Consider the following 57,671-nt stretch of genomic DNA (forward strand, 5'->3'; position numbering starts at 1 on the left):
GTCTGTCACTTTGCTGCCTCAAAACTGCGATTTTGGTCGTAATAGCGGAACGACTGACCACTTCATTGCGGATAGAGAGGCAGAAAAGCAAGCCACCGATAGGGCTGACATTACGATCAAGTTTGGGCGACGCTGCCGCTGCTCTAGTTCTACTCTTATCTCTCTGACACTCTTGCTTATTACCTACGTAGCCCGACTCCTACTATCAATATTAGAGCCATGCGCCTGCACAGCTCCTCATCATTCAATATCGAAATCAAAATATTGATTCGGAAACGGCTCCTTCTGCAGGGTGTAATGCCACCATTCCTTGCTATACGGCTTAAAGCCGTGTTCAACCATCAGCTGCTTCAGCAGCTGTCTGTTAGCCGACTGTTCTTTCGTAATTTCGCCTGTATCGAATCGCGATATCCGATCCAGCATATCAACAGGGCTGCCCATATCCAGCTCTTCGCCAGTGTCTGCATAGGCTAACGTAAGATCGAAGGTGCTGCCTCTGGAATGTCCTGATTTTTTGGCCAAATAACCTTTTTGGAAAAAAGCTGCTTTATCTTCATTTGGATAAAACAACTCCTTCATCGCAACATCCGACTCATCGGCCGACCACCGCGCGAAATGCTCGACCGCTTTTTGCGGCCTGTAAGCATCGTAAATAACAAGAATATAGCCTTGCTTCTCAGCAGCTGCGCTTACACCCTGCAAGGCAGCTGCCGCAGTCTCGGTAGCAATAGCAAGAGGAGCGTTATAGCCGTCAATAGAAACTCCAACAAAATTTTGCTCGCCATAATATCCCATTACATATTCGGCGCTCGGTATATATTCGTCCAGGTAAACAAAGCCTTCAGGAAGATTATCTTTTTTTACTATAACACCAGGTTCCGGCTGTTGTTCTTCTTCCAAAAGTTTTTCTTGTCCCAAAGGCTTTTCTTCTTCCAAAAGTACTTCTTCTTCCGAAGGCTGTTCTTCATCCGCAAGAATAGATACTTCTTGAACGTCTTCCTTCGCAATATCTCCTGTATAACCTGATGGCGAATTTATATTTGTCTTCTTTTTCTCGTTATTTCGCCCTTCTTGCCCAGCAGAAGTGCATGCTGTAAGCAGCCCAAATGACATCGCCACTAGTATAATTATGACAATAAACTGTAAGAATACTTTATGTGACCTTGCTCTTTCCATCTATAGTTCCATCTCCCGTCAATCCTTATGCTTCGGTCTATATTGCATTGGCGGCACGCCTGTCCAGCGTTTAAATTGCCTGGAAAAATGACTTAATGATGAGAATCCTAACTGCTGTGCAATATCCTCAATAGACATTTCACTTTCCAGCAGAAGATGCTTCGCCTTGTTTAATTTTAATTGCGTTAAATATTGCCGCGGCGACATGCCGTACACTTGCATAAAAATTTTATAGCACTGACTCCTGCTTAAATTTTGCTTTCGTGCGATATGAGCTACTGCGCCTTTGGAAAATAAATGATCCTGAAGCATCGCTTCCATCTCATGCGCAACATCAACCTGTAATCTGGACGTCATCTTCTTGCCGTGCTGCTCTTCCTCAGCAGGATGCTGTTGATGCAATAGCATGGCAACCTCATTAATGATCAGCAGCAGCTGATTTTGAAAAAGCAGTTTATCAACGCCAGATAAATGCATAACAAGCTGCTGCTCTGTTCTATTCACACTGCCTGGGCGCAGCAGCTCCAGCTGGAGCAAGCTTTCTATTTCCTTAATATATAGCAGCAGCTTAGATTGCTTCACCTGCTCGTTGCTAAATAGCTCAAATGAATTTTTTGTAAGAAGCTCGCGCAGCTCCTTATCATCTATATTGAAATGTACGTTAAAAAAGCTGTAATAACCATTTGAGTGGTTAAAGGTATGATGTTTTACACCCGGCTTCAATAAAATCAATTCTCCTGCTCTCATCGTCACCTGCTGATCCTCAGAGGACTGCGTTACCTCCCCGTCCCAGCAATACAACAGCTCAAACAAGTGGTGATGATGGCGAGGATACAACCAGTCAGGAGGTTTAACTGCGAATTGGCAGCCTGTTATTTGAACCGTGTATGTCATATTCGGCAAAATAATTTCCGTATCCATATTCTCATCCTTTCACCTTTTGCGACCACAATTGTTAATGCTTAATAGTATAACACTCGAACGAAACAAATGGTCAAATAATCGCATAGTTTGACAATTGTTCAAGAACAATTAATTTCTTATGATGAGTGCATACTACATTTCTGTATATGGGGTGAGCCAAATGAGCAAGTTCAGCTATGAGGGAAAGCAATTTTTGCTTAACGATAAACCGATTACGATTATTTCAGGCGCTATTCATTATTTTCGAGTTGTGCCGCAGTATTGGCGCGACAGACTGTTAAAGCTTAAAGCATGCGGCTTTAATACAGTAGAAACCTATGTGCCTTGGAATTTGCACGAGCCTCAGGAAGGAACATTTAATTTTGAGGGGATTGCAGACCTGGAGCAGTTTATTAAAATTGCCGAGGAGCTTGGACTGCTCGTTATCGTCCGCCCAAGCCCTTATATTTGTGCGGAGTGGGAATTCGGCGGTTTGCCTGCTTGGCTGCTTGCTGATTCCGATATGGTGTTGCGCTGCTTCCACAAACCATATCTAGAAAAAGTGGATGCCTACTACGATGTTTTGCTGCCGAAGCTAAAGCCTTTGCTTTGTACAAACGGCGGGCCGATTATCGCTATGCAGATTGAGAATGAATATGGAAGCTATGGCAATGATACCAAATATTTGGAGTATATAAGAGACAGTATGATTGCACGAGGCATCGATGTCCTGTTGTTCACATCGGATGGCCCAGAGGATTTCATGCTGCAGGGCGGTATGATTGACGGTGTATTGGAAACGGTCAACTTCGGTTCCCGCACTGCTGAAGCTTTCGAAGCGTTGAATCAGTATCAACAGAACAAGCCGGATATGTGCATGGAATTTTGGAACGGCTGGTTTGACCACTGGGGCGAGGAGCATCATACCCGCAGCTCTGATGAAGTAGCAGCTGAGCTTGACGAAATGTTCAAGCTGGGCGCGTCCGTCAATTTCTACATGTTCCATGGAGGAACGAACTTCGGTTTTTACAACGGCGCGAACAATCCTAAGTATGCACCAACGATTACAAGCTATGATTATGACGTTCCACTTAGCGAAGACGGTGAGCCAACAGCTAAGTTTTATGCGGTGCGCAGTGTAATTGAGAAGCACTTTGGGCTTGAGCCGCTATCACTGCCAGAGCCTATCGCCAAAAAAGCTTACGGCAAGGTAAGTCTAAGTGAAAGCGCAAGTCTGCTAAGCCAGCTTAATGAGCTCGGCACTTCAAGCAGCCATGCTTTCCCTGTAACGATGGAGAAGCTTGGACAAGATTATGGCTTTATCCTATATACGACGCATGTTTCGGGTCCGCGAAATGCAGCTGTCCTCCATTTGCAGGACGTTCATGACCGGGCAATTATTTACTTGAATGACGAATATATTGGGGTCATTGAGCGCGATCATCAAGATAATCAGATTGAATTGGCGATCCCTGAAGGCGGAGCAAAGCTAAGCATTCTGGTTGAAAATATGGGACGGACCAACTACGGACCACTCCTGAGAGATTGCAAAGGAATTACAGAAGGTGTGCGTCTGGGCAATCAATTTTTATTCGGCTGGGAAATTCATACTTTGCCTCTCAACAATGTAGAACAAGTTCAATTTCAGCAAAGCTTGGAGCAAGTTAACGTATGCGGCGACCATAATACGAAGCAGCCGACCTTCTATAAAGGAAGCATTGAAATCGATGAGACGGCCGATACCTTTATCCATATGGAAGGCTGGACGAAAGGCGTTGTCTATATTAATGGCTTTAATCTGGGACGCTACTGGAATCGCGGTCCACAGAAGACGTTATATATACCTGCCCCGATATTGAACAAAGGAAGCAATGAAATTATTATTTTTGAGCTTCACGAAACAAATAATGCCAGCATCAAGCTGGTCGATAAACCCGAGCTTCAATAATGCGAAAAGCCGAGTCTCCGTTCCAATATGGAATAAGGATGACTCGGCTTATTCATATCAAGTGCCAGGCTTGCCAATAACAATTGGAATTCATGTGATTAATGATAGCTGCCTTTAACTATTTCTCAAACATATTGTCAAGATTGTGGTAGTAATTATCACCTAATCCAGCGCTTCTCCGGTCGAAATCATCGCTATCTGTGTAGTCGTCAACAAGTTTTACTTGATGCTTGCTAAGCAGGTCGCGAGCATGCTTCAGCTCTTTTTTCAGCACACAAATACTTGGCATTCCCGCATCATCGTATATAATATATGCCGCCAAATGATTTGCCCGCAATAGCTTTACATACTCATTTTCTTTATTATCGACGACATAGCCCATATCATAAAAGATATCCTCCACGTCAAATTCCCTTGTCTCGGCGATTCCTTGCCAATAAAACACCAGATCTACTGCAGAAAGCATCAGCGTCTGCTTATGACCAAAATATAAGGAATGGCAGTCCAAGGCTTTAACCTCGTACTCATTTTTATATTCAGCTACTCGAAAACCAAATGAACGCAAAAAGCGTGCAGCCTGTTTGCTGCAGCTTTCCGCTATCTTCTCAGGCGAGCCTGTTGGTGCGATTAATTGATAAGGCTCCGGCTTTATATTCTTGGCACGAATATGCTGCAATTGATTCGCATATTGTTGACGCATCCGTTCCAGCGACTCTTCTCTAAAACTGCTATTTTGAATAAACTGATTGAATTGCTCTCCATAGTGCTTCAGCTCCTCTTCCGTTTCGGACAAAGTAAAGCGAATCCAGAAACGAGACAGCAGCCCCTTGTTATAAGGATGCTCCTCCCGCTGCTCAGCGAAAAACGGCGCCCCTCCTTTGCGGCCGGTAGGACGGATCCTGACTTCGACGTACAGATCATCCTTGCTCGCAGAATTATTTTTAGAATATCGCCCCAGCAAACGTTCAAGCGCGTCGTATTCATCCGTGCCATCGCTTGTTTCATCGAATCGATACCATGCAAACTCCCTATCCATTAAGCCTCTCGATCGTTGATATGCAGCTCCCTGAATAAAATATTCTTTTAATCCCAAGCGCCTCGCTCCTTACTTTAGTTAATAGCATGCTTGCTCATCAACTGCTTCAGCTCTGTCTTCGCCTCCTCATCGCCGCGTTCTGCCGCGTTTCGGAACCATTTCATCGCTTCAAATATATTTTTCTCTACCTCCACTCCCTCGGCATACAGAACGCCGAGATTGAACTGAGCATCTGTCCAGCCCTGCCGTGCTGCTTTTATATACCAATAGATGGCCTCTTCCATATTTTTATGAACGCCGTCTCCTGCCTCCAGCTTGCATGCCAAATTAAATTGAAAGGCTTTGTATCCGCGCAAGGCAAGCTCCTTGGTCCACTTCCATGCATGTTCACTTTCTTTATTTTCAGTATATAGAGCTGTCAATTGATAGATCGCACCAACATGGCCTCTCTCACCGGCTTGCAGTAACCACTTCAATGCCTCCTGCGGCTTAGAAGCGCCAAGCTCTCCTGTCAATAGCATCGTTCCAAGCATAAACTGCGCATCGCGATTGCCTTTATTGGCAGCTGCTTCATACCAGCGTTTGGCCATGTTATAATCCTGAGGTGTTCCTCTTCCACGAAAATACATTTGCGCCAATACAAAAGCCGCATCTGCACCGCCATTTTCCGCAGCTTTCTTATAGAAAGAAAAGACGTCTCTCGCTTGCATGCCGCTATCGTTAACAGAAAAGCTGAACTGCAGCCGCGGCATGCCTGCTGCTCGTTCAAACCAATAATTCATTTCGTATAACTGCGGGATCTTCAAGCTCCATTCCTGCTGTTCAGGCTCAGGAAAAATCTTCGTCTTCGGAGCATGCGCCAGCTCGCTCGCATTCCGAATCGTTTTTAATTGCGGCTCTTCGCCAATTTTGGCCCAGGACAAATAGGAAAGCAGATTTCGCTCAAGGACCAGGCCTTTAATTTGCTCTAGCTCTTCCTTGGATACAAAGCCGCCATGCGCCGCTTTATTTCTAATTGGCAGCAGTTCTGTCAGCATGGCTCCCAAATCAGGCATATATGTGCTTACAATCGGAATGGAATGTGTATGGCAGTAATGAGAGAGATCTCGCCACATCATCCGTTTCTCATTAGACCAGCTCTCTATTTCAAATATAATATAGCGCAGCTCCTCTTCTATTACTCCCAGATAGCTCATTGCTATTCCTTGGTAGGACAATAGCCCCGCCGATTTCTGCGACGCCATCGTATGCTCTAAAGTCATTGCCGTAGCCAAAGTTTTTTGGGATTGAACAGAAAGACCGTACCAGTCATTTTGAATAATTTTGAATTGGTTCTCCAGCTCGTCCTTGCTCTCGATATCTATCCATATGCGGTCTTCTATGTCATACTCTTTTCCTTCAAACAGCTCCCAATCGACAACGGTATCACCCGTATCTGTCCGTACAATCGCTCTAGTGATTTGTGTTGCATCGGATATCCCTTGTTTCATAGCTTGAAAGGTTAAATAGGCAAGAGCGTGCATAGCGCCGTAATCAGGTGTAGCCCCTTTGGACAGGCAAGCAAAATCTGTAAGAATTCCCTCCACAACTGTAATCAGCAATCTGTTTTCATTTGCGGTTAAAACGGATGCCGTATTGGTACGACTGAAGTCCTCGTGCTTCTCATACAATTCATTGCATATCGATATCACAGCACCATCGCGAACTTGGCTGCTCTGCAATTCCTGCGTCAATTGGTCCAGCCGTCCCAAGACGCGGGAGCGGTGCCCACTTTTTAATTCATATTGCGTCAAAGGCAGCTCCGCATCGGGGATGCTTCGGCCAAGCACGGGTTGAATCAGTTCTTTTCTAATATCGCTAATCACTGTGGATTTATCTTGAAGGTCATTTGATTTTAGCAGACAGCACTTCTTATACTTTTTCCCTGAACCGCAAGGGCACAGATCGTTTCTCCCCGTCAATCCTCTAACCCCCTATGTGGTTTATAGTTATTTTATCATGGGTAATTAGATAAATGGATAGGAAAATAAATAGTTCCATGCTACTAAGTCAGAGCGCGTTCAAAATACATTTATTCGTTAACGGCTTTCCCGTCTTTTGGACAGGCACGTTTACCGATGATATTTTTACGATTGTGAGGAGGGTGTCGATTAATTGCGGATAGTTGCAATAGGCAATAGAAAGGGGCCACTGCGATCAAGATTGGGATTCCGACCGCTGTTATAGTCTAATTTTTATGAATAAACAATGCCTGTAAAGGAAAAAATTAGCCTACAAAGGCGGACGCTACCGCTTCTCCTTTCCCATTCTTGCTCTCCGTTTCCCCTTTCTCATTGCTTATCAATAGTTGCTCACAATGAATCGACAGTCTCACTGCAACCGTTAAATTTTAGAATGAGCGGATTCTCGTCCAATAACGCTGCTTCCTGTAACCGTTAAGTTTTCAAGCGTGCGGGTTTTACCTCTGTTTTGAGGACGCACCGTCCGGTTGTGTATGAAATTTCATATACAATTTTGTTTTTTGGGGCATTTCAGCGTGATGTGTATGAAATTTCATATACATTGAGACGTTTTGAGGTGGCGCCAACCAATTCTGTATGAATTTTCATATACAATTGTGTTTTTTGGGGCATTTCAGAGTATTGTATATGAAATTTCATATACATTGACCCGTTTTGAGGTGGCACCGTCCGGTTCTGTATGAATTTTCATATACAATTGTGTTTTCTGGGGCATTTCAGCATTTTGTATATGAATTTTCATATACATTGGGCTGTTTTGAGGTAGCGCGCGTCAATTCTGTATGAATTTTCATATACAATTGTGTTTTCTGGAGCATTTCAGAGTATTGTATATGAAATTTCATATACATTGACCCGTTTTGAGGTAGCGCGGACCAATTCTGTATGAATTTTCATATACAATTGTGTTTTTTGGGGCATTTCAGCATATTGTATATGAAATTTCATATACATTGATCCGTTTTGAGGTGGCACCGTCCGGTTCTGTATGAAATTTCATATACAATTGTGTTTTATGGAGCATTTCAGAGTATTGTATATGAATTTTCATATACATTGACCCGTTTTGAGGTGGCACCGTCCGGTTCTGTATGAATTTTCATATACAATTGTGTTTTTTGGGGCATTTCAGAGTATTGAGTATGAATTTTCATATACATTGAGACGTTTTGAGGTGACGCCGACCTATTCTGTATGAATTTTCATATACAATTGTGTTTTTTGGGGCATTTCAGCATATTGTATATGAAATTTCATATACATTGACCCGTTTTGAGGTGGCACCGTCCGGTTCTGTATGAATTTTCATATACAATTGTGTTTTTTGGGGCATTTCAGCGTATTGTGTATGAAATTTCATATACATTGAGTTGTTTCGAGGTGCGCGGACACGCATAGGGTTGTAGTTGTAGAGTTTTGAGCTTTACACGTTAACAGGCTAAGCAACCCAAGGTGCTCAGCCTGTCCATGTCCTTGTCCTTGTCCTTGTCCTTGTCCAATGATGCTACTTCGTCACGATTACTTCTATGTTATTGTTGACTGCTTCTTCCAAAAACAAATGAGGTATGGCCGAATCAGTAACTACAATATCTACTTCTTCGAGGCCAGCCAAACGGATTAATGATTTCTTTTGAAATTTGTGGCTGTCCGCAAGTAGAATGATTTGCTCCGAAATGTGCATGATCTTTCGCTTTATTTGAGATTGAGATTCATAAGGCTCGCTAATGCCTCGCTTCCAATCAAACCCTTTACAGGAAATAAAGCATTTATCAACATGATAGCCCTCGATCATTTTTTCAGCAGCGGCGCCTGTATTGGCTAATGATTGGCGGTCTACGTATCCGCCGATCAGAAAAACTCTAATCCTGCTTTTCCTCGCTAGCTCGTACGCGATCGGTACAGAATAGGTAATTACGGTAATATCGATATCAAGCAGCTGCTTGGCAAGCAGAAGACAGGTTGTGCTGGCATCCAAGGAAATAACGTCGCCTTCCTCCACTAAAGACGCGCCGTAAAAGCCGATTTTCCGCTTTTCCCCGAGATTGATTCCTTCTCGCTGAAGCAATGGCAGCTCCGTACCTTCCTTGCGGTTTAAGATGGCGCCGCCGTGCGTTCTAATCAAATGGCCTTCCTTTTCAAGCGCATCCAGATCACGGCGAATCGTTTCCTCAGTTACGCCGAACCGCTTGCTCATTTGTGCAACCTTGGCAACCTCGCCATTTTCCAGCAGCAGTATAATTTCTTTCTTTCTATCGATATTCGCCAAATTAACCCCCTCCTCTGTCAGCCGATTCACTTCTCACCCATTTCTCTATCGCTCATAGCATGCACAATGTTGCAAGCTAACCAACTTCTTTATACCTCGACCAGCTCTATATCGGCTCCCAAATGCAAGGTATTGCTAATCGTGCAAGTTTTCTCTACTTCCTCTTTCAGCTGCTCTTTATACGCAAGATCAAGCCCTGAAGGGAGGGTCGTATGCACAATGAATTTGGAGAAGCGGCTTGGCGCTTTTGCTGCCTTTACTGCCAACACCTTAATGCTTATTTCCGACTTGTCATACTCCAAGCCGTCTCTTTCGATTATTTTTTGCAGCGTAATCGATACGCATAGGCCGAGCGCAGCCTCCAGCAGCTCTCTTGGCGATAGACCTTCTGAATTAGGGGCCGTGCTGCCGATTATTTGAAAGCCTGCGTCATTGTATATGCGGTTCTGGCCATTTTCTATATTAATGATTGTCATAATTATTCACTCCTAAGTTGAAATAAGGTGACAGGCAGCCTTATGATTGCTGGCAATATTCGTTAAGCCAGGCACTTCAGTCTTGCACCGTTCTGTCGCATAAGGGCAGCGCGTATGAAATACACAGCCAGATGGCGGCGAAAGAGGGGACGGAATTTCGCCCTTGAGAATGATGCGTTCCTTCAGCTTCTTACCGGAAAATCCGGGCACAGCAGAAAATAGCGACTTCGTATAAGGATGAACGGGGTTGCTGAACAATTGATCTGTAGCAGCCTCCTCTACAATTTTTCCTAAATACATAATGCCGATCCGATCAGATATATACCGTACGACACTGATATCGTGAGTAATAAATAATAGCGTCAGCTTCAGATCGCGCTGCAGCTGCTTCAACAGGTTTAATATTTGCGACTGGATTGACACATCCAGAGCGGACACCGGCTCATCGCAAACGATGATTTTTGGATTCATAATAAGCGCGCGGGCAAGCCCCAGACGCTGACGCTGGCCGCCTGAAAATTCATGCGGGAAACGAAAATAATGCTCAGCCTGCAGTCCGACCGTTTGTAAAATACGGAATACAGCCTCCTGGCGCTCTACTTGATTGCCTTGATTATGAATAATTAAAGCTTCTTCCAAAATAGCACCGATTCTTTTGCGCGGATTCAAGGAAGAGAAGGGGTCTTGAAATACCATCTGAATATCTTTCCGGAATTTCCTCAGATCGCCCTTTCGCATTGCAGCCAAATCCTGCTTCTTGTATAGCACCTGGCCCGAGCTGGCCGGAGTAAGCCCAAGAATTGTACGTCCGATCGTGCTTTTTCCCGAACCGGATTCGCCGACTAGTCCGTAGGTTTCACCTTCATACAGCTGAAAAGATACATCCGATACAGCGTGCACAAACGCTTTTGCGCCAAAAATTTTGCCAAAAGGACTGTAAACCGGAAACTGCTTATGAAGCGAAATGACGTCAAGCAGCGGCTCTGCCGCAGAGACAGCATAATCTAAGCCTATTGCTTTCTCAGCCAACTGCCTCTCCTCCCTTCACACTGCTTATCTCTTTATAATGCCAGCATTTAACCCGGTGTCCATCTGCCGCCTGCTCCATAACCGGCTGCTGGCTGCGGCATTTGTCATCCGAAAATGGGCATCTTGCTGCAAAGCTGCAGCCCTGCGGAATATTGGCAAGCGAGGGGACTGTGCCTTCTATAACATGAAGCTTCTCATTGCGGCTCCCGTTGAGCCTTGGAATAGATTTGATAAGACCTTGGGTATAAGGGTGCAGAGGTCTTTGAAATAAATGCTCCGTCTGCGCTTCCTCAACAATTTGGCCCAAATACATAACCTTAACGCTCGTGCATATCTCCGCTACCACACCCAAATCGTGCGTAATAAATAAAACGCCCATGCCCAGCTTGCGGTTCAGCTCCACAATCAGATCCAATATTTGCGCTTGAATGGTAACATCCAGCGCGGTTGTCGGCTCGTCTGCGATCAACAGCTTAGGCTCGCAAGCCAGTGCCATCGCAATCATCACGCGCTGCTGCATGCCGCCTGACAGCTGATGCGGATATTCGTGCACGCGCTGCTCCGGCGCCGGAATGCCTGTTAGACGCAGCATTTCTACCGCTTTTTGACGCGCTTCTTTTTTTGATTTTTTCTGATGCAGGCGAATAACCTCTTCCAACTGATTGCCGATTGTATAAACAGGATTAAGCGAGGTCAGCGGATCCTGAAAAATAATCGATATATCATCGCCGCGAATCGCTCTCATTTTAGCAGGGGAAAGCTTGAATAAATCCTGCTGATCGAATATAACCTGGCCTTCATATGAAATAGCATCCGTATGATCAAGCAGCCTCGTAATCGACTGGGACATTACGCTTTTTCCACAGCCGGACTCTCCAACTATGCCGACAATTTCGCCCCTATCCATCGTAAAGCTAACGTCATTGACTGCCGTCACTTTGCCGCGGTCGGTATGGAAATGCGTTTTTAAATGCTTGACTTCCAAAAGAGTCTGTCCGCTCATCGTATGCCAACACCTCCTGTTTGATCAGCTGATTACTTCTTAATTTTTTGCTTCAAGCGCGGATCAAGCTGATCGCGCAGTCCGTCTCCAAGCAGATTCAAGCTAAGAACGGACAAAACAATCATTACGCCCGGGAAGACAAGCATCCACCAGGCTTTATAAATAACAAGCTTGCTGGCCTGTAAAATATTTCCCCAGCTCGGCTCGGGCGCTGGAATCCCGGCTCCCAGAAAGCTTAGAGCTGCCTCCGAAATAATTGCCTCGGCAAATACAAAGGTCGCTTGCACAAGTAATGGCGATAAGGTATTCGGCACAATATGACGCCATATGATTCGCGAATCGCTGGCTCCCTGCGCCATCACCGCTTCAATATAGGTTTGCTCCCGCACGACAAGAGCTGTAGAGCGTACAACGCGGGCAATATTGGGGGTAAAAACGATCGTCAGCGCAATAATCACGTTAGTAGCCGATGCCCCGAGCGCAGCCATTAAAGCAATCGCCAGCAGTATGCCGGGTATAGCCGTCAATCCATCAGATATGCGCATTAATATATGATCCAGCATTCTATAGTAAGCCGCGTAGACTCCAATGACAAGCCCCAGCAGCGAGGAGATTAATGCTACAACGAGCCCTACGCTTATTGAAACCCGCGCGCCATATAATATTCGAGTCAGCAAATCTCTGCCGAACTCGTCTGTCCCCAGCCAATGCGCGCCGCTTGGCGGCTTTAAGCGGTCGACCACCTTCATATCATAAGGACCGTAGGATGCTAGAATCGGGCCCAATATAGCTAAAACAGCAAGCAGCAAAAATACTGATCCGCCTATTATCAATCCGCGATTAGATTTTAGTCGGAGAAGTCCTAATGAACGCTGCTCTTGCTTAAGCTTTTTACTTATTTGTGCGATATGCTCTTTCTCCTGAGCTGTAATCATTGTGACCCCTCTTTCTATTTGCGATCCAATCGAACGCGCGGATCCACTGCGCCATATAGCAAATCTACCAACAGGTTTATCGTGACATACATGACTGTCACACTAAGCACGACACCTTGGATGACAGCAAAATCTCTTCTTGCTATTGAATTCAATATGAGCTGTCCCAAGCCAGGTATATTGAATATAGATTCCACCACTACCGCTCCCGTAACTAAAGTGCCGAAGGTTTGGCCAATGACAGTCAATATAGGCAAAAAAGCATTGCGAAACGCATGCTTGAGCAGCACCTTCCACTCGTTCAGCCCTTTGGAGCGCGCCGTTTTAATAAAATTCAAATTGAGCACCTCGAGCATAGAGGAGCGTGTCATGCGCGTAATAAGCGCAGCTTGTATCGTGCCTAATGAAATACCCGGCAATATTAAATATTGCAAATGCGTCCATAGGCCGTTGGACAGCGGTTCATAGCCTGCCACAGGCAGCCACTGGAGCTTAACTCCAATCACCAGCATTAAAAACAATCCTAGCAAAAAGCTTGGGATCGCCATACCGAGCAAAGAAACGCCCATAAGCGAGTAGTCGGTTATCGTTCCTCGTTTATATGCCGCTATTATCCCAAAAGGAATCGCTATTATTAATGCGATGATTTGTGCCAGTATAGCTAGCGACAGCGTAGGCCCGATATGCTCCATGATCGCTTCGCTTACCGGCTGATGCATAAAGATAGAATCGCCCAAATCGCCCTTAAACAGCTTCCCGACCCAATTGGTATACTGCTCATAAAGCGGAAGATTGAACCCCAGTTCCTCATTGAGCGCATCGATCTCCTGCTCGGATGCTTCCATTCCGAGCATTACAGCAGCTGGCTTGCCGGGGGTTATATGAATCAGCAAAAAGATAGCGATTGAAACAACCAGCAGAACTGGAATTAATGAAAATAATCTTTTTATAATGTAAGCGAGCACTTGAATCGCTCCTCGTTCAACTAATATTTAAGCCATTATAATCTCGAAAAGGAAGGTGTTAGACAGCTTACCTAAGTAATCTGTTACACCTTCCCGTCCATTATTTCGCTATTTTCGCGTTCCAGACAACCGGCGCTTCATATAGCTCAAAGCCTTCTAGATTTTTATTGATCGCTACGACACCGTTATAATGTCCAAGTACTGTCGATGAAGCAAACTCATACATGAAGCCTTGCAGCTTTTCCCACTCCTGCTTGGCTGCTTCCGGCGTTGCTGCACTGCGGATAGCTACTAGCGCATTTGCCACTGTCTCATTATTAAGACCTGCCCAATCAGGGTTTACTGCCAGAAGCTGAGGCGGCGTAATTTGATAGCCTGTGCTCGCAAGGAAAATATCCCACTTGCTGCGATCATTTTTTGTTTCCAGGAAGGTTGGGAAATCAAAGTTAATGACCTTCACATTCATGCCAATCTGGCGCAGCTGCTCCTGGATAACCAAAGTTCCCGTATACATCTCGTTATAATCCTTGGTAGTCAGCAAAGTAATTTCTTCTCCGTTGTAGCCTGCTTCTGCAAGAAGCTGCTTCGCCTTCTCCGGATTGGACTGGTTATAGTACTCTGCACCAGCTTCATTCGTCCATTGCGTTTGATTCGTGCTCAAGTAGCTTGGCGATAAAGAATACAGCTCCGGTTTGGCAAAGCTTGCGAGCATAATTTCTTCATTGTTGAGAGCAGCAAGCACAGCTTGACGCAGCTTCACATCGGAAAGAACACCTTCAGTTGTGTTAAAGAATGCTGTCAATGCACCGCCTGGGAAGGATTGAAGCTCTACATTATTAACAGCGGCGAGTTCATCATAATTTTCAATTGGAATGCTGTCCGCAACATCATATTTGCCTGTTTTCACACCAGCAATTCTCGTAGCATGGTCAGTTACAAAATGGAAGTACAAATTTTTCGTAGGCGCTTCTTTTCTTCCATCAAACCCGCTTGGATCTCTATCTACAGACTGGTACTCGTCATAACGCTCCAAATGAATGTACTGATCCTGCTTCCACTCCACAAATTTATAAGGGCCAGTACCAATATACTCCTTGATGCCTTCTGCAGGCGCTGATTCTATAATTTCCTTAGGCATAATAGCCGGGAATTGTGCTTGTGCTGAAATAAGTATTAATACATCAGATGTAGCCTTTTCTACTGTCAGCTTAACTGTGTAAGTATCAACGGCTTCGAACTTGGCATTCTGCAATAGCACCTTAGCGCGGGAAGAAGTGACCAGCCATCTGTTCATGGATGCTACTACATCCTCGGATGTTAATTCCTTGCCGTTGTGAAACTTAACCCCTTGTCTCAGCTTGAATGTATATGATAACCCGTCTTCGCTGCGCTCTACTGATTCCGCAAGAGCAGGCACCGGCTCATAATTCGCATTCAGCGTATATAACTGCTCAAATATATTGCCTGCTGTATCAAGCGCTACTGCGGACACCGTCATAGCTGTATCCAAAGTAGGCGGCTGTGCTGTCAGCGCGATATTTAGTTCATCTTTATATTCCTTGGACTCATCTTTATTGGCATCGTCCTTGCTGCCTTCATTTACTGCCGGACTCGGACTGCTGTTTCCCGGCGTTTGTTTATTTCCACCGCTGCCGCAGGCAGCCGTTACCATCAGTAATAATATTGCAACTAATAAACCCCATTTTTTTGACTTCATTGTATTGTGCCCCCTTAGTATGACGAGAAATCAATTCCGATAATTCCTACTAAATAAGTAGTATTAATATGATATTCCAATACTACTGCACGTATTAGAGTTTGTCAATCACTTTTATTATGCTTTACCCCCGTAATTAAAGGGCGAACGAGACTTCTTCCTATTTGTTTAAAAAAGAAAAAAAGACCCTCTTCTTTTATGAAAAAAGGATCTTTTTGTACTTTTATAACTATTACCGAACGATTGGATTGCTTTTACGCGTCAATGAGACGGCCGCGTTTCTTTTTAAGATATCGATTTAATCTTTCCGTACATAAAAGCATTACTATTGCAAATATAACGACAAAGACAGGAAAGATGCCAATTGTAAAATAAGACGCCACGACACCAAGAAATGGCGGAATTAGCGTGCTTCCCGTATAAGCAGTTGCCATTTGATAGCCCATAATCGATTGTGCATGCGTCTTGCCAAAGCGGGCTGGCGTTTCATGCAGCATACAAGGAAATATAGGCGCAAGCCCTAATCCGATCACAATAAAGCCAATAAGTGAAACAATCGATGGCAAAGGCAATACGAGCAGTACCGTGCCAAGCAGTGCAATAAGCTGACCGTATCGGATAAGCTTTCGATTACTCATTTTGAACGTAATAAACCCTGTAATCATTCTTCCTGCTGTAATGCCTATATAAAACACAGACACCCACTGCGCAGCTGCAGCAGCGTCCAGCTCCTTCACATTCACTAGAAAACTGCTGCCCCACAAACCAACGCTCGCTTCAATCCCGCAATAAAATAAAAAGGTCAGCATCGCCAGCTTAACGCCCTTAACATTCCAGGGCTTCATATTTTTTAATTGCTGCTCCTCTTCCTGATCCGCAGAAGATACTGCAGAACGGTCTGATGCCCGCTTTACAGCGTTATCTTGTTCAGCTGCTGCGCCGCTCAACTTTGCAACCTTATCCCATAATGGCAGCGATACTAGTAAAATGATCACTAATCCGAACTGAATAGCCGCAACCGTCAAATAGCCTTGCCTCCACAAGTTTTGGCCGGATATATAAGATGCCATAATAATAGGGCCAAGTGTCGCGCCAACCCCCCAGAAGCAATGCAGCCAGCTCATATGATGAGCTTTGTAATGAGCAGCAACATAACTGTTTAAGCCGGCATCCACCGAGCCGCCGCCCAGCCCAAGCGGTATTGCAAAAAGAATCAACCAGATCAGTGAAGGCGACCAGGCAAAGCCGAGCAATGCCGCTGCTGTCATTAAACAGCTGATAAGCGTAACCTTGCCAATACCGAAGCGTTTAAGCACGTAGCCGCTCATCAGGCTGGAAATAATCGTGCTGCCTGCAACAACCATCGATATGGCTCCAGCTGTGCTTAATGAAGCATCCATATCCTTGCTCATGACCGGCCATGCTGCTCCCAATAAGGAATCCGGCAATCCGAGACTAATAAATGCCAAGTAAATAATAATTAGAAAAAACGTTGCCATTAGCAGATGCACTCCTTAATGCAAATTTAGTTCGTTTGGATAAGCAGGGCATTAAGGCCAAGACTTTGAAGGCCATACAAGTAATCCGACTTCCAATCGCTTGCCGAAAGTTCCGGAAGATGCTCTTTTGGAACATATGCAGCGCTGTGCGCAATAATTTCACTTATGAGATGAGAATTTACTTCTTCCTCGCAAAATACAAAATAGTCCGGATTCAAAATCGCCGTTATCGCAGCGACTAATCGGCTAATCGGATCTATGTGTTTAACTGCTGCATCTGCATCACGCTCATCGTTTAAAGCTTGCAAAAAATTTTTATAATCGTACTGCGGTATAAAAGAAACCTCGCCTGAGAAAAAGGATTTGCCGCGCACAATTTGACCGTTTACGGCAACACCGGCTCCAGGACCATTTTGCCCTAAATATAAATAAATAATGGAAGCCATCTCCTGCAGCTTCCTTCGCGCTATATAGCCGAGCACAGCTGCATTCATATCGTTCTCGACGACGGCAGGCACGCCGATCTGCTCTTCAATATATTGCTTCAAATGAAGATTATCGTACTGCTCATAGGCTGGCATATAGAAAATTTTCCCTTCATTAACTGCTCCGGGAACCCCAATTGCAACTGATTGAATACTGGGGTAGCTGTCCATTATATCTCGGATTAGATTAACAAGGCTTGATGCCTCTTCCTGCAAAACACTATTTGTCCTTCCCTGCCCCATTTGGTCTCCAAAGCCGTTAAAGATCGTATAGTGCGTTTCATGCTTCTCCAAAAATATAGCGAGTCCCAGCCTATAATTCGCATTATAAACATATCTCTTTGCTCTTCTGCCGCCGCTCGATTCATCCAGCCCAGCCAGGGAAACCTCACCTGAACGCTCCATGAGCGTTAAAAATTTGCTTATCGTAGGAAAGCTGATCTGCAGTTTCTCACTAAGCTCAGCCTTCGTTCCACTTCCCTGCCCAAGTAAAAGCTTGCGCATACTTCGCATAATGCTTGCTTTCGTTTCCTGCGCACTCATTCGTACATCTCTCATATCATTCCCACCTAGGTATGCCAATACTTTTTAAAGACGTTTAATAAGTCGATATGAGCATAACAGGAATTGAGAAAACTAACAAGAAAAAGTTTTGCTTTGCCTCATCCTGGTGCCGATCTAGGAGCGCTAACGATTATCAAAAGCCTTATTTGTCCTATATAAACAAAAAAAGCTGCCCCGGCAATCACAATGGATCGCTAAAGGACAGCTCTGCTGCGTTATGAAGTCATTTACTTATGCTTTTATCATCTTACAGCGCAGCGATTCGGACCAATCTCCATCTCCGTCTGCTCTTCATCATCAGGCATAATTTTGCCCATGTTAACTTGTCTAATTTGCTGATACGCATTGGGCTGCGGCGGCAAATGATCGGTAACGGTACGGCGAAATTCCGCTTCGTCGGCAATATTCAAGCCGTGATTTTGTGCAAATAAATCACCTAGCCGCCTTGCAATCGTCCCATCCTCATTCATTTCATCGATAATCATAAAATGTGCAGGCAGGACAATCAGATCCTCTGCCAGCTCACGGTAACGGCTATACAGCGTTTCTCGCAAATCACTTACCCAATCCTCTGCAAGCCCCGCCAAATCCGGTCTTCCGATGGAATCAATAAATAGTATATCTCCTGTCAGCAAATAACGGTTATCCACTACAAAAGAAGTGGAGCCAACCGTATGCCCCGGTGAATAGAGTGCCCCAACCTGTATGCTGGACTCACCTATGTTAACCGATAAACGATCTGTCAGCGGTGTGAAATCGAACAAAACCTCTGAAGCATCTTTCGGCGGCAAATAGTAGCTTGCCCCTGTCTGTTCTGCGATAAGGCGGCCTCCGGATATATGATCCGCATGAAGATGCGTATCAAATACATGGGTAATTACAGCGCCTTTTGATTGTGCAAAATGTGTAAACACATCAGTAAATCGCACCGCATCAATAACAGCAGCCTCGCCGCTGGATACAATCATATAAGACAGGCAGCCTTTGCCTAAGCGCACAAATTGGTAAAGTTCTCCGCCGCCAGTCAGATCGGCAACCTTGATCGGCTCCAAATACATGCTCCAAGCCTTCATGCCGCCTTCCAAATAAGCGACAGTGCGGCCTGCTTCACTAAGCATTTCAGCAACCATGACAGATGAGCCTTCCTTTGCGCAAACGATTAGTACTTCGCCTTTTGCAGGAATTTGGGGCAATATTCCCTCCACCCCATCAAGCAGATCAAAATAGGGGACGTTCAAATATTGAAATTGGCGGCCTTCTATTTTCCAGTCTGCAAAAGCATCCGGGTTTCTCACATCAACTATAAAAAGCGGCTCATTATGAATGACTCTTTGAGCAACATCTGCTGCTGTCCATTTCTTGATAGACATCTGCAACTCCCTCCCTTATCATGCTGTCTGTTTTTAGTACAATATAATTGCTGCTTTATTAGACGTAATTTATCTTTCCGCCTTAACGATTTGGTTAAGTTGGCCATTCCAGCCCGTCATTCCAGGCAATACGTTATAAACATTTGAATAGCCTGCTTTGGCTACTTTTTGTGCAGCAAGATCGCTGCGTTTGCCTGTGCGGCAAATCAAATAGATATTCTTTTCTCTATCCAGCTCATTCATTCGCTCATCTAACTCGCCCAGCGGTATTGAAATAGCGCCCTCGATATGTCCAAAAGCGTATTCTGCAGCTTCACGGACATCTATAAGCAAACCGCCTTGCTTGGCGGCTGTTGCCGCTTCCTCATTGCTTGCCGTTTGCTCATGCGCAGCTTCAAAAACGTTATCGCTCGAGCATTTGCGAATATAGTGCAGCAGTACTTCGCCTTTTTCAAAAGTGCCGATATATTGATAGCCGACTGAAGCCGCCCAAGCAGCCAAATCAGCTTTGGAGCCTTTATCTGTCGCTTGCACTTCCAATACTTGACCTTCCTCCAAGCTGCCCATTGCTTTTTTTGTTTTTACAATAGGCATCGGACAGGCCATACCTTTGGCGTCTACTTGATAATCTGCTTTTAACATCTATTATTCCTCCTCAAATCCAAAATACCCTCAGGGGTATGCGAAATAGTAAAAAAAAGCGCCCGCCTTCATTAATATAACTAACACTTAATAATGTAAATTAAACCTTTATCTTACCTTGCCACTCCAGCATTCCGCCAATCATATTAACGGCATCGTAACCAAATGAAGTTAAATATTCAGTCGCCTTGCCGCTTCTTCCGCCGGAACGGCAAACTATAATATAAGGTGTATTTTTATCCAGCTCATGTATGCGAAACTCTAATAGGCCAAGCGGAATATTTATTGCGTCCGGTATATGGCCTTCAGCAACCTCACTTGTTTCTCTGACATCGATAAGGCGAAGCTGCTCCCCTTTCTCCAAACGCTGCTCAACTTCTGCTGCAGAAATTTCTTTCACCAATATCATCCTCTCCAAGCGCTCATGCCGCCGCGAACATTCGTCACCTTGGCATAGCCTAATTTTTTCAATTGCTTGCAGGCCTGGCTGCTGCGCATGCCGCTTTGACATATCACTACAATTTCTTTATCCTTTGGCAAATTGGACAAGTCCGAACCTAGCGGAATATTTGCAAACTGTGCAATATGCTGCCTTTTATATTCGCTTGGCGTCCTCACATCAATAAACATCTTATCCTTCTGAGACAATTGTTGCTTAAGCTGCTCAGTTGAAATAGTGGCAACTCCTTTTGCCGGCTTTAAACGCCATACAAAAAATAAAATAACAAGTGCAGCAATAATAATATATTCCATAGCAGCCTCCCCGTATAAAATGAAGCAAACTTATTCCCTTATGCAACAATTGCTTGCTTTCTACGTCTATAAATATACCCCATAGGGTATGTGAAAGTCAACAGCTTCTTTTACAATAATATTGCCAAAATAACGATAACCAACAATCGCTGATTCAATTTTGAACTACAGTTAATTTTCCCTTAACAAATAAAGCGTAAACTACATTTAAAACGATAAGAAAGGAATTTAAGCGATGGGTATTCATACGTATTTTCAATCACTAACCGATCTGGAGCGCATCATTCGCTGTCCAGGCAAGTTTAAATTTCAGGAGCATAGCGTCTCCGCACATTCTTGGAAGGTCGTTCAATATGCTAAAACTTTAGCAGATATTGAAGAAAGCAATGGTGTCTCTATTGACTGGAAAAAGCTATATGAGATTACAAGCAGTCATGACTACGGTGAAATTTTTATAGGCGATATAAAAACCCCCGTCAAGCACTATTCGCTGGAGCTTCGTGCCATGCTGCAGCAGGTTGAGGAAGGCATGGTCGCTCATTTCATTGAGGAGCATATTCCCGAGCAGTTTAAAGCGATCTTCCGCCGCCAGCTGCGTGAAGGAAAAGATGATTCTGTAGAAGGGCAAATATTAGAGGTGTCTGACAAGCTCGATCAAATATACGAAGCCTTTTCAGAGCTGCAGCGAGGAAATACAGAAAAAGAATTTATAACGATGTACCGTCATGCCCTCATTAAAATAAAAGGCATCAAGCTGCACTGCGTTGACTATTTCCTCCATCATATTTTGCCTGACATGGTCCAGGAAGGAACTCGTTCCCCTATCGATATCGCGAAAATAACAAACGAAGCTCTTGCTTCATAATAACAAGCTCTGCCCATCACTCCTCCTTGCTGTGCTCCCCGTTATACATCCCGCTGTGCTGCTAGCGTGCATCTTACCTCGAAATAACAGCCTGTTCTTGTTTTTTTCTTGCGACTATCCAGCATAACGCCACAATTAGCGCCAGCGCATATGCAAAGCTTGTATAGGCAACAGCCGGGTATGCCAGCTGCTTAACGCCAATCGCACAAATCGCCCATATAAATACCGCTGCAAAAACAATATTTCGTTCTTTTACCACCACAATTATCGCAAGCAGCACTGCAACGCTCAGCATAATAATAGCCCAAGCCGTCTCGGACAACCCAAATCTGTCCCAATTGCTTGCATATAAGGCAACTGCAATATTTACAATAACCGCTACGCTTATCCAGCCCAAATAAATTCGGAATGGCAAGCGAACGAGCCATTTGTCAGAAGGTGCAGCAGGCTCCCTCATAGTATCCTTGGTGCGAATATGGATTGTAATTAACGTGAATAACAAAACCAGCATTAGAAATACGCTGCTCACCAGTCTTTCATAATGCCAAGCAACCAGCCAGCCGATATTCAATAAACAAGATATAAAGAAGAGATGACATATCGCTTGATTGACTTTGCTTTCTTGCCCTGCCTTAGTAAAGCCATAAACAACATACAGCAGCAGCAGTATATAAATGACTGTCCAAATTAGAAAGGCATAGCCTGCTGGAGTAATAAGAACAGGATATTGAGCTGAAATTTCTCCGGTCGTTTTGCCTCCTAACAGCCTTCTTTCCGCTGCTATATTGACCGCAATCATAGCCAGGAAGCTGATCATGTTAAGCCAGCGGAACACGATTATCCTTATCCTCATCTTCACCCTCGTCAACCTCCTCCTATATTTACGGCAGCTAAAATGATGCTTCTACTTAGTTAATACCCCAAAAGGTTAACTTTGATTAACCTGGCTGCGAAAAATTGTTCTACAAAGCCGACGTTCCCGCTTCTCCAATCCCAAATCTGCTCTCTTCTCCTTTTCTTGCTTGCGAATGGTTGCCCGAAATGAATTGACCTGGTCACACGTTCCGTTATTTGCCTAAAAACCGTTATTTTTTGAATTTCGCGGTCACACATTCCGCTATACAGCTCCAAATGATGCTTTTTCTATGATTTATGGATCAATAACGGAACGTCTGTCACTTTGCCACCTTAAAACTACGATTTGGGTCGTAATAACGGAACGACTGACCAGTTGGCGAAGCTGTCTATTCGTTAGAGCCGTCCCCACAAAAAAAAAGCCCAAATCTCAATCGATCCAGGCTTGCGCATCTACCGCTTCACGATAACGTTCATACCATATTTTCCACTTCTCGCTGCGGTTTTCGAGCCTGGCATCATCCAGCAATGCAGTAATGACATCCAGGCACACATGCCAGCCTGCCAGGTCTCTTGGCGTATGGTCATTTAAGCTTGTTATCTTTTCAATCAAAGTCAGCTTGCAGCCGCCATCAACAGTAGCCAGCTCAAAGCGCACAACATCTTTATCCCAAGTGTATTCCAAGACGCTGTTAGGATGAACCTCTAAGATTGTCATTTCCTCAAAACTGCCATCGCCCATATCGAATTTAATTATTCCGCCTGCAACAAGATTATCGATGCTTAACTCTGAGAACCACAATTTCAATTTTTCATTTTCTGTGAGAAAAGACCATACTTTTGCTGCAGGGTGCTTCAAGCTGCGTTCAAATTCGGCAATGTATGTCCCTTCGGATTTACGAATTGCTGCTATCATGGTAAATTGTCCACCTTTCGCGACTCATTAATTATTTTTCTAGCAAATAGGCTATTAAAAGAACCAATTCTATTAAATAGAATAAGCTATTTTAAAAGAGTAGGGGAGTGATTTTATGAGTAGACGCTTTGCTGCTATTTTGCGAGGAAGAAACGAAGTTCCGCCTGTACGTACCATTTCAACGGGCCATGTAACTTTCCGTCTCAGTGAGTCCGGCAATCAGCTCCGATTTGTTCTTGTAGTCAGAAATATTAATCGGGTAACACAGGCCCATATCCATCTGGGCAGGAGAGGTGTTAACGGACCTGTCGTCGCCTTTCTATTCGGCCCAAACCGATCTGGAGTTTCCTTCAGACTCGGCGTTATTCGAGGCACCATATCTAGAAATGATTTGGTAGGTCCATTAAGAGGACTTAGCCTCAGAAACCTGATTCGTGAATTTAGACAAGGCAATGCTTATGTAAATGTGCACACCATTCAACATCCTGACGGACAAATTCGCGGCCAAGTATTTCGCATTAGAGATTGTTAATTAAAACGCGCTTGCTTCTTATGAAGCAAGCGCGCAGCTTTTTCAAAGTTTGCCGGCAATAACAGACGGCAAGACAATTCGTGCCTTTACCTGGCATGCTCTCTTTCGTTAACATCACTGTAGAACTTGATTGCATATAACGCGCTTATGCCGACAAGGACATAAATGATGCGTGACAGAGCAGAATCTTGTCCCCCAAATAGCCCGGCCACTAAATCATACTGAAACAACCCGACCAACAGCCAATTAAGTCCTCCAATAATCAATATCGTAAGCGCAATTGTATTTAACGTCTTCATTTAAGTCAGCTCCTCTAAAATCATTTCTTAACTTTAAAATTCCCAAGCCTTTTCATTACTATACCTGCAACAAATTACGGAACAGGCAGGTAACATTTGGTTGCTATGCCTCTAATCACCTTGTAGTATATACAATTATAGGCATTATATTTTTTAATCAAGGAGAGGAAAAAATGACAACCCAACAACAAGCGGCCATGCAATCGATGATTGATTGGTTGGCAGATGAGCATGAGCTTGGCAAAAAGCCGAGCAAAATTGAAGCTGCAGGTGATTTTGAGCTGCATGGCATGCAATACTACATATTCAAATATAAAAAATCCTTATTAGGAAAGTGGCTTCTCGGCGTTTGTGGCGGCTATGAAAACCAAACCGATACAACACACTGCGGCCATGTGTTTAGCGATATGCAGCCTTACGATCCTTCCACTGCCAAGCAGGAAGCTGCAGCTATGGTTGAAATGATTCGCGAGTATTGGATGAATCAGGCAGCAGCAATTGAAGCATCAAAAGGAAATGTTCAAGCACAAGCGGAAGCCGAAGACGACTCATCCGGTATTTTTAATGGATTCGTTCTGCTGAACTCCGCTGAATGCGACCTTAACGCGGTAAAGGCGCATCTTTTGAACGACTGGAATATTGCTGTTACGCCTGAAGCAGCTGATGAGCATGAGGCAGAAATAAAAGAAGGAACGCTTGTGTTTGAAGCAGATGGCTTCACTTTGGCAGCAAGCTTTATTGATGCGCCAATCCCTGACGGCGAAGCTGAGCATTACGCACAAGGGAACTATTTGTGGCAGGAAGCCGCAGAGGTTACCAGCACACATGTAGCCCAAATAATATTAGCAGTATTTACACGATCCGGCTCGCCGGTTGAAAGCGGTAAGCTCTACACTAAGCTGGCTGCCAGCTGCTTGAAACTTCCTAACGCTATAGGAATCTATACATCCGGCACCGTCTTTCACCCGCAGATGTTTATAGATATGGCGGAAATCATGAAATCTGATCCATCCCTCCCATTATTGAACCTCATTCACTTTGGTTTAGTGGGAACGGAAGCAGGAATGAACGCGTACACGCACGGGCTTATGTCATTTGGCAAGGATGAGATTGAAATAATCGGCAGTCAAGCGTCTCCAGCTGATTTACGCGATTTTTTAATTGATATTTCCGACTATATTATTCAGCAGAACGTCACCTTGAGGGATGGAGAAACGATCGGTTTTTCAGCTGAGCAGAAGCTGCCGATTAGCCGGTCAGAAGGTGTCTATGTCGACGGCGCAAGTCTCAAAATTCAATTTTAAACAACAAGAAGCCTCAACCCGTTATTTTTAGGGGAGAAGCTTCTTCCTTTTATGCTTGTTATTTCTTTTCAGACAGCCACTTCGATAATGTTGTTATTTCTTGTTCAGTCAATCTGCCTTTAAAAGCAGGCATACCGTTTTGGCCATTATGAATAATGTTTGAAATTTCACTCTCGGAATATTTCGAACCTACCTCTTGCAGACTCGGAAAGTTTCCGCTGCCTTTCAGGTCAGTTGCATGACAGGCCATGCAGTTCCCCTTATAAATAGCCATTGCTTCTGTATCCTGTCCCGCAGGAGGCGTCTGCTCTGCACCGGCTGTAGGTGTATAAACTGGACTCACCGTTGGCGATGGCCCATTACCACCCCCGCCGCCGCAAGCTGCGATAGAACATACCAACGCGATTAATGCTGTCACTAACCATACTTTTTTTAACATTTTAGTAACCTCCTTTGAATGATGAAACGGCTACACTAGCATGCCGCCCTTTTTTTTGTAGGCAACAATTCCTTCGGCTGCCCGGTACGCTAATGCGCCTACTGTGCCAGTCGGATTATAGCCGCTGTTATGAGGGAATGCGGATGCTCCGATTACGAAAAGATTTTCCATATCCCACACTTGCAAATAATTATTGACTACTGAAGTGCCTGGATCAGCTCCCATAATAACGCCTCCGGTATTATGTGTGGACTGATAGGTAGTAATTTCGTAAGGTCCAAGCCTTTCCTTAAGAGATTGGACGCGATCTGCACCCATCTCCGTTATAATTTCCGCACATCGGTCTGAAATATACCTCGCCAGCTCTCGATCCTGGTCTTCGAAATCAAACGTAATACGAATTAACGGATCTCCGAATGCATCCTTATACGTCGGGTCCAAGTCCAAATAATGGTGCTTGAATGGCATGGAAGCCCCTTGAGAGCCGACTGCCAATATGCTGTTTGCATATTTGAGGGAATTAGCTTTAAATTCCTTTCCCCACTTTGGAGTATCTTCCGGCACCGTATTATTCTGAATCGGCCTTTGACCGGTAAACGTATGCGCGATATTGCCCCCGTGAATAAAATTCACATTCGAGTGATCAAAATTATCGCCATTGTAATCATCCAGGCACATGCCTAGACTGCCAGCTCCCGCATACAAATTAAACTTTTGATCTTCAAAAAATCCTATCGCATTACCTTTCGTTACTTGATAAGCATAGTTTTTACCTACTACGCCGGTTCCGGAGGCTGAATCGTAAGGCTTGCCGATTTTTGACAGCAGCAATAGGCGTGTATTATTAAACACATATCCAGTAGATACGACGATGTCGGCTGGCTGCTCGATTTCCTCGCCTGTCGTCAAATCAGTATATAAAACACCCGTAGCTTTGCCGCCCGTATGTAATATTCTTCTTACATACGAGTGGGTGCGAATTTCAAATTTGCCAGTCTGCTTGGCAACTGGAATAACCGTAACGACTGGATCGGCCTTTGCTCCATATTCACAACCAAATCTTTCGCAATAGCCGCAATATTGGCACGCTGCCCGGGCAATGCCGTCCGGATTCGTATAGGCTTGCGACAAGTTGGCAGAAGGCACTGAAAAAGGGTGAAGATTAAGCTTTTTCGCCGCATCTGAAAACAGCTTCATAGACGGCGTTTGCAGCATTGGCGGTGTCGGATAACCGCTTGCCCGTTTGCCACCAAGCGGGTTTTCCTCACCGGATATTCCCGTCATCTTTTCGAAGGTATCGAAATAAGGCTCCAGCTCATCATAGGTGATGCCCCAGTCCTGAATTGTCATTTCCTTCGGAATTTTATTTTTGCCATAGCGTTCTTCTGTTTTACTGCGAATTTGAAAATCGTACGGCAAAAAACGATACGTTTGACCGTTCCAATGCACGCCTGCTCCGCCTAGTCCGTCGCCAATCAAGAATGAGCCGTATTGCCGCATAGGCAAAGCTCTTATTTTTTCATTGCCGCGAAACGTAATCGTTTCCTTGGACAAATCCTGCATCAGATCGTACCGAAGCGCAAAACGAAGCTCATCGTGAGCCATAAAATAATCCTCGGTCAGTCTTTCCTTTCCTTTTTCCAAACCTACGACAGACATGCCGTTCTTCGTAAGCTCAGCAGCTATAATACCTCCCGCCCAGCCAACTCCTATTATAACTACATCTACCTTGGGTAATTTCTTTGCCATGTTCTTGCCCCTCTCGAAAATTTAGCCGGCTGCTACATATGGTCCTTCAAGCTTCTTGGCGGCAGCACCGTATACTCTTTCTCAATAATGTCCGTGAATGCCATCTGATCACCGGGATAACCTCTCATAACCCAGCCCTGCATATTTTTATTGCCGCCGTATAAGGGATCGCTGTATACCCCTTCAAGCGTGCTGCTTCGCAGCAGCTTGAAAAATCCGCTTGCTGATATGGTGGTCAAATTGACTTCATCCTTCTCAAAAGCAGCCAGTACAGCGTCCTGCTCCTCAGGGGTAAGGCTTGTAAAGCCTTTATTGTATTTGTTATGGCTGTAATTTTGTATTTCGCGCAAGCCAATATAAAATATTTCTCTTCTTTTTAAATGTCCTTGATAGCCTTGTGTTTGTTCACCTACGAAAAAAGGGGGCTGCATATAGTCTCTAGCATTAAAGCCCCAATCTCCAGCGAGCTGATGGTCGATATAAAACGCTACACCCAAATCTTTAGCGCCTGGCCCCTGCTCATCAGCTGGAAAAATCCGATCTGTCGCCGCCTGTGTAATGGAAAACTGCTCTTGGTTGAAAAACATAAGCGCTTCATTATAGCTTTTTCCTGCATTTGTCTGCGTCTGCGGCGTTTGCGGAGCGGCCTGTTTAGCTGGTCTTGGCAGCAGCGACCCCAGCACCCCGCCTAATACAACGCCTCCAACCGCATAGCCAGAGTTAGTTAAAAACTTTCTGCGGGACATGGTTTGCTTTGATTTATCTTCAGTTTGATTTTGATTGCTCACATTCCAGCACCCTTTCCTTGCATCTTGTTGATAGGGGTATTATTCCACACAAATTTTCAAACATACATTAATCTCCATTCGGGCATATTACAGGTATCAACAAATGAAGGAGGCAAAAATGATGAACTACCGATGGAAAAACTGGCAGGTGCTTTTTTATACGGCAGTATTAGCGATTGCGCTAACTGCTTGCGCCAGAGCCAATCCGCCCCAGGATCAAACGCATATGCAAGGCTTGCCGAATGGGCATATGAACTCCTCCCAGCTGCACAATCCGGATGAAATCCCAAGCTATCATGGTCCAAAAACTCAAACGACCAATGAATATGGGAAAACAACGAGCGGAATGGGGACGACAGTTTACAGCTTAATTGGTTCCTCCAGCTTGCACGAAGGCGGCGTTACCGCTCATGTCCAATCCAGGCTTTCTAGCAAAGGAATTGAAAACATCAAAGTATTCGTGCTTGGCGATACGATATTTCTGGCTCGTTCAGAGTCTGGCACATCTTCAAGCCAATATGATGCCATGCAGCAAAAGGTGCTGAGTCAAACGGAAGGCTTATCAGGGAAGGGCGAGCCGGATCAAGGTATTGTAGGGGACACTAAGACACATGTAGATGATTTGGCGCAGGCCAATAAGCTGGTACAGACGATGTTTGATGGAAAAGTTAATATCGTATCCATTACAAATCCGAATGCGCCAAAATTAATAGAACAAATTACTTCGAAGCTGAGGGCCTCCGCTTCTGACCATTCAGTAGCTGAGGATATTTCCAAGCTGCTGCAAATGAAGCCCGAAAACAATAAATAATAAGGAGCTGATCATATGCCATTCGGCAATATTGGAGTTACCGGGCTAGTGTTAATCCTTCTCATTGCCCTAATCATATTTGGGCCATCTAAGCTTCCTGAGCTTGGCCGCGCTTTCGGCAGGACGCTTAGTGAGTTCAAAAACTCGACACGCGAGCTTGTAATTAGCGAGGACAAAGAAACAGGAGATAAATTGAAATGATTGATCAAGAACAGCATCTGACAGAGCATCTTGCTGAACTGCGCAAGCGGATTCTGGTCATATTGGGCACCTTTCTGGTCGCTCTATGCGGCGCATTAGTCTATGTGGAGTCCATGTACGACCTGCTGACACGCGGAGTTCCAGGCAAGCTGCAGGTGCTTGGCCCTACCGATGTGATCTGGGTATATCTCATGATTGCAGGCGTATTTGCTATAGCGGTGACTATTCCCGTAGCAGGCTATCAATTATGGCGGTTTGTTGTTCCCGGACTAAGCCAAATAGAGCGCCGCGCCTCCCTTGCATATATTCCGGCGCTCGCAGTGCTGTTTCTGATCGGACTTGCTTTCGGCTACTTTATCATTTATCCGATGGTGCTTAGTTTTTTGGATTCATTATCGGATAACTTTGTTACAGCTTATACCGCTGAAAAGTATTTCCGCTTCATGATTCATATGACGGTGCCCTTCGGTATTTTATTTGAAATGCCGGTTGTCATTATGTTTTTGACATCACTGGGCATACTGAATCCGCATCGTCTGTCTAAAATGCGTAAAGTCGCCTACTTGCTGCTTACGATTGTAGCGGTTTCCATAACGCCGCCCGATATCGTATCAGATATATTGGTAGTCGTCCCGCTTCTGCTTTTGTACGAAATCAGCGTCGGCTTATCGCGTATTATATATCGGAAGCGCGCAATCAGATTGGAAACGGCAGTGGAATGAATGGTGCCGTCGGAGGCCTCAAGCTTCTGACGGTTCTTTGTATTATCATTCAACTATAGTAGACAGCCGCCTTGTGATTTGTTACCCTCAAATGGACATACTTAAGCTGGACCAATTAATCAACTAACAGTCTCGGCAGCTTCGTGCGACCTAAATAAGATATAAGGAATGAAAGAAATGGATACCCTAGCTTTAACGCATGCCATCGGGCCTTACGATGTAAGCAGCTGTATCATTAGCAAAAACGATACCATTGTATATCACTATGAAAATATTGAAGGCGCCTCCTCGAGGCTAGTGCCCGTCAATTCCTGTACGAAAAGTATACTTTCCGCACTTATATGTATCGCGATGGATAAAGGCATGCTTCCTGGCCCGGACACCCCGATTCAACATTTTTTTCCCCAGCTGCTGGATGACCAAGACACGCGCAAAGCGTTCATAACGATGGAGCAGCTTTTGACTTTAACTGCAGGATTCAGCTGGACAGAATTTGGCGGCGCCAATTCTTTCCCCACAATGACCCGCACCCCGGATTGGGTGCAGTATACACTTGCTCAACCGTTGTCTGATGCGCCTGGTTCTAAAATGGTGTATAATTCCGGCGTATCCCAATTGCTGGCGGCCATTTTGGTTCAGGCGGCGAATACTTCAATTGCACAATTTGCTGAGCGTCATTTATTTAGTCCGCTTAATATTCAACAATACGAATGGAAAAGTGATCCTCAAGGCATTCATACAGGAGGCTTCGGCTTGCAGCTATGCGCATACGATATGCTTAAATTTGGATTGCTGTTTTTACATAAAGGCAAGTGGAAAAAGGAGCGGTTGATTTCTGAGGCTATGGTTGATCTCTCCACAAGGGCAGCTATTGCTGTAACCCCGCCTGAGCAGGGCTGCTATGGCTGGCATTGGTGGGTGGATTGCTTGCCTGCAAACGCACTTTCCTACTATTATGCGCGAGGGTTTGGCGGGCAATTTATTATTATTGTTCCTGCTGCAGAAGCAGTCATCGTCTTGACACGCAAGCCGAGAAAGAAAGGCTTATCGCCGCTTGAATATTTCCGCCAGCATATCGCTCCTTTACTGATTGCAAATCTTTGACATCATTAAACACCCCGGCCAACTCCGGCCGGGGATTGTTTTTATACGCTAAAGTTATTCATTCAAATATGTCGTCACCCGGTTTTGAATAAGCTTACTGACCTCTTCCGCCGATTTTTGACCGCTCATATATGCATTAAATTCCTCTATTGCAATGGACTGCACTTTAAAGTCGAGACTTAGTTTTGCGCCGGTATGTTCCAGCAATTTTTTAACCTCTTCTGCTTTTTTCTTGGCTGCAGCAGGCTCAACCGCATCAAAGGCGTACTCGAGTTGTCCACTCGCCAGCTTGGCCGCCGCATCGTCTAGGCGTTTCTCCGCTATCTTCTTATTTACAGGAAATCCGCTCAGCGCTGGCGATTGCTGAATTTGTTCGGAAAGCAGGAACTTCAAAAATGCCCATGCCTCCTGCTGCACTTTTGATTTACTGTTCAAGCCGAGATTAACCCAGGAACGGTATGGGATGCCGCTTGATTCTCCCTTGGACGTCGGACCTTTAAAAAATTGATACTTATCGGCAGACATCAATCGCATCGTTTCTTCCGGGCTGCTTAAGGTCATTTGTGAAAATATCGCCTTATCATAATCATACGTAAATTCAGCCTGCAGCACATTTTCATCATACATCGACTTGATCTGTCTCATCATTTCCCGGAAAAGATCGGAATCAAAGTTTACCTTCCCATTTGGCTGAACCAGTTCCGCATAATTGTCTTCCATATAACTTATTAGCAAATTGAGAGGAAATACGTTAATAAAAGCGTAATATTCTTGCCCGATCTGCTCTTTGGCTTTTTTAGAAATAGCCTTGAATTGCTCCCACGTCCAGGTGCCTTCATCTATTTCGATGCCTGCTTTCTCCAACAAATCTGCACGGCCTTGAATAACGTCGATATTTACTGCAATAGGCAGGGCATACAGACCGTCTCCGTCTTGAGCGGCCTTAAATACATTTTCATAATAATCGCTCCTCGCAAACGACGAATCCTTCTCCATCCAATCATATAAATTGACTAGCACTTTTTTCTCCACCAGCTTACTTAGCGGCAAATTTTCCATTAATATCAAATCTGAGCCTTTGCCTGCCATAATCTGCGTCGTGACGGTTTGCACATATTTCTCGATATCGGCCTGCGAAATAGCGGCTGACATCCCGCCTCCGCTTGCTTCAGGCATCGCCATATAAGACTTGATTTCAATATCAATATCGTCATGCTCCTGTTCGAATTGTTCCGCTGCCGCCTCTAAAAACGGATTGGAGCCCTGAACGGCAATAACGACTGTTTTTTTGTTGCCAGCTTGCGCTTGCGGCTTATCTGTCCCCCCGCTTTCACCTCCGACTGGGAGTGAGCCTCCATTATTTCCAGAGCATGCCGATGTAACCATTAGCATAATGAGCATAACGAGCAACCCTTTAATTTTCATTGTAATCATCCCTGCCTTCGTATATTTACATTAGTCTGACGCGATTATGTTCCTGCAGCGGTTCGCTGGATTCTGAGATGACATTGTCATTTGGTGCAAGCCCCCGTAAAATAATAACCTCGTCTCCGATTTCCTCCCCAGCCGCTACATATACTTTTTCAGCTAAATATTTATTGCCGAGTGAGCTTTTCACTTCTCGTACAACGAATACGTAACTGCCTTTTCCATCCTTCTTCAGCAGCTCCTTTCGCAAAACAAGTCCTTGCTCCCGGGCAGGAATCATTTGTGCTATTTCAGCCTGATTCCCTTCATGCATGCCCTCCGCAAAAAAATGAACCACTATCGTCTTGCGCAAAGCAGTTTCCGAAGCGTTCTCGCTGCCGGACTCCGCTGATTTGATTTCCTCTATCGTTCCCTCTGCTTGCAGTCTTTTCCCTTCCTTTGTCCTAATGCTGACTGGAAGCCGACTCCCCAGCTCCATAAGCTCCGCAGCTGCTCCGTCTAGCCCAAATGACATTTCAAAGCCCGCCTTCGGATTTACAAGCTTCATAACTGTTTGTCCTGCAGAAACAGAAGCACCTTCAGCCAGGTTGAGCTCTATTATGATCCCGTCGAAAGGGGCTGTGACACTTTGACTGCGCTCAAGCTGTTTGCGCATATTCCCGATTTTTAGCTCAGCCAGCTCCTTATCCAGCTGATCAAGCTGTAAATCGCGCTTCGCCTTACTGATCGCAATCTCATCACCATCATGCTGGGCAGCGACAAACTGTTCCTTAAGCAGCTCGCGAGTTAATCGCTGTTTCTCTATTTGAATTTCTGCTTCACGCAATTGCTGACGAAGCGGCTCTAGATCGGCATCATCGAACGAAATGAGTGGCTGTCCTTTCTTTACAGCCTCCTCCTCCTTGACATGAATAACCGCAACTTTTCCGCCATTCTCGCTGCTAATCTCTTTTTTCTCTATAGCCGTAATGATGCCGCTCCCTTTGACACTATGGCTAAGCGATTTTTTCTGCGGCATTTCTGTAGCTACTTTAGGCAGCATCGCCGTCTGAAAAGTATTGCTGAATAGCGTCAGTCCTGCCAGCAGAACGAAAAATAAAATGAGCAACATACTTACCGCGCGTTGTCTCTGCAGCTTCATACTTCCTCCTAATCTGCTATCCTTTAATGCCGGAGAGCTGAATCCCTTCAATGAAATACTTCTCTGCCGCCAAAAACAGCAGCAGCATTGGAATCATATAAATAACAGAGGCAGCAAAGGAGACGCTAAACGCTTCTTTTTGCAGCCGGGATAAAAATACCGACAGTGGCTGCAGTTCCGCATTTTGCAAAAAAATAAGCGGCTGCTCAACCATATTCCAATAATCAGCGAACAACAGTACAACAAGCGCTGCAACACCTGGCTTAACCATAGGCAGCACAATCGATGTGAAAATGCGTAAATACCCGGCTCCATCGATCTTCGACGCTTCGATATAGCCGCCCGGAATTTGCAGCATAAACTGCCGAAGCAGAAACACGCCGAAGGCGGCAAAAATGCCCGGCAATACGATGGAGCTAGGATGATCTAGCAGGCCCAGCTGATCTGCCATCATATAGTTCGGCACGAGCGTCACCTGAAAAGGCATGAGCATCGTAATCAAGTACAAAAAAAACAACGGCTCCCTGCCGGGAAAGCGCAGCTTGCCAAATGCGAAAGCGGCCAGCGCCGCAACCGTTACCTGTCCAGCAATGATCGGCACGACCAGCAGGACTGAATTCCAGAACATATATAAAAATTGCGGCGTTGAAATCAGTACATTGTAATATTGACTGAAGGAAACCCAATCTGGAATCCACTTCAAATGAACAAAATCACTCACATCCGTGCTGCCGAGCATGCCATAATTGACCAATATTTCACGTTCTGTCATAAGCGAGTTCACGATCGTCAAAATGACCGGCATGAACATAATCGCAGCAATCAGTGCCAACAGGAGCGTGCGCATCAGAGGGACAATATTTTTATGTTTTTCTTGCATTCTGATTTACCTCCTACTCCATATAAGAACGAAACACACGCTCCATCCGGAACATAATCATAACGAGCAATAGTATGGCGGCCGCCATAAGCGAAGCCGCAGCAGACAGCTTCTCAATATCAAGCGACAGGAACATATTGTTCATATAATGCTGCAGCATATAAATGCTGTCATGAGGGTAATCCCCCGCTACCAAATACGTCTCGCGAAATACCTTGAATGAATTTAAAATTGACATTAGCACAACAAGAAAGGTCGTAGGCGTTAAGTAAATTAGCGTAATGCTTAATTTACGCAGCCTGCTTGCCCCCTCCAGGCTGGCAATCTCGTAATATTGCTCTGGAATATTTTGCAGGCCGGCCAGAAACAGCACCACATTGTAGCCGATATTTTTCCATACATAAATTAGAATAATGACCAGCGGCGCCCAGTCCGACTTCATCCAATCTGTCCGGTCCAGTCCTATATGCTCCATCCAGGCGTTCAGAGCGCCATTCCAGTCAAAAAGGATTTGCCACACCAGCACAACGGATGCAACCGGCACAACAAGCGGAAGCACATATGCTGTACGCAGCCAATTGCGGAAAAACACCCGCTGATTAAGCAGCAGCGCCAAGCCAAGGGCTACAGCAGTAATAATCGGAACGCTGGCTGCCATAAATTGAAACGTATTGCCCGCCGCTTTGCGAAAGGAAGAGCTCGCCAGCAGGTCTGCATAATTGCCTAATGTCCAGCCGCTCCCATCTCCGCTTCCACCGAATTCATTCAGGAAAGAGGTCATTACGCTCTGACCGAAAGGAATCACATAAAAAACTGCAAATCCGGCGAAGCTGGGGATCAAGAAGCAGAAAGCGACCATTATTTCCTTGCTTGCCGAACGGTTAAATTTCATGAACGCCAACCTCCTCTTGTTTGTCCGGCATACCGTATCATACCTGTCCAATATGACAGCCGAATGACGGAAACAAAAAAAGCGCCGATCATCGGCGCTTCCAGCTGTGCAATAACTGATCTATGTGTTTGACGCTTTTAATTGAATCCGAAAAATTGTTCCAGACGGTGCAGATTGCAGCAGCTCTACCTTTCCGTCATTCGCCTTGGCGAGCAATTGGCAAATAGGGAGTCCCAGCCCCATGCCCTGTTTCTTCTTGCGTCTGCTGTCACCGCGATAATAACGCTCAAATATAAAGGGTGCTTCCTCAGCTGGAATGCCCTTGCCATTATCGGATATATCAATCCGTATAATGCCTTCCTCTCTGCTTGCTTTTATCTTAATCTGTTTCGCTCCGGCGGCAGCGCTGTTGCTGATCAAATTAAACAAAATTTGCTTCAGATGAGTAGGATCGCCAATACAGGTAATATCAGAGCTTGGCAATTCTGCAATTAAATCCAGTGCTGCAAACTTTGTCATCGCTTGAAGCTGCGTGATGACCTCGCCAATAAGCAGTGACAGCTCCACCTTCTCTTTGGACGCATGTATTTGATCAGTCTCCATAGCCGAGAAGTCCAGCAGCTCATTTACCATTGTTTGCAGCCGTTTCGATTCATTCATACAAATTTGCATAAATTCCTCCGCCTCTGAGCCGGTCACGACCCCATCCTTCACCGCTTGTATCATACCGCGTATCGAAGTAACAGGTGTACGCAGCTCATGAGACACGCTTGCCAGTAAATCAGTACGCAGCCGCTCCAGCTGTTCAAGCCGGGCAGACATGTCATCAAACGAATGAACGAGCTGATAAATTTCTGCTTCCTTAATCTGCGCTGAATCTGGCAGCTCAGGCCTGTAATTGCCGCCAGAAATTTGACCTGCAGCATGTGCCAGCTGGCGCAGCGGTTTTGTCAGAGAACGGGAAAGTAAATAAACGACCATCCAGCCGCAAAGCGCGATTAGACCTATGGCTGCCAAAATCAATATATATGTTCGCTCGAAACTGTTATCCACACCCATGCTGACATAATATTTTCCGGCATACTGATTGTTGTAATACAGCGGCATTCCTACCCGAAACCATTTATTATGATCAGCAGAAATGACTTCCTTTGTTCTTTCTGCAGCCATCGCTTTAGGAAAATCTGTTTTCTGGCTTAACCCGTCTGGCAGCTTCTGCCCTTCCGTGCTGATCGAACCGCTGGCAAAATCAAATATTTGCACATAAACATCCTTTGGAATGGCAGGAGTAACTGGTATGGCCGTAATTGGCGCAACAGGTTCATCACTAATCTGACCTGTCTGATCGGCAGGCATTGTCTTGATATGCCTCTGTTCATCCTTTGCTTTTGAATAATAAGAGGCCAGCAGCTCCGCTCTTGCTTCCAGTACTGCAAATTGCTGATTCATGGCGCTCTCTCTAATCCAACTAATACCGAGCAAACCAAAACCAATTAGCAAAATCAGCAAAAGCAGCGTAAAACGCCAGGTCCAATACCTCAGCAGCGGAACTGTAGAGGAAATACTTTTAATTTGTTTGCGTTTAATAAACACGTAGGCTATACCCCGTTCCTTTGACCGTTACAATCTCCCCTTCGCTGACTGGCCACCCCTGCAAGCTTTTTCGTATGCGCTTGACGGCGGCGTCAACCGAACGGTCTCCGCCTGCAAAATCGATTCCCCATACCCGGTCAAGCAGCTGCTCGCGGCTGAAGCACTGATTAGGATGGCGGGCCAAAAAAGCCAGCAGCTGCCAGTCACGCGGAATAAGCGATACTGGCGTCTGCCCTCTTGCTGCAGCTTGAGATGAAAAGTCTATAATCAAACTGCCCAGCCGGATAATCTCTGCATCAGCCAAATATGGAGAACGCCGCAGCACAGCTTTTACACGCGCAACCACTTCCTCAGGATCGAATGGCTTGGCGATATAATCATCCGCACCGAGCTGCAAGCCTTCCAAACGATCAGGCACAGCTCCTCTTGCTGTAACAATGATGACAGGGCAGCTCCCTTCCTGCCGGATTTGCTGCAAAATTTCCATGCCCTGTGTCTCTTCCAGCATTAAATCAAGCAGCACTAAATCCGGTTTCCAGGATTGAAAAACAGCCAGAACATCCTGCTCTCCCGCATGGCACTTCACCATAAAACCATTCCGCTCCAAATAGACTTGAAGAAGTCTGGCAATGCTCTGTTCATCCTCCACCACAAATACTTTTTTCAAAGCAGCCTCACTCCGTCACTGATATAGGAATATAACCATTATATAAAATCAAACTATAGACGTTCTCTATTATTATAGAACAGCAATGTGACAGCGCTATGACGAGCATAGATTTTCATAAAAGACGTATTACGAAGTTAGTCTTAATCCGGAAACCCCAATGAGAATACAGCATAAGGACAGCATTTGCAGCCAAGTAAATTTTTCTTTAAACCATAAGATCCCTGCAATAGTAATACCTACACTGCCAATTCCCGTCCATACGGCATATGCGACACCAGCGGATAAAGTCTGCATCGCCTGTGATAAACAATAAAATGAAAATGCAAAACCAACAATGACAACGGCAATAGGCCATTTTTTTCTAGTACCATCCATTTTTTTCATGGCAATAACTGCGATAACCTCTTCAATTCCTGCCAATATCAAATATCCCCAAACCATCAGCTTTCACCTCTTGTTTCATTACTGTTTGCTTTCGTAAAAGTTTTCATGCCCACTACTCCGGCCACTAAAATAAATAGGAAAAAGATTTGCCTGGCTGAGAATGGCTCACCGAGCAGAATGCCTACCAAATAAGTGCCGACTGCGCCAATGCCGACAAATACGGTGTAAGCTGCTGCAACAGGAATTTGCCGATAGGAATAAATCAGCAAAGCAAAACTTACAGCAATTAATAATATTGTCACAATCCATCCCAGAGCCGTTTCTGCATGCTTCAGGCTGGATGCCCAAACGACTTCCAGAATACCGGCGATAAATACAGGTAACCACTTCATCTATAAACGCCCCTTTATAAAATGAATGAATGTCAGTCATTTTATTGTTTAAAAATAGGCGCTTCTTCAGCGCCAGACTTTAAAGACTTAACACTAAACGGTTTCTTACATTAACAAGCATACTAGCTGGTTCCCAGCGATCTTTTCACAAAATCAAACACTTCTGATTTGTATACCTCGAGCGTATCCTGCTGTTCATTTCCGATATAAAAACGCTCGGCAGCGTTTTCCACCAGGTTAATAACCATTCTGGCCGTCCATTTCACATGAATGCCTCCAAAAAGCTCCTTGCTTTCCATCCCTCTAGTTAAAATACTTTCAAACCAGTCATAATAAGGCTGATAGATCGCTTCCCACTTTTCAAGCGAATGGTCGATAGCCAATCCCGAATAACAAAGAATGATTACATCTTTATAGGAGTCTGTAATTCGGAACGTTTCATCTATAAAAATCTCAAGGATTCGCCAAATGTTTTTTTCTCCCTCGACCTTCTCTTTGATCACTCCTAAAGTCATCGTTAGAAGATTATCGGCAATTGCTGGAATCAAAGCGTTTTTGGATTGAAAATATAAGTAAAAAGTGCCTTGCGCAACTCCTGCTTTTTTCACTATCTCTGATATGGACGTCTTATCAAGCCCTTTCTCAGAAATGACTTCAATTGCAGCCTTTAAAATTTTATCGTATTTACCGTCGAGGCTTTTTGACATTACGGCAACCACCTCCATTTATGAATGACTGTCATTCATTTTATCATGATGAAAATATTGCGTCAAGCTCAGCATACGTATACACTTACTCCCAAGGGTAGTTCGTTAGTAAAAAACTTGCAAACTTTTTACTTTCCTCTCGCCGGCTTCTTCTCATTTCCTTGCGTTGCCCTGCCGTTTCAAACAATATTTTTTCCTCTTCTGTTTCCGGCACGACCTGAGGCACCGGTATTGGATTATTATACTCATCCATGCCTACAAAAGTAAGAAATGAAGTAGCTGCAATCTTTCTTTCTCCCGTTCTCAAATCCTCCCGAACCACTTTAACAAAAACCTCCATAGATGTTCTCCCTGTCCATGAAACAAAAGACTCCAATGAAACAGAATCGGTCGGTCTGATAGGGTGCAAAAAATCCACAGAGTCCGCAGAAGCAGTAACTGCGGTAACACGGCATAATTTAGATGCAGAAATGGATGCAATATCGTCCATATACGACATTAATTTTCCGCCAAACAAGGTGTTATGATTATTTACATCCGGCGGAAAAACTCTTGATATTTTAAAACAGCGGGTTTCCTTTACAAACTTTTTATCCAACGATATTCACACTCTTTCATATAGTGATGATTTCCTTCTGATATTGTCCCCACAATGCGGTCTTCTTACGCCTGAATAACCAAGAAAGCTGCCTTAAAGTAAATACTTACTCAATGGCAGCTTCCTTATTAAATTATAATAATCGATACTATTTACTTTCTAACAACGCCAATACTAGCTTGACCGCCTCTGCTCTTGTTGCTGTGTCAGATGGAGCAAATCGGTTATTGCCCTTTCCATTCACAATACCTGCCTGAGCAGCTGCTGCAATGTAAGGCTTCGCCCAAGCCGCTATTTGTTCGGAATCAGCAAATGTAAGCTTAGCTTCCTGCTTCGTTTCTAATCGAAGTGCTCTAACGGTCATAACTGCAAGTTCTGCACGTGTAATTTGATCAGCTGGCCGGAATGTTCCATCCGTATAGCCGTTAATAATCCCTTCCGAAGCAATTCGATCAATATGGTTTTTTGCCCATGCCGGAATAACGGAATCATCCTTAAACGTAAAATTGATTATTGCTGCATCCTTACTCTCATTATCAGTTTGTTGCAATTGCAAAGCTCTGCTTATCATTACAGCAAACTGCGCACGTGTTACAACTGCATCGGGTTTAAAGGATTGATCCTCAAATCCTTTAATGATATCGAGTTTAGCTGCTTGAGCAATCCATTCTCCCGCCCAATGCCCAGCAATATCAATAAATAAAGGTTGCTCTGTTCCCTCACCCGGATTAGGATCGGTGCCTCCCTCTTCGTTTGATTCGTCAGTTCCGCCACCTAGGTTAGGACTCGTACCGCCCTCGCCTGGATTTGGGTTTAACCAAAGAAGGGTCCGAAGAACAAGTTAAACTAATGTCAAATTTCCGACGAATTGATTGCGAATTAAAGTACAATGTTTTAATTTTTTGTGTCTTCTTCAACATCCACTAGAAGTTGTATGTCGAATTAGATTATCATTCGAATATATCTACATATTGATTGTTGATTTTCCTGAATGGCACTTGATTACAAATGTTGAAGAGGTGTTTGGCATGTCGCAATCGTCAGCTGATTTTATTGAATTGGCGCAAACCATTATTGACGTACAGGATCAGGATATTACCCGAGAGAACGCAAATATGAATGGAGAGAGCTTCTCAGGGAAGATGAGCAAGCTTGGCAGTGAGTTTTCCAAATGGTATGCCAAGCATTCCATTTTGCCTCAAGAGCTTGTAACAGCCATTGATCAAAATGAAGTCTATGTGCATGACCTGGATCAATACGTTCTCGGCACAACGAATTGCATCTTTATTCCTTTTGATAAGCTGCTGGCTAGAGGCTTTAATACCGGCAATGGCAGCGTCCGTCCGCCGAATTCGATTACAACTGCAATGGCGCTGACAGCGATCATTTTTCAATCCCAGCAAAATGCCCAATATGGCGGTGTTTCCGCTAGCAAGCTTGATTGGGATTTGGCGCCTTATATCAATAAATCATTTCAAAAGCATTTCATTAAAGCTCAGCAATTGATTCAAGAGCAGGCTAAAGTATTGGCTGCACCTGATGGCAGTGAAATCCCGTTCGAGGAAGCTGCTGGATACGATACTTTTGAGCATCTCACTTTCTCAAATAAACAGCTCGCTGTCCGCTATCCCGAAACCTATCGTTTTGCAAGGCTGCAAACGATTGAGGAAACGAACCAGGCTGCAGAAGCGCTTATTCATAATTTGAACACGATGTCGTCGCGGGCAGGCGGTCAAATCCCTTTTACGAGCATTAACTACGGCACTTGCACATCAGAAGAAGGACAGCTGATTATCGATGCAATTTTGAATGCAACTATCAAAGGGCTTGGTCACGGCGAAACGCCTGTATTCCCTATACAAATTTTCAAATGCAAGCAAGGCGTGAATCAGCTGCCCGGCGAGCCAAACTATGAGCTGTTTCTAAAAAGCATTGAATGCTCCTCAAAGCGCCTTTATCCTAACTTTGCCAATATCGATGCTCCTTGTAATGCGGCTTATTATGTAGCTGGTGAGCCTGATACAGAATTCGGGACTATGGGCTGCCGGACAAGAGTAATTGGCGATCGTTACGGGCGCAACCGGCTGTCCGGCAAAGGGAATTTATCCTTTAACACCATTAATCTGGTGAAGCTGGGAATCGACTATGGCATTTGTCTGGAAGCACGGTCAGAAGCTGACGAGGAAGCTTTCTATCAAGCTCTTCAAAACAAGCTGGACATCGCCCTGCTTGGTCTGCTTCACCGCTACAAAATACAAGCTGGGCAAAAAGCCAAAGCTTCCGACTTCATGATGCGTGAAGATGTATGGGAAGGCGGATCTCAGCTGGCGCCTGATGAATCTGTTCATGATTTGCTCAAGCACGGTAGTTTATCGATAGGTTTTATTGGTATCGCAGAATGTATGAAGGCTTTGTATGGGAAGCATCACGCGGAGGATAAAGACGTTTATCGCAAAGCCGTTGACCTTATTCGCTTTATGCGCCAGTACTGTGATAGGAAAAGCGAGGAGCATAACCTCAACATTACTTTATTTGCTACTCCAGCAGAAGGATTAAGCGGTAAATTTACGAAACAGGATCGCGCCAAGTATGGCACAATTAGCGGAGTAACTGATCGAGAGTACTATACCAACTCCTTTCACATACCGGTTTATTACTCGATCCAGGCAGCAGCCAAAATAAAACTCGAAGCCCCTTTCCACGAGCTGTGCAATGCAGGAGCCATTTCCTATATCGAGCTTGGTGGCAATGCACGGAACAATAAAGAGGCTTTTCTTAAAATTGTTCAATATGCCCTTTCCCAGGATATTAGCTATTTCAGCGTCAATCACCCGATCGACCGCTGCCCTGTTTGCGGTTATGAAGGCATAATCGGCAATACTTGCCCCGTTTGCTGCACGAGCGAGGAAGAGCAGCCCTTCCGGCGTCTGCGGCGCGTTACTGGATATTTGACCGGCGATTATTTAACCCGCTTCAACGCTGCGAAGGTAGCTGAGGTTAAAGATCGCGTCAAGCATCTATGAATATATGCGGCTTCTACCCTGAAAGCATTAACGAAGGACCAGGCCTGCGCGCTGTACTGTTCATTAGCGGGTGCAGGCATGGCTGCAAAGGCTGCTTTAGCAAACAGACGTGGTCGTTCGAGGCAGGGGAGCCATTCCATGAGGCAAAGCAAGCTGAATTGTTGAACGACATTGCAGCCAATCCGCTGCTGCGCGGGATTACATTATGCGGCGGCGATCCGTTCTTTTCGGCAGAGGAGCTTATTCCATTTGTCCAAACCATCAGGCAGCGGCTCCCCTACTTGGACATATGGAGTTATACCGGATTTACATTTGAAGCACTTATAGGCAATAAACACGACAGTAAGTTTCAGCTCCTCCAGTTATGTGATGTTATTATCGATGGAAAATATAACGAGCAGCTTCGCGATCTTACGCTTCTATATCGCGGTTCTTCTAACCAGAGGATTATTAATGTCCCTCTAAGCTTAGAAACAGAGACCCTGCAACTAATAAACCACTTCGATCTATGAGGGTACATGGTTTTGTCGACCAGGGTCATTTCACTTTTTTGCAGCACATAAATCGAATAAGACTGGTAAACCTAAGCTCAACCTGCATACAAAGGAGGGGCTATATACAATGGTAGATGATACTCGCCATTATTTGGAAGATTTGCATGAGAATCAACGCAGAAATGAACGAAGCAAAAAGCGGCAAGGAAAGGCGCACGCCGGGCACAAGCTGCCCAATAAGCAACATGGCACAAATAAATAAGGCTATAATTCAATAAAAAAACTGCACCTCATCGTAAAATATCCATTTTACAATGAAGGTGCAGTTTCTTTATAGCTGGCGATATATTGGAGCCAGCCTGTCATAAAGCTGTTCATAAATTTTGTACTGCGAGTCATAATGGCCCGCAAGCTGTTGATTGGGAGCATATTCAGTCAGCTGCTGCTTCTGCATAATTTGATCGCATAGCTCGCGGTAGCCTTCTCCCCAGCCTGCATGCTGGAAGCCTAATAAAGCTGTGCCGATGGTAGGCAAATATTGCGACTGCGTCGGTACTATAATATTACACTGCAGCACATCAGCAATGATCTGGCACCATGCGGCGCTTTTTGCTCCTCCGCCAATAAGCGTAAGCTTGTTGATCGTTTGATTTGGTACGACGAAGTTCATAATTTGCCGCAAGGCAAAGGCTACGCCTTCCAGCACCGCTACAGCCATCTGTGTATTTGTGCTGGTCGTGCTTAAACCGATAAAAGAACCGCTTGCCTCCGGATCTTGAACCGGGCATCGCTCACCATTTAAGTAAGGTAAAAAGAGCAGCTTGGACGATCCGCCCCGTTCGGCGTTTTTGAGCTGCTGCTCAAATACCTCGTAAGGATCCCCATCAGCTTGAAACGAAGCAGCTGAACTGCTAAACTGCTCCATTGCCCAGCGATAAGCACTGCCGCCATTCGTTATAGGAGCAACAGATATATATTTACCCTGCTCTACATAGGAAAGATTGAATACTCCGCTTTTGACATCGGTAAATTGCTCGGATACTGTAGCCATCCAACCGCTGGTGCCCAGATAGACATATACATCGCCTTCCTGATATACACCTGCTCCAAGCGTTGCCGAACCGGCATCGCCTATACCGCATAGAACGGGAGTACCTTCGGCAAACCCCGTCTCAGCAGCTGCTTGCGCATGCACAGTTCCGACAATTTCGTCCGATGCACAAATCGCCGGCATTTTTGCCACATCTAATCCGAACTGCTCAAACCATGGCGCCGCCCATACACGATTGGCAATATCCATGCAGCCAGCCGTAGCTGCTGCAGTCGGATCTGTCACGAATCGGCCAGTCAGCTTGGCAATCACATAATCCTTCGAGCTGATAAGTATATTTTCTGTGGCTTCATATTGCGTTTTTTCATGCTCATGCATCCACAGTATTTTTGGAAAAGTCAACGTTCCGTCCATATGATTTCCAGTAATACGAGCAATCTCCGCTTCGCCAAGCTGTTTCAGAATTAATTCCGCTTGGCTCGTGCCGCGGCTGTCGGAATACAAGATAGCTGACCGTACCGGGACATAATCGCTTCCGATCGGGATCATATCCTGCATCTGGCCGCTAAAGCTTATACAGCGAATCGCTTCAGGCTCTACACCTGAGGAAAACCAGGAATTAGCCATTTGGACGACCGCATCATACCATGCTTCAGGCTGCTGCTCCATCCCTCCATCAGCGCTTACCAATGTTTCTAATGGCAAATTAAGCTCATGCCATAGCTTAGCCTGCTGGTCGACCAATACACCTTTGATATTTGTCGTTCCAATATCGAAGGCAGCAATGTAACTCATCGCCTCTCCCCCCTAATTAGGCACATGCATCGTTGCCTGCTTCATATCAGCAATTAAACGAAGGAATGAATCCTTTTCACCATGCTCAAGTCGTGATACAAAGGCTGTTCCTACAACAGCGCCATCAAAGCCGCTGGCCATAACTCCGCTAACGGTGTCAGGCGTACGAAGGCCAAAGCCGGCAACAATCATGCCGTTAGGCAAAAACTGGCGCGTGCGTCCGCACAGCTCTGCCAAACTATCCTCTTTGGCTTCAGAGCTGCCTGTAGCTCCAGTGTAAGATTGCGCATATATAATGGAAGATCCGTCTGTAGCCTGGCGCATCATATCATCATCCATGCCGCCGTTAACAAAACGTATCACATCCACGCCATGGCCGGCAACCTCTTCCTCGATTTTTTGCTGCTCTGCCAATGTGCAATCAGGCAGCACCAAAGCATCAATCAATCCTTGCTCTGTTAATTGGATATATAGTCCGCTATCCACTACTTCTGTCTTATAGCCCATAACCCAAATCGGATTGTTAACCATACTTCTTATTTTACGGCATTGCTCTATAATAACGGCAATATCATCTGACCCGTTTTCAATTGCGCGTTGATGTCCACGCTGAATAATAGGTCCGTCCAGCTTAGGCTCTTGGCTTGGAATTCCCAGTTCAAGTATATCGATCCCTGCTTCAATTCCTTCTTTAATAAGCTGAAGCGAGGTTTCAGGAGAAGGATCTCCTGAAACCAAATAACCTATTAGCAATCCTTCTTGACGCTCGCGTGCAGTTTCCCATGTGTTTATATTTCTCTTGTTGTACATAATTCCTTGCTTCATTATTAAGCACTACCTTTTCCAAATTTTTGCACAAGCACCGCCACAATAACAATTAAACCTGTAATAACATTTTGCATGAAAGTAGGTACTGCAAGAATGGTCATGCCATTAGACAAAATTCCGATAATCGCTGCCCCAACGAAAGTTCCCCAAATGTTTGGCGTACCTTCCTTGAAGCAAGTCATACCTAGAAATACAGCAGCATACGCATTCAAAAATAATCCGTCCGCACCAGTAGGATGTGCAGAACCTAGACGCGAAGCCATAAGAATACCAGCCAGCGTCGCTAGTACGCTGCAAAGCGCAAATGCTAAATTTTTATTAAAAGCAACCTTTACCCCTGCTACGCGGGATGCTGACTCGTTGCCGCCAATTGCATACAACTTACGTCCAAATGCAGTATGAGACATGATGTACCAGAAAAGCACTGTAATAACGATCATAATAATGGACAGCAATGGGATCGCGCCCCATTTGGTCTGACCTAAATAAAGGAAAGATTTTGGAATATTCTGAAAAATAGTCGCCCCGTTAGTCACTCGGAAGCTGATCCCGCCAATAACTGTCCCCATTCCTAATGTCGTTATAAATGACAGCACTCGGAATTTGGTAACAATCCAGCCGTTAATATAACCAATAACGAAGGCACACAGGATTGGAATTAGAACGACGACGACAATAGGATATCCCGCTACCGCTAATTTTGCTGCGAATACGCCGCCTAAACTAGCAATAGCCCCTACTGAAAGGTCAAATTCTCCAACTGCCATTACTAGAGTTGCGCCAAGCGCCATAAGAACTAAAAATACAATTTGTCTAGAAATATTTATCGCATTATCTAATGTGGCAAACGCATTGGGGCTTAAAATACTAAATACCAATATAATCAGCAAACCGGCTAGTACAGTTCCGTAGGAACGGAATAGATGCATATACGGCTGCTTTTTCTGTGTGATTTCCATCTATATCATTCCTTTCCTTGGCCAAAGCAGTAGGCAAGCACCTTTTCAGGCGTCGCTTCTTTATAAGTCAAATGAGCGACGATTTTACCCTGATGAAGCACATAAATACGGTCGGCCACATCTAATATTTCTTGCAAATCAGAAGAAACAAACAACACAGCTGCGCCTTTATTTGCTTCTACTCGCAATAAGCGATGAATTTCATCGCGAGTCATAATATCTACTGCTTGGGTCGGCTCATCACACAAAAACAATACTGGATTTTGCATAAGAGCCTTGGCGAACACGACCTTTTGCTGATTGCCGCCGCTAAGCTCTCCAACTTTCTGCTCTGTGCCGGTAGACTTTAACTGCAGATTGTCTCCCCAATTTTTCACCGTTTTCTTCTCATCCTTAAGGCGTACCCGCCATGCATTGGCAAATCGCTTTAACAATGGAAGCGTCATATTCTCACGTATGCTCATATCAAGAATGATTCCGTCGCGTTTGCGCTCCTCCGGAATAAGCACTACACCTGCATCGAGCGATTCTCTTGGCGTACGCAAATGCTTCACTTCGCCCATCAGCTTCACTTCGCCGCCGCTTTTTTCACGCAGGCCATATATGGTTTCTAAAAGCTCTGTCCGCCCTGCACCGGCAAGGCCGAACATGCCGACAATTTCACCTTCATGAACACGGAAGCTAATGTCCTTCACTCGTTGATCCTTGCTGGATAATTGATTAACCTCCAGCACAACCTTTTCACGCTGAGCTTCGCTTTCCTCGCGGACCTTTGATTTGTACTCTTTGTTGTTCATTAAAGATATAAGCTGATCTTTGTCCGTTTCTTTGGTATTGACTGTTGCCACATATGCACCGTTGCGGAATACAGAAATTCGATCTGATAATCTAAATATTTCATCCATACGATGGGAAACATACAGTATGGCTGTTCCACGTTCAGTTAACCGATTAATAAGTGCAAACAGCTGCTCCGATTCTTGGTTCGTTAATGCCGCTGTCGGCTCATCAAGAATCAAGAGATGGCATTCCATCATCATTGCTCTTAAAATTTCCAGCATCGTTTTTTCCGGCGGCGTCATGCGAGCAGCTATTTTGTTCATATCCAGCTTTACACCGTATTGATCCATCAGCTTTTGCGCTCTTTGCTTCATAGACTGCCAATCCACGCCTACCCCCATCGCTTTCGGATAAGGAAGGCCTAAATACAAATTTTCATAACCGGTAAACGATGGCACCAGGTGGCGATCCTGGTGCACAACATTAATTCCAATTTCTCGAGCGTCAATAGGAGCTGTAATAGTAACCGGCTTGCCCTTCCACATGATCGTACCGCCATCTGGAGAATAAACACCTGTTATTATTTTAATAAAGGTTGATTTGCCTGCGCCGTTCTCGCCGACTAGCGCATGTACTTCTCCAGGTGCAATTTCGAATTGTACGTTGGATAGCGCATAGTGTTTACCAAATATCTTGTTAAGTCCTTCGACGTTCAATAATGACATTTCATACACCTTCCTCTTATTTCTTGATCAAAGATGCCGGTGCATACATCTCAGTAGCCTCAACCTGTTCGCCGTTGAATACACGCTCAATTTGTTTTACAACGATTTCAGTCATACCAATAAAGTTTTGCTCAACAGTTGCTTTAAGTGGAGAGTTGCGGTCAATCATTTCAATGGCTTGGCTGTTTCCGTCAATGCCAGTAACGATAATGTCTGAGCGGCCTGCTTCTTCAATCGCTTGTGCTGCACCGATAGCTGCTTCATCCCAGCCAGCCCATACCGCTGTAACAGCGCCTGGCGCACTATTGGATAGAAGAATATTTTCCATTTGCTTACGAGCGTTTTCGATTGGACCAGGAACATCAACCTGCTGCTCAGTTACAAGCTTAATGTCTTTGTTTTCAGCTAGAATTTGATCAAGCTTTTCTGTACGGGCAAGCACGCCTGGATGCGGACGGTGAGTCAATACAACCAGATTTCCTTTATTGCCCATTTCGCCTAGCAAGTAATCCGTAATTAATTGAGACATTTGCGCATTGTCGCTTGTCGCGTTCATTGCCATACCGTCAACATAACCGGAGTCTACGCCGAATACAGGAATGTTTTTGCTTTTAGCATCTTGAATTTGGCTTGTCAATTGGCTTGGGTCGCTGCTGACAATAACGATCGCATCTACTTTAGATGTAATCGCATCCTCCAGACGGCTTGCCATTTGAGAAATATCGCCTGCTGTATCAATTACGTTCGTTTTCCAAGATTTGTCGGATGCTAGCTTTTTAAGAGACTCTACCATTTGATTTGTTGTTACTGAAGATAAATAAGGTGTAATAATTGAAACGGTTTTAGTGCCGTTTTCAGACTTCGATCCGCAAGCGCTTAAAAGGCCTACTACTAATGCTACAATCATGAGTAATGTTGCATATTTTTTCATTTCCAATGTCTCCTTAAATCGTTTTCTAATTTCTTGTTCTTTGTAACTGTCAGGAAGAAACAGGATTTAAGCGATTCCATTCCAGGACAAGCTTAGCCGTCACCAAATCAGTAATAAGCACATTCATACATTTTCCCCGCAAAGCAGCGGCAATGGCTTCTACCTTATGCTTGCCCCCTGCAATTGCAATAACGTTAGCAATTTTTTTAATGTCTCCAATGCTTAACCCGATAATTCTGGACTCCAGCTCGTTTTCAAGATGCTCGCCATCCGCCTTTAAGAAAGAAGCTCCTATTTGTGATACAGCTCCTTGCTTATGAATCGCTTCCACCTCGCTCGACTGCAAATACCCCGATTGAACTATTGCAGATTCTTTCGTAACCTGACCAATACCGACAATGGCCACATCAGCTGTTCGTGCTTTCTCTAATACATTGGCTATATCGCGTTCAGCAAGAAAATGCTCTCTAGCCTCTGACGAAACAACGATTGCGGGCGCATTGAGCAGCGAGTAACTCCCCTTCATATTCTCCGCCATAATCCGTGTGTTCGTATTTGCGTGCATACTCGATCCATCCGATCCAAAACCGCCAATCATCGGTACAAAGGAAGTTCCCTTCGTGTTGTTGTAACGCAGCCTCGCTCCCGCAGAAGCGATGCTTCGACCAGCCATAATAGCGACCGTATCGTTATCGCGTATAACACTTTCCAGCAGGGTTGCAGCTGCTCGAGCAAGAAGTACGTCTTCCTTGCCTTGGTCATCCCCAGTTGATTGCACCACGATGACATCTTGAATGCCGAATGTTTCTGATATAGCCCGCTCATACTGCTGTTCCTCTGAGAAAGGATTGTGAATATCGATTTGAACGATCCCTTCTGTCTTCGCTTCCGCTAATAAACGACTTACTTGTGGTCTGGAAACACCAAGCCGATTGGAAATTTCTTGCTGGTTCATACCATCTAAATAATAAAGCGTACTAATCTTAACCAGCAGCCTTATCCGTTCTTCTTGTTGTCCCATGCAACCTCCCCCCTCGTCCTTGAACATTTGTTCAGAGGTTAAGAATATGTTCAAGTTGAATATACACCATTTTAAAACCGTTTACAATATCTATTTTTTCCATTCCTTTTCCCTTTCATTGGAAGTCTCCCCACTAATACTCCTATAAGACGAAACAAAAAAGTATCTGTTGAGGTTAACGTGCCGAGTTTGCTGGACACACGTTCCGCTATCCGCCTTAAAAACATCACTTTTTGAGTTTGGCGAACAGTCGTTCCGCTATCCGGCTCATACGAGTGGATTTTCACCACATTTTCGCTCAATAACGGAACGTGTGTCACTTTCACCCTTCAAAACAAGAACTTTTCGCTTAATAGCGGAACGTCTGACCACTTTACTGACCACTTATTGCTCAATGCTAATGCATCTAATCAAAAAAAAGCCATCCCTCGAAAGAATGGCTTGGCCGATATTAAAATGCGTAATTTTCTATCAATCAGATTCACAAGCGAAGCCGCTCAATAAACGCGGGATCATCTTATCCGCATACCTTAATCCGAGCAGCTTTTGACTGGCATTATCAAAATGTGTTCCATCTCCTATAGAAAAAGTGTCGTTGCTGGATACCCACTCGGATTGTTCTATATGCTGACCAACGGTTGTAAGCAGCGTGTTAAAGGAATCGCTCTTCCCAGGCAAAATCTGTCCCACTATAAGAGGCACATCCGGCACGCCAAGATCTTCCCTCAGATTCGCAATAAGCATATGAAGACTGCTCATATACGTACTGACATGACCTACATCTGATTCTCCCTGATGCCATAAAATTCCTTTTAACGTACCTGACTCCATAGCCGAAAGCGTTCTTCTTACTGCTTCTTCATAAAGATCGGTACCGCTACCTTTTTGCCATTCAGCCATACTCGTGCCGCCTCTTGCATTGGAAATAATACCCACACCGATGTCGGGAAATCGTTCCGTTATGGCTTGTGCAAAAGAGCTGCCTAGACTATATCCATTCGTTTTCGTCATAACCTCTACTGAAGAATATCTGTTTAATCCTTGAAGGGTATTGATACCCGGATAATTGGCTATAAGTCCCGCCCCGGCAGATTCCCATTGATTGAGCCCGTTAAATAAATAGGTTCTATCCATAGCTGCGATATCCTGAGATTCGAAAGGCGCTCTTGAAGCCATGTTGGATTGTCCTATAAGCAGGTACAAATGAAAATCCCTTTTCGGGTAATTAATTTTCACTTCTGGTCCGCCGTAATGATCAGTACAAACAATCATGCTTGAAAAGCTAGAAATATTATAGACTTCAAGTTCATATATGCCGAATCCACAGGACGCGTCCGGAGCGGAAAGCTTAATATATCTGGCCGCTAGATTGTCGACGGTAATCGTTGTTTCTCTATTAGTCTCACTAGAGGCCGGAAGAATTTCGTTATGCACCACATTCCAACTGGCATTGTCATCTGAAATGCTTACTAGTAATTGATTAGCCTTCTGTTTATACTCAGTAAGGACAATCTTATTAAATAGCTGCAGAGAGCCTAAATCCAAAGTTACATCTGCAGCTAATACCGAAGGCGCTCCGGGTGAATAGGATCTCCACATTGTGGTTGGGTCGCCGTCTGTTATATAGGCTGCATCTGTTGTTGCAAGCGTCCCGCCCTGGTTGATAACCGTCGTTTTTCCCAATGCCAGATTTTCGGCATGATCCACATTCTCATTCATCTCTGCAACTCCCAATAAATTAATTCATGTCTAAAATTCCTCTTCATCCTCCTCCAAAGTATAGGTTTGCAGAACCAAACGTGGTTGTTCGCTTGTCTTTTCCTTGCTGTAAATTGTAATATATCGTGCCTCCCCTTCCTGAAGCACAACAAAGCTAAAGGTCTGCCCAGCTCCTGTTTGGCCTGCAATTCCAGTGCTTACGTTGGCTTCCTGCCACTTCCAACCAGGATCGATATAGAATGAATCCATGTAGCTGCCCGCTGCAGGCTTGTTACTCCACGTAATCTCATCCTCAGTCCAGTCATTGCTTGTCTGATACACTTTATTTTCCTTCACGCCGCCCTTGCCATCCGAGTTTGTAGCCCACAGCTTAAACGTTGCGGAGTAAATCTCGTCTTGGACTCCGCTTAGATCAAACTTAAAGTAAGCTTGCCGAATGCCAGACTTGTTACTAGTTACCGGGAGTCCTCCTGTACTTCCATAATTTTGGTCAGGTAAATTGGAAGCGACATAACTATCCGCGACTGGTAATACTTCTATTGTTTTTAACCCATCTGCCGTTGCTACAATTACTATATCCGTTGTTTTGGTAATATCGTAAAGTGTGGCTGTGACTGTAATCGTACTTTTCCCAGCCTTCACAGCTGAAATATTCCCTTGAGTATCAATTGTCACTACGCTTGGTTTACTGCTGTTATAAATGATATCAGCTTCAGCCAGATCCGTAATGGAAAGATCCTCCATCACGCCTTCAACGGTCAGCGATGTACCCGTCCCCACTTTAAGCACGGTTGCTCCGGGAACTGTGGCATGAATTTTCGATAATCTCCTATCAGCTCCTTCAGCAGGGGGAGTATCGTATGTTTGCAGTACTAGTCTTGGTTGTTCACTTGGCTTCTCTCTGCTAAAAATATTAATAAAGCGGGTTTCCCCTTCTTGAAGCACTACAAAGCTTGGCCTGCGATCTAATTCCATTTGATCGACAATAGCGGAGGTTACATCTGCTTCCTGCCATTTCCAGCCCGGATCAACATTTATCGAGCCAGCATAATAGCTTGCAGCAGGCTTGTTGTTCCAAGTAATAGTGTTTTCTTCCCAGCTATTATCTGTTATATACACCTTGTTTTCTTTCATTCCGCCTTTGCCATCCGTGTTTGTGGCCCATAATTTCAGCTTCGCAGAGTAAATCTCGCCTTCGATCTGACTGAGGTCAAATTTGAAGTAAGCTTCACGGGCTTGAGAACGACTATTTGTGACTGGAACTCCTGTAGCGCTTCCATAATTCGTATCTGGTGTCTTTTCGTGCACATAGCTGTCAGCCTCTGCCAAAATCTCTATCGTGCGCAGGCCATTAACTGTTGCCGCAACCGATACATCTGTTGTTATCATTCTACCATCAAGCGTAACCGAAATCGTTATTGTACTTCTGCCTGCTTTTATCGCGGCAATATTTCCTTGGTTGTCAACCGATATTATATTGGGGTGGCTGCTTACATATGTGATGTCACCTTCCGTCAGATCCGCTAGTGTGTCATCCTCCATCCTTCCCGCAATCATCAGCCTAGTGCTTGTTCCAACCTTTATTACACTAGGACCCTCTATCGATGCCTCAACCCGATCAAGCTGTGCACCTGTAAACAGATAGGATGTGATGACTAAATAGGGCCGATTATCTGGATTATCTGTTTCTTTACTATAAATACTAGAAATCAACCCTGGTTCGCTTTGCTTTATAGCAAAGCCTGCCTTATGGTTTTCATCAAAATGTGAGCGGATGTATTCCGTCATATCCAAGCTTACCCAATCTGCCTTTTCGTTGGCTGTAAATACTCCCAGCTCATTCCCGGTCAGTGGCTTACTGTTCCAGGTAACACCTGCAGATCCTGTTTCTATCCAATCATTTTGAATTACTTCATGAACGACGTTTGATTGACCTTCACTTGGTGACCCCGTTGAAATGGCAAGCAGGTTTAATGTCGCTGCATCTATTTCTTCATTTAGAGATGGAAGGCCGAATCTCAACAATGATTCACGAGCAGCGTCAACTTCAAGCCACGCTTCTGAGCCAAAATTTGAATCAGGCTGAGTACTGTCAACATAAGCATCTGCTTCAGGATACAGCTTCTTCACAGGATTCATAAGCTCAGAGTCGTAAGAAAGCTTAATCATATGCGAACGCCCCATAGAGCCGGCCGTATTAACAGCAAATTTTATAGGTGCTGTCTCTAGGATCGTAATCGTCGGATCCTGGCTTATTACATTCGTCGCCGCCTTGCTGAGCTCAATAATTACTTTATCCTGAGCATGCGTAGGATCTGACACAGACACACTGAGCTGCCCTGCTTCTTCTTGGACAATAACAGAAGAGGCTTGATAGCTTTTAATATATTCCACGCGGCCCGGATCCCAGAAGTTAACGCCCAATATCCCCAGATCACTCTCGCGCACCGCTTGAACTTCTTCTGTATTTTTGACAATTTGAATGTCCGGGCTTTCACTATATTCCCCTGTCTGTGCAGCAGTCTTGTTGGGCAATAATACATAGGCGTACTCCGCGTTATTCGGATTAACACCGTGATCAAACCATAAATTAAGGAAATGATTGGAGATTAAATCTGAAGAACCTTTGGACTGATTTATATCCGACCATGCCCCAGTCCGCAGTTCTCTCAAGCCCTCAACCTTTGCGCTGCCAGGAAAGAAGTAACCGATATCCGATTCCGCTGTCTCTCCGGATAAATGCGCCCATAACGTATCATTCATCGTTTCCTGTGAACCTGTATTAACCATCTTAACTGCGCCGTCTACCGTCAATATATTACTCCCGGTTCGGCTTAATTTCCTATTTTCAATAATAGTTTCGATTGTTCTGTTTTCATTACTGGAAATCCCCGCACCTAATGCAACAATTTCATCATCGAACATGAACCATGATTTTTTCGCCTTCAAATCGCTTCCCTCTGCATCAAGCTCCATACCCGAAATTCCATATACGTCATCCAGTACAGTTCCGCCTGCCCATTGGTTTTTTGAAGTATAATTGGAAGCATTACCAGCAATTCTTTCGCGGGTATCCACAGTCGTGCCAGGAAGACGATAAGGATTGACCGTAGCCCAGAAGCCGTCGCTATACTGCGACAAATCTCCGTTGTATAAATAGGTCATGCCATCCGATGTGTACCAGCTCTTCAAATTTTCATTATTAAGTGCCTCATACTTATAGGTTCGGTTAGAGGATAAACTTAAGCCAACAGCAAATTCCTCACGGTGATGAACAACCCTTTCCATAGATGAGAATGCCTTGTTCAAAACATACTCATCCCGGGCCTGGACGTCACTATTTTGGAGCAAAGCTTTGGCTTGTCCTATAACGTTTAAACTAGCATGGCTAATATAATTACGATAGTGATCGTTTACTATCCAATTCTTCACCATACGTTCAAACCTTAGCTTATTTACCGAATCAGCGGACCTCGAAAGCATTAGAATTGCGGAAATCGTCTGATGACCAACAACATGATTTTCAGCGTACTCACGTGAAATTTCTCTTCCTCGAACCATGTCCATTAATGCTCCGTTGTAGATGAGCGGCTCGAACGAATCCGTTACCCAACTATACACATTCTTTATATTCGGATCTGTAACCTCCCATGCTGAGTCCTTCAATAAATAAATAATGTTGGCAATAGTGCCTAGCAGCGCCTTTCCATACCCTCCATTATACGGATGCTTGTTATGCTGGATGAATGAGCCATCCTCATAAAATCCGTCTCCGTCATTCACATAAAGTAATACATCGCTAATTCCATCACGCGCTTTAAGGAGAAGCGCTGCATTTTGATTCAATACGCCGCTTAATCCAAGAACGGACACACGCCATAATCGGTTTGCTCCCGTATCATTGTATTTAATGCCAGGAGAATATTTTAGAACAGGGCGGCTGAATCTCTCGACCTGCTCCTCAGTCAGATCATCAAACATGATCGTCATTATATTGTTCAGTTCCAGCGGGATACCCAGTTCCCAGTCCCACCAGTTATCATAGGAGGCAGATAGCTCGTTATAGCGATTGGCATACATCCATTCCAATGCGCCAATAATATCTTCTCGCAGTGATGCATTCTTATAATAGGTTGAACCTATCGTCCCATAAACTCTTGCCATCGCCATAATTCGGTTATAACTGCTTGTAATTTGAGGTGAAGAAATCGTACTCGCCAGATCTTCCCAAAGCGTTGTACGCTCCGCATTTTTATTCATCGTATCCCAATGTCCAATAGCTTCATCATTCGTTATGACGGATATTTGAGCTTCAATGATCGCCCTAACATCCGGATCATTTGGATCATTCCATGCCCCGCCGGTCAATACTTCATGCCATTTCGACCTCATTTGGTCAAAATCGCTAGTAGATTCTGCTTGCACTGCTTCTATTTCACTTTTTACTGGAAGGTATCCGAAAAACATTGATAATATAACAATTAAAGCGCTTACAGTTTTAGTAGTTCTACTCATTATTTTTGTCCTCCTTCAGCTACATTAGCTAGATTGACCGTAGATTACATCCTGTAACCACTAGAAAGAGACTGTCGATTCATTGTGGATAGTTGCAACAAGCAATAGAAAAAGGAAAAAATTAACCTACAAAGGCGGACGCTGCCGCTTCTCCATTCCCATTCTTGCTCTCCGTTTCCCCTTTCTCATTGCTTATCAATAGTTGCCCGCAATGAATCGACAGTCTCAGAAAGGGGATTAAAGTCTGTCTTCTAATCCCCTGCCCATCAAGCCGGATTCACTTTATTCGTGGATGATCACTTCACATTGTTATAGCGATCGAATGCAGTTTGATAAATGCCTACGTATTCATCCATCCCCATAGCGTTAAGCTGCTTCAGGTAGCCATCCCACTCCTCGTCGATTCCGCCCTTAACAATCCATTTGGCATACATGCTGTTGGCATACGTATTGAGATCGGTGCCAACTGTCGCCAGTTTCTGAGATTCCTCTTGGCTAACAAAAAATTTCGGGAATCGATTTACCGTATATCCTTCATATAGTTTGTCATAACCCTTTTTTTCCACCATGTGAGATGGAATATCCAGAAAACGATTTGCATTACTTCTAGTCATGAAGCTAAATCCTGATGAGCTTGAAGGAGCAGTTAAACTCTCACTTGGGTTGTTCCAATCCAGGTTTCGAAGGATTTTGATTTTGTTGTCTGTTGTCTTCTCGATCGTATCTCCAAATCGATAGGAGAATGCCATTCTTAAACTGTTATCATCTGAAA

General features: G+C 44.7%; 54 protein-coding genes and 1 pseudogene (1 of these 55 running past the window's edge). 11 read left to right on the top strand and 44 right to left on the bottom strand.

Annotated elements, in window-relative coordinates:
* Positions 1-240: 240 nt before the first annotated feature.
* Both V1L65_RS16925 and V1L65_RS16930 read right to left on the bottom strand, forming a co-directional pair.
* Complete coding sequence (locus V1L65_RS16925) at positions 241-1,176, bottom strand: M15 family metallopeptidase (RefSeq protein WP_331700391.1); 936 nt, start codon at positions 1,174-1,176, stop codon at positions 241-243.
* Between the two features lie 18 nt (positions 1,177-1,194).
* On the bottom strand, positions 1,195-2,097 hold the full coding sequence (locus tag V1L65_RS16930; RefSeq protein WP_331700392.1) for an AraC family transcriptional regulator: 903 nt from the start codon (positions 2,095-2,097) through the stop codon (positions 1,195-1,197).
* Positions 2,098-2,260: 163 nt separating this feature from the next.
* On the opposite strand from V1L65_RS16930, the gene V1L65_RS16935 reads away from it, so the two are divergent.
* Positions 2,261-4,027 carry a glycoside hydrolase family 35 protein gene (locus tag V1L65_RS16935; protein ID WP_331700393.1) on the top strand — a complete coding sequence of 589 codons (1,767 nt, stop codon included), beginning with the start codon at positions 2,261-2,263 and terminating at the stop codon, positions 4,025-4,027.
* 118 nt (positions 4,028-4,145) lie between these two features.
* Here the strand turns inward: V1L65_RS16935 and V1L65_RS16940 are convergent, their stop codons facing one another.
* From V1L65_RS16940 to V1L65_RS17010, 15 genes are all read right to left on the bottom strand, one after another.
* Positions 4,146-5,120 (bottom strand): hypothetical protein, encoded by a 975-nt coding sequence (locus V1L65_RS16940; protein ID WP_331700394.1) that lies wholly within the window; start codon positions 5,118-5,120, stop codon positions 4,146-4,148.
* A 17-nt stretch (positions 5,121-5,137) separates the two neighbouring features.
* On the bottom strand, positions 5,138-7,024 hold the full coding sequence (locus tag V1L65_RS16945) for a tetratricopeptide repeat protein (RefSeq protein WP_331700395.1): 1,887 nt from the start codon (positions 7,022-7,024) through the stop codon (positions 5,138-5,140).
* A 1,564-nt stretch (positions 7,025-8,588) separates the two neighbouring features.
* The gene (locus V1L65_RS16950; RefSeq protein ID WP_331700396.1) at positions 8,589-9,350 is read right to left on the bottom strand and encodes a DeoR/GlpR family DNA-binding transcription regulator; all 762 of its coding nucleotides are present in this window, start codon (positions 9,348-9,350) and stop codon (positions 8,589-8,591) included.
* 89 nt (positions 9,351-9,439) lie between these two features.
* Complete coding sequence (locus V1L65_RS16955; protein WP_331700397.1) at positions 9,440-9,826, bottom strand: OsmC family protein; 387 nt, start codon at positions 9,824-9,826, stop codon at positions 9,440-9,442.
* Between the two features lie 12 nt (positions 9,827-9,838).
* Positions 9,839-10,855: an ABC transporter ATP-binding protein gene (locus V1L65_RS16960; protein WP_331700398.1), complete on the bottom strand. Its 1,017-nt coding sequence runs from the start codon at positions 10,853-10,855 to the stop codon at positions 9,839-9,841.
* Positions 10,848-11,858 (bottom strand): ABC transporter ATP-binding protein, encoded by a 1,011-nt coding sequence (locus V1L65_RS16965; protein WP_331700399.1) that lies wholly within the window; start codon positions 11,856-11,858, stop codon positions 10,848-10,850. Before V1L65_RS16965 ends, V1L65_RS16960 begins: the two co-directional genes overlap by 8 nt.
* Before the next feature lie 32 nt (positions 11,859-11,890).
* Positions 11,891-12,793, bottom strand: a complete 903-nt coding sequence (locus V1L65_RS16970) for an ABC transporter permease (protein WP_331700400.1) — start codon at positions 12,791-12,793, stop codon at positions 11,891-11,893.
* Positions 12,794-12,807: 14 nt separating this feature from the next.
* On the bottom strand, positions 12,808-13,758 hold the full coding sequence (locus tag V1L65_RS16975) for an ABC transporter permease (protein ID WP_331700401.1): 951 nt from the start codon (positions 13,756-13,758) through the stop codon (positions 12,808-12,810).
* Between the two features lie 100 nt (positions 13,759-13,858).
* A complete protein-coding gene (locus V1L65_RS16980; protein WP_331700402.1) occupies positions 13,859-15,475 on the bottom strand; it encodes an ABC transporter substrate-binding protein in 1,617 nt (538 codons plus the stop codon).
* Positions 15,476-15,729: 254 nt separating this feature from the next.
* Positions 15,730-16,974 carry an MFS transporter gene (locus V1L65_RS16985; protein ID WP_331700403.1) on the bottom strand — a complete coding sequence of 415 codons (1,245 nt, stop codon included), beginning with the start codon at positions 16,972-16,974 and terminating at the stop codon, positions 15,730-15,732.
* A 26-nt stretch (positions 16,975-17,000) separates the two neighbouring features.
* On the bottom strand, positions 17,001-18,017 hold the full coding sequence (locus V1L65_RS16990; protein ID WP_331700404.1) for an ROK family transcriptional regulator: 1,017 nt from the start codon (positions 18,015-18,017) through the stop codon (positions 17,001-17,003).
* A 248-nt stretch (positions 18,018-18,265) separates the two neighbouring features.
* A complete protein-coding gene (locus tag V1L65_RS16995; protein WP_331700405.1) occupies positions 18,266-19,393 on the bottom strand; it encodes an MBL fold metallo-hydrolase in 1,128 nt (375 codons plus the stop codon).
* A gap of 69 nt (positions 19,394-19,462) precedes the next feature.
* On the bottom strand, positions 19,463-20,035 hold the full coding sequence (locus tag V1L65_RS17000; RefSeq protein WP_331700406.1) for a sulfurtransferase TusA family protein: 573 nt from the start codon (positions 20,033-20,035) through the stop codon (positions 19,463-19,465).
* Positions 20,036-20,135: 100 nt separating this feature from the next.
* A complete protein-coding gene (locus V1L65_RS17005; RefSeq protein WP_331700407.1) occupies positions 20,136-20,435 on the bottom strand; it encodes a rhodanese-like domain-containing protein in 300 nt (99 codons plus the stop codon).
* 5 nt (positions 20,436-20,440) lie between these two features.
* Entirely contained in the window at positions 20,441-20,788 is a 348-nt protein-coding gene (locus V1L65_RS17010) for a rhodanese-like domain-containing protein (protein ID WP_331700408.1), read from the bottom strand.
* 235 nt (positions 20,789-21,023) lie between these two features.
* On the opposite strand from V1L65_RS17010, the gene V1L65_RS17015 reads away from it, so the two are divergent.
* Positions 21,024-21,653, top strand: coding sequence for a YfbR-like 5'-deoxynucleotidase (locus V1L65_RS17015; protein WP_331700409.1), 630 nt, complete (start codon positions 21,024-21,026; stop codon positions 21,651-21,653).
* Between the two features lie 73 nt (positions 21,654-21,726).
* Here the strand turns inward: V1L65_RS17015 and V1L65_RS17020 are convergent, their stop codons facing one another.
* Both V1L65_RS17020 and V1L65_RS17025 read right to left on the bottom strand, forming a co-directional pair.
* Positions 21,727-22,506 (bottom strand): tryptophan-rich sensory protein, encoded by a 780-nt coding sequence (locus V1L65_RS17020; RefSeq protein WP_331700501.1) that lies wholly within the window; start codon positions 22,504-22,506, stop codon positions 21,727-21,729.
* Positions 22,507-22,938: 432 nt separating this feature from the next.
* The gene (locus tag V1L65_RS17025) at positions 22,939-23,424 is read right to left on the bottom strand and encodes an SRPBCC family protein (protein ID WP_331700410.1); all 486 of its coding nucleotides are present in this window, start codon (positions 23,422-23,424) and stop codon (positions 22,939-22,941) included.
* Between the two features lie 115 nt (positions 23,425-23,539).
* Here V1L65_RS17025 and V1L65_RS17030 point away from each other — a divergent pair, with 115 nt between their 5' ends.
* Positions 23,540-23,956 carry a CHRD domain-containing protein gene (locus V1L65_RS17030; RefSeq protein WP_331700411.1) on the top strand — a complete coding sequence of 139 codons (417 nt, stop codon included), beginning with the start codon at positions 23,540-23,542 and terminating at the stop codon, positions 23,954-23,956.
* An 86-nt stretch (positions 23,957-24,042) separates the two neighbouring features.
* On the opposite strand, the gene V1L65_RS17035 is transcribed toward V1L65_RS17030, so the two are convergent.
* Positions 24,043-24,255 carry a DUF378 domain-containing protein gene (locus tag V1L65_RS17035; protein ID WP_331700412.1) on the bottom strand — a complete coding sequence of 71 codons (213 nt, stop codon included), beginning with the start codon at positions 24,253-24,255 and terminating at the stop codon, positions 24,043-24,045.
* A gap of 173 nt (positions 24,256-24,428) precedes the next feature.
* On the opposite strand from V1L65_RS17035, the gene V1L65_RS17040 reads away from it, so the two are divergent.
* The gene (locus V1L65_RS17040; RefSeq protein WP_331700413.1) at positions 24,429-25,559 is read left to right on the top strand and encodes a DUF4261 domain-containing protein; all 1,131 of its coding nucleotides are present in this window, start codon (positions 24,429-24,431) and stop codon (positions 25,557-25,559) included.
* 58 nt (positions 25,560-25,617) lie between these two features.
* Here V1L65_RS17040 and V1L65_RS17045 read toward each other — a convergent pair whose 3' ends face one another.
* From V1L65_RS17045 to V1L65_RS17055, 3 genes are read right to left on the bottom strand one after another with little or no spacing between them, the layout of a single operon-like run.
* Entirely contained in the window at positions 25,618-25,998 is a 381-nt protein-coding gene (locus tag V1L65_RS17045) for a c-type cytochrome (protein WP_331700414.1), read from the bottom strand.
* Between the two features lie 30 nt (positions 25,999-26,028).
* Positions 26,029-27,747: a GMC family oxidoreductase gene (locus V1L65_RS17050; RefSeq protein WP_331700415.1), complete on the bottom strand. Its 1,719-nt coding sequence runs from the start codon at positions 27,745-27,747 to the stop codon at positions 26,029-26,031.
* 32 nt (positions 27,748-27,779) lie between these two features.
* On the bottom strand, positions 27,780-28,535 hold the full coding sequence (locus tag V1L65_RS17055) for a gluconate 2-dehydrogenase subunit 3 family protein (RefSeq protein ID WP_442955704.1): 756 nt from the start codon (positions 28,533-28,535) through the stop codon (positions 27,780-27,782).
* A gap of 118 nt (positions 28,536-28,653) precedes the next feature.
* Here V1L65_RS17055 and V1L65_RS17060 point away from each other — a divergent pair, with 118 nt between their 5' ends.
* The 4 genes from V1L65_RS17060 to V1L65_RS17075 all read left to right on the top strand — a co-directional run bounded on the left by V1L65_RS17060 (position 28,654) and on the right by V1L65_RS17075 (position 31,373).
* The gene (locus V1L65_RS17060; RefSeq protein WP_331700416.1) at positions 28,654-29,346 is read left to right on the top strand and encodes a hypothetical protein; all 693 of its coding nucleotides are present in this window, start codon (positions 28,654-28,656) and stop codon (positions 29,344-29,346) included.
* Positions 29,347-29,361: 15 nt separating this feature from the next.
* Positions 29,362-29,547, top strand: coding sequence for a twin-arginine translocase TatA/TatE family subunit (gene tatA / locus V1L65_RS17065; RefSeq protein WP_331700417.1), 186 nt, complete (start codon positions 29,362-29,364; stop codon positions 29,545-29,547).
* Positions 29,544-30,269, top strand: a complete 726-nt coding sequence (gene tatC, locus V1L65_RS17070) for a twin-arginine translocase subunit TatC (RefSeq protein WP_331700418.1) — start codon at positions 29,544-29,546, stop codon at positions 30,267-30,269. The genes tatA and tatC overlap by 4 nt, the downstream gene beginning before the upstream one ends.
* A 177-nt stretch (positions 30,270-30,446) precedes the next feature.
* On the top strand, positions 30,447-31,373 hold the full coding sequence (locus V1L65_RS17075) for a serine hydrolase domain-containing protein (RefSeq protein ID WP_331700419.1): 927 nt from the start codon (positions 30,447-30,449) through the stop codon (positions 31,371-31,373).
* A gap of 54 nt (positions 31,374-31,427) precedes the next feature.
* On the opposite strand, the gene V1L65_RS17080 is transcribed toward V1L65_RS17075, so the two are convergent.
* The 12 genes and pseudogenes from V1L65_RS17080 to V1L65_RS28760 form a co-directional block, all read right to left on the bottom strand.
* Positions 31,428-32,798, bottom strand: a complete 1,371-nt coding sequence (locus V1L65_RS17080) for an ABC transporter substrate-binding protein (protein WP_331700420.1) — start codon at positions 32,796-32,798, stop codon at positions 31,428-31,430.
* A gap of 25 nt (positions 32,799-32,823) precedes the next feature.
* Positions 32,824-33,942, bottom strand: a complete 1,119-nt coding sequence (locus V1L65_RS17085; RefSeq protein ID WP_331700421.1) for an efflux RND transporter periplasmic adaptor subunit — start codon at positions 33,940-33,942, stop codon at positions 32,824-32,826.
* A gap of 16 nt (positions 33,943-33,958) precedes the next feature.
* On the bottom strand, positions 33,959-34,822 hold the full coding sequence (locus V1L65_RS17090) for a carbohydrate ABC transporter permease (RefSeq protein ID WP_331700422.1): 864 nt from the start codon (positions 34,820-34,822) through the stop codon (positions 33,959-33,961).
* A 13-nt stretch (positions 34,823-34,835) separates the two neighbouring features.
* Positions 34,836-35,714 (bottom strand): carbohydrate ABC transporter permease, encoded by an 879-nt coding sequence (locus V1L65_RS17095; protein WP_331700423.1) that lies wholly within the window; start codon positions 35,712-35,714, stop codon positions 34,836-34,838.
* 120 nt (positions 35,715-35,834) lie between these two features.
* Positions 35,835-37,307 (bottom strand): sensor histidine kinase, encoded by a 1,473-nt coding sequence (locus V1L65_RS17100; protein WP_331700424.1) that lies wholly within the window; start codon positions 37,305-37,307, stop codon positions 35,835-35,837.
* Positions 37,297-37,974: a response regulator transcription factor gene (locus V1L65_RS17105; protein ID WP_331700425.1), complete on the bottom strand. Its 678-nt coding sequence runs from the start codon at positions 37,972-37,974 to the stop codon at positions 37,297-37,299. Before V1L65_RS17105 ends, V1L65_RS17100 begins: the two co-directional genes overlap by 11 nt.
* Before the next feature lie 129 nt (positions 37,975-38,103).
* Positions 38,104-38,418 (bottom strand): DMT family transporter, encoded by a 315-nt coding sequence (locus tag V1L65_RS17110; RefSeq protein WP_331700426.1) that lies wholly within the window; start codon positions 38,416-38,418, stop codon positions 38,104-38,106.
* A complete protein-coding gene (locus tag V1L65_RS17115) occupies positions 38,418-38,753 on the bottom strand; it encodes a DMT family transporter (protein ID WP_331700427.1) in 336 nt (111 codons plus the stop codon). Before V1L65_RS17115 ends, V1L65_RS17110 begins: the two co-directional genes overlap by 1 nt.
* Positions 38,754-38,875: 122 nt before the next feature.
* Positions 38,876-39,460, bottom strand: coding sequence for a TetR family transcriptional regulator (locus V1L65_RS17120; RefSeq protein ID WP_331700428.1), 585 nt, complete (start codon positions 39,458-39,460; stop codon positions 38,876-38,878).
* Between the two features lie 85 nt (positions 39,461-39,545).
* A complete protein-coding gene (locus V1L65_RS17125; RefSeq protein WP_331700429.1) occupies positions 39,546-40,058 on the bottom strand; it encodes an acyl-CoA thioesterase in 513 nt (170 codons plus the stop codon).
* Between the two features lie 148 nt (positions 40,059-40,206).
* On the bottom strand, positions 40,207-40,629 hold the full coding sequence (locus tag V1L65_RS17130; RefSeq protein WP_331700430.1) for an S-layer homology domain-containing protein: 423 nt from the start codon (positions 40,627-40,629) through the stop codon (positions 40,207-40,209).
* 15 nt (positions 40,630-40,644) lie between these two features.
* Positions 40,645-40,755: pseudogene (locus V1L65_RS28760) on the bottom strand (S-layer homology domain-containing protein); the annotation flags it as partial.
* 331 nt (positions 40,756-41,086) lie between these two features.
* Here V1L65_RS28760 and V1L65_RS17135 point away from each other — a divergent pair.
* The 3 genes from V1L65_RS17135 to V1L65_RS17145 all read left to right on the top strand — a co-directional run bounded on the left by V1L65_RS17135 (position 41,087) and on the right by V1L65_RS17145 (position 43,837).
* Entirely contained in the window at positions 41,087-43,081 is a 1,995-nt protein-coding gene (locus tag V1L65_RS17135; RefSeq protein ID WP_331700431.1) for an anaerobic ribonucleoside triphosphate reductase, read from the top strand.
* Positions 43,078-43,593, top strand: coding sequence for an anaerobic ribonucleoside-triphosphate reductase activating protein (gene nrdG, locus V1L65_RS17140; protein ID WP_331700432.1), 516 nt, complete (start codon positions 43,078-43,080; stop codon positions 43,591-43,593). The genes V1L65_RS17135 and nrdG overlap by 4 nt, the downstream gene beginning before the upstream one ends.
* Positions 43,594-43,702: 109 nt before the next feature.
* Positions 43,703-43,837: a DUF4023 family protein gene (locus V1L65_RS17145; RefSeq protein ID WP_331700433.1), complete on the top strand. Its 135-nt coding sequence runs from the start codon at positions 43,703-43,705 to the stop codon at positions 43,835-43,837.
* A gap of 69 nt (positions 43,838-43,906) precedes the next feature.
* Here V1L65_RS17145 and V1L65_RS17150 read toward each other — a convergent pair whose 3' ends face one another.
* From V1L65_RS17150 to V1L65_RS17190, 9 genes are all read right to left on the bottom strand, one after another.
* Positions 43,907-45,421, bottom strand: coding sequence for a xylulokinase (locus V1L65_RS17150; RefSeq protein ID WP_331700435.1), 1,515 nt, complete (start codon positions 45,419-45,421; stop codon positions 43,907-43,909).
* A gap of 12 nt (positions 45,422-45,433) precedes the next feature.
* Positions 45,434-46,246 (bottom strand): tryptophan synthase subunit alpha, encoded by an 813-nt coding sequence (gene trpA, locus V1L65_RS17155; protein ID WP_331700436.1) that lies wholly within the window; start codon positions 46,244-46,246, stop codon positions 45,434-45,436.
* A 2-nt stretch (positions 46,247-46,248) separates the two neighbouring features.
* Complete coding sequence (locus tag V1L65_RS17160; protein WP_331700438.1) at positions 46,249-47,208, bottom strand: ABC transporter permease; 960 nt, start codon at positions 47,206-47,208, stop codon at positions 46,249-46,251.
* Between the two features lie 5 nt (positions 47,209-47,213).
* Positions 47,214-48,713, bottom strand: a complete 1,500-nt coding sequence (locus tag V1L65_RS17165) for a sugar ABC transporter ATP-binding protein (RefSeq protein WP_331700439.1) — start codon at positions 48,711-48,713, stop codon at positions 47,214-47,216.
* A 16-nt stretch (positions 48,714-48,729) separates the two neighbouring features.
* Positions 48,730-49,644 (bottom strand): sugar ABC transporter substrate-binding protein, encoded by a 915-nt coding sequence (locus tag V1L65_RS17170; RefSeq protein ID WP_331700440.1) that lies wholly within the window; start codon positions 49,642-49,644, stop codon positions 48,730-48,732.
* Between the two features lie 49 nt (positions 49,645-49,693).
* A complete protein-coding gene (locus V1L65_RS17175; protein ID WP_331700441.1) occupies positions 49,694-50,665 on the bottom strand; it encodes a sugar-binding transcriptional regulator in 972 nt (323 codons plus the stop codon).
* A 471-nt stretch (positions 50,666-51,136) separates the two neighbouring features.
* Entirely contained in the window at positions 51,137-52,384 is a 1,248-nt protein-coding gene (locus tag V1L65_RS17180; protein ID WP_331700442.1) for a sialate O-acetylesterase, read from the bottom strand.
* A 30-nt stretch (positions 52,385-52,414) separates the two neighbouring features.
* Positions 52,415-56,899 (bottom strand): CBM96 family carbohydrate-binding protein, encoded by a 4,485-nt coding sequence (locus V1L65_RS17185; protein ID WP_331700443.1) that lies wholly within the window; start codon positions 56,897-56,899, stop codon positions 52,415-52,417.
* A gap of 296 nt (positions 56,900-57,195) precedes the next feature.
* Positions 57,196-57,671: the end of an extracellular solute-binding protein gene (locus tag V1L65_RS17190; protein WP_331700444.1), read on the bottom strand. The gene runs 1,195 nt beyond the window's last position; only the last 476 of its 1,671 coding nucleotides appear in the window; the start codon falls outside the window, past its right edge; it ends in the stop codon at positions 57,196-57,198.

This window comes from Paenibacillus sp. IITD108 (assembly GCF_036541265.1).
Taxonomy (GTDB): Bacteria; Bacillota; Bacilli; order Paenibacillales; family Paenibacillaceae; genus Pristimantibacillus.

Coding starts and splice junctions, on each gene's coding strand:
- V1L65_RS17165 (WP_331700439.1), bottom strand. CDS start 48,713: ATGTCATTATTGAACGTCGAAGGACTTAACAAGATATTTGGTAAACAC.
- V1L65_RS17035 (WP_331700412.1), bottom strand. CDS start 24,255: ATGAAGACGTTAAATACAATTGCGCTTACGATATTGATTATTGGAGGA.
- V1L65_RS17110 (WP_331700426.1), bottom strand. CDS start 38,418: ATGGTTTGGGGATATTTGATATTGGCAGGAATTGAAGAGGTTATCGCA.
- V1L65_RS17120 (WP_331700428.1), bottom strand. CDS start 39,460: ATGTCAAAAAGCCTCGACGGTAAATACGATAAAATTTTAAAGGCTGCA.
- V1L65_RS17050 (WP_331700415.1), bottom strand. CDS start 27,747: ATGGCAAAGAAATTACCCAAGGTAGATGTAGTTATAATAGGAGTTGGC.
- V1L65_RS17045 (WP_331700414.1), bottom strand. CDS start 25,998: ATGTTAAAAAAAGTATGGTTAGTGACAGCATTAATCGCGTTGGTATGT.
- V1L65_RS17075 (WP_331700419.1), top strand. CDS start 30,447: ATGGATACCCTAGCTTTAACGCATGCCATCGGGCCTTACGATGTAAGC.
- V1L65_RS17060 (WP_331700416.1), top strand. CDS start 28,654: ATGATGAACTACCGATGGAAAAACTGGCAGGTGCTTTTTTATACGGCA.
- V1L65_RS17115 (WP_331700427.1), bottom strand. CDS start 38,753: ATGAAGTGGTTACCTGTATTTATCGCCGGTATTCTGGAAGTCGTTTGG.
- V1L65_RS17030 (WP_331700411.1), top strand. CDS start 23,540: ATGAGTAGACGCTTTGCTGCTATTTTGCGAGGAAGAAACGAAGTTCCG.
- V1L65_RS17025 (WP_331700410.1), bottom strand. CDS start 23,424: ATGATAGCAGCAATTCGTAAATCCGAAGGGACATACATTGCCGAATTT.
- V1L65_RS17000 (WP_331700406.1), bottom strand. CDS start 20,035: ATGTTAAAAGCAGATTATCAAGTAGACGCCAAAGGTATGGCCTGTCCG.
- V1L65_RS16985 (WP_331700403.1), bottom strand. CDS start 16,974: ATGGCAACGTTTTTTCTAATTATTATTTACTTGGCATTTATTAGTCTC.
- tatC (WP_331700418.1), top strand. CDS start 29,544: ATGATTGATCAAGAACAGCATCTGACAGAGCATCTTGCTGAACTGCGC.
- V1L65_RS16980 (WP_331700402.1), bottom strand. CDS start 15,475: ATGAAGTCAAAAAAATGGGGTTTATTAGTTGCAATATTATTACTGATG.
- V1L65_RS17170 (WP_331700440.1), bottom strand. CDS start 49,644: ATGAAAAAATATGCAACATTACTCATGATTGTAGCATTAGTAGTAGGC.
- V1L65_RS17180 (WP_331700442.1), bottom strand. CDS start 52,384: ATGAATGAGAATGTGGATCATGCCGAAAATCTGGCATTGGGAAAAACG.
- trpA (WP_331700436.1), bottom strand. CDS start 46,246: ATGAAGCAAGGAATTATGTACAACAAGAGAAATATAAACACATGGGAA.
- V1L65_RS17020 (WP_331700501.1), bottom strand. CDS start 22,506: ATGAGGATAAGGATAATCGTGTTCCGCTGGCTTAACATGATCAGCTTC.
- V1L65_RS17080 (WP_331700420.1), bottom strand. CDS start 32,798: ATGAAAATTAAAGGGTTGCTCGTTATGCTCATTATGCTAATGGTTACA.
- V1L65_RS17185 (WP_331700443.1), bottom strand. CDS start 56,899: ATGAGTAGAACTACTAAAACTGTAAGCGCTTTAATTGTTATATTATCA.
- tatA (WP_331700417.1), top strand. CDS start 29,362: ATGCCATTCGGCAATATTGGAGTTACCGGGCTAGTGTTAATCCTTCTC.
- V1L65_RS17145 (WP_331700433.1), top strand. CDS start 43,703: ATGGTAGATGATACTCGCCATTATTTGGAAGATTTGCATGAGAATCAA.
- V1L65_RS17090 (WP_331700422.1), bottom strand. CDS start 34,822: ATGCAAGAAAAACATAAAAATATTGTCCCTCTGATGCGCACGCTCCTG.
- V1L65_RS17160 (WP_331700438.1), bottom strand. CDS start 47,208: ATGGAAATCACACAGAAAAAGCAGCCGTATATGCATCTATTCCGTTCC.
- V1L65_RS17095 (WP_331700423.1), bottom strand. CDS start 35,714: ATGAAATTTAACCGTTCGGCAAGCAAGGAAATAATGGTCGCTTTCTGC.
- V1L65_RS16925 (WP_331700391.1), bottom strand. CDS start 1,176: ATGGAAAGAGCAAGGTCACATAAAGTATTCTTACAGTTTATTGTCATA.
- nrdG (WP_331700432.1), top strand. CDS start 43,078: ATGAATATATGCGGCTTCTACCCTGAAAGCATTAACGAAGGACCAGGC.
- V1L65_RS17175 (WP_331700441.1), bottom strand. CDS start 50,665: ATGGGACAACAAGAAGAACGGATAAGGCTGCTGGTTAAGATTAGTACG.
- V1L65_RS16955 (WP_331700397.1), bottom strand. CDS start 9,826: ATGACAATCATTAATATAGAAAATGGCCAGAACCGCATATACAATGAC.
- V1L65_RS17130 (WP_331700430.1), bottom strand. CDS start 40,629: ATGATAAGCAGAGCTTTGCAATTGCAACAAACTGATAATGAGAGTAAG.
- V1L65_RS16935 (WP_331700393.1), top strand. CDS start 2,261: ATGAGCAAGTTCAGCTATGAGGGAAAGCAATTTTTGCTTAACGATAAA.
- V1L65_RS17015 (WP_331700409.1), top strand. CDS start 21,024: ATGGGTATTCATACGTATTTTCAATCACTAACCGATCTGGAGCGCATC.
- V1L65_RS17085 (WP_331700421.1), bottom strand. CDS start 33,942: ATGAAGCTGCAGAGACAACGCGCGGTAAGTATGTTGCTCATTTTATTT.
- V1L65_RS16930 (WP_331700392.1), bottom strand. CDS start 2,097: ATGGATACGGAAATTATTTTGCCGAATATGACATACACGGTTCAAATA.
- V1L65_RS16995 (WP_331700405.1), bottom strand. CDS start 19,393: ATGTCTATCAAGAAATGGACAGCAGCAGATGTTGCTCAAAGAGTCATT.
- V1L65_RS16990 (WP_331700404.1), bottom strand. CDS start 18,017: ATGAGAGATGTACGAATGAGTGCGCAGGAAACGAAAGCAAGCATTATG.
- V1L65_RS17135 (WP_331700431.1), top strand. CDS start 41,087: ATGTCGCAATCGTCAGCTGATTTTATTGAATTGGCGCAAACCATTATT.
- V1L65_RS17010 (WP_331700408.1), bottom strand. CDS start 20,788: ATGGAATATATTATTATTGCTGCACTTGTTATTTTATTTTTTGTATGG.
- V1L65_RS16970 (WP_331700400.1), bottom strand. CDS start 12,793: ATGATTACAGCTCAGGAGAAAGAGCATATCGCACAAATAAGTAAAAAG.
- V1L65_RS16965 (WP_331700399.1), bottom strand. CDS start 11,858: ATGAGCGGACAGACTCTTTTGGAAGTCAAGCATTTAAAAACGCATTTC.
- V1L65_RS17040 (WP_331700413.1), top strand. CDS start 24,429: ATGACAACCCAACAACAAGCGGCCATGCAATCGATGATTGATTGGTTG.
- V1L65_RS17150 (WP_331700435.1), bottom strand. CDS start 45,421: ATGAGTTACATTGCTGCCTTCGATATTGGAACGACAAATATCAAAGGT.